Source organism: Pseudomonas sp. REST10 (assembly GCF_029542605.1).
GTDB lineage: Bacteria > Pseudomonadota > Gammaproteobacteria > Pseudomonadales > Pseudomonadaceae > Aquipseudomonas > Aquipseudomonas khazarica.
Genome location: NZ_CP035677.1, coordinates 2,950,812 through 3,005,396, shown reverse-complemented (window position 1 = coordinate 3,005,396; position 54,585 = coordinate 2,950,812). Strand labels below are relative to the sequence as shown.

52 protein-coding genes and 1 pseudogene (1 of these 53 cut by a window edge) are annotated in these 54,585 nt (G+C 67.1%); 27 read left to right on the top strand and 26 right to left on the bottom strand.

Annotation, left to right across the window (positions count from 1 at the left end; genetic code table 11):
- From EWH21_RS14215 to EWH21_RS14200, 4 genes are all read left to right on the top strand, one after another.
- On the top strand, positions 1 to 625 hold the 3' portion of the coding sequence (locus tag EWH21_RS14215; protein ID WP_037048115.1) for an SDR family oxidoreductase. 287 nt of this gene lie to the left of the window's left edge; only the last 625 of its 912 coding nucleotides appear in the window; the start codon falls outside the window, past its left edge; its stop codon occupies positions 623 to 625.
- 159 nt (positions 626 to 784) lie between these two features.
- Positions 785 to 1,393, top strand: coding sequence for a DUF2846 domain-containing protein (locus EWH21_RS14210; RefSeq protein WP_037048113.1), 609 nt, complete (start codon positions 785 to 787; stop codon positions 1,391 to 1,393).
- Positions 1,394 to 1,479: 86 nt separating this feature from the next.
- Positions 1,480 to 2,064: a DJ-1/PfpI family protein gene (locus tag EWH21_RS14205; protein WP_172979219.1), complete on the top strand. Its 585-nt coding sequence runs from the start codon at positions 1,480 to 1,482 to the stop codon at positions 2,062 to 2,064.
- Positions 2,065 to 2,154: 90 nt separating this feature from the next.
- Positions 2,155 to 2,457, top strand: a complete 303-nt coding sequence (locus EWH21_RS14200; RefSeq protein WP_037048108.1) for a ribbon-helix-helix domain-containing protein — start codon at positions 2,155 to 2,157, stop codon at positions 2,455 to 2,457.
- A 244-nt stretch (positions 2,458 to 2,701) separates the two neighbouring features.
- Here EWH21_RS14200 and EWH21_RS14195 read toward each other — a convergent pair whose 3' ends face one another.
- The 7 genes from EWH21_RS14195 to EWH21_RS14165 are packed head-to-tail and all read right to left on the bottom strand — an operon-like array spanning position 2,702 to position 9,089.
- Positions 2,702 to 4,180, bottom strand: coding sequence for an ATP-binding protein (locus tag EWH21_RS14195; protein WP_277698631.1), 1,479 nt, complete (start codon positions 4,178 to 4,180; stop codon positions 2,702 to 2,704).
- Entirely contained in the window at positions 4,177 to 4,833 is a 657-nt protein-coding gene (locus tag EWH21_RS14190) for a response regulator transcription factor (RefSeq protein ID WP_047591139.1), read from the bottom strand. Before EWH21_RS14190 ends, EWH21_RS14195 begins: the two co-directional genes overlap by 4 nt.
- A gap of 19 nt (positions 4,834 to 4,852) precedes the next feature.
- Positions 4,853 to 5,503, bottom strand: coding sequence for a tetratricopeptide repeat protein (locus tag EWH21_RS14185; RefSeq protein WP_277698630.1), 651 nt, complete (start codon positions 5,501 to 5,503; stop codon positions 4,853 to 4,855).
- 12 nt (positions 5,504 to 5,515) lie between these two features.
- Complete coding sequence (locus EWH21_RS14180) at positions 5,516 to 6,307, bottom strand: SDR family oxidoreductase (protein ID WP_134676771.1); 792 nt, start codon at positions 6,305 to 6,307, stop codon at positions 5,516 to 5,518.
- Between the two features lie 4 nt (positions 6,308 to 6,311).
- Positions 6,312 to 6,971: an iron-containing redox enzyme family protein gene (locus EWH21_RS14175; RefSeq protein ID WP_277698629.1), complete on the bottom strand. Its 660-nt coding sequence runs from the start codon at positions 6,969 to 6,971 to the stop codon at positions 6,312 to 6,314.
- Entirely contained in the window at positions 6,968 to 8,416 is a 1,449-nt protein-coding gene (locus tag EWH21_RS14170) for an AMP-binding protein (protein WP_277698628.1), read from the bottom strand. The genes EWH21_RS14175 and EWH21_RS14170 overlap by 4 nt, the downstream gene beginning before the upstream one ends.
- Positions 8,400 to 9,089, bottom strand: a complete 690-nt coding sequence (locus EWH21_RS14165; RefSeq protein WP_277698627.1) for a thermostable hemolysin — start codon at positions 9,087 to 9,089, stop codon at positions 8,400 to 8,402. The genes EWH21_RS14170 and EWH21_RS14165 overlap by 17 nt, the downstream gene beginning before the upstream one ends.
- A gap of 258 nt (positions 9,090 to 9,347) precedes the next feature.
- Here EWH21_RS14165 and EWH21_RS14160 point away from each other — a divergent pair, with 258 nt between their 5' ends.
- Together EWH21_RS14160 and EWH21_RS14155 are read left to right on the top strand one after the other, a co-directional pair.
- Complete coding sequence (locus EWH21_RS14160; RefSeq protein ID WP_277698626.1) at positions 9,348 to 10,196, top strand: tetratricopeptide repeat protein; 849 nt, start codon at positions 9,348 to 9,350, stop codon at positions 10,194 to 10,196.
- 29 nt (positions 10,197 to 10,225) lie between these two features.
- Entirely contained in the window at positions 10,226 to 10,705 is a 480-nt protein-coding gene (locus EWH21_RS14155) for a DUF2314 domain-containing protein (RefSeq protein ID WP_051800529.1), read from the top strand.
- Between the two features lie 18 nt (positions 10,706 to 10,723).
- Here the strand turns inward: EWH21_RS14155 and EWH21_RS14150 are convergent, their stop codons facing one another.
- A complete protein-coding gene (locus tag EWH21_RS14150; RefSeq protein ID WP_277698625.1) occupies positions 10,724 to 11,122 on the bottom strand; it encodes a nuclear transport factor 2 family protein in 399 nt (132 codons plus the stop codon).
- Between the two features lie 112 nt (positions 11,123 to 11,234).
- Here EWH21_RS14150 and EWH21_RS14145 point away from each other — a divergent pair, with 112 nt between their 5' ends.
- The 3 genes from EWH21_RS14145 to zapE are packed head-to-tail and all read left to right on the top strand — an operon-like array spanning position 11,235 to position 13,821.
- The gene (locus EWH21_RS14145; protein ID WP_277698624.1) at positions 11,235 to 11,825 is read left to right on the top strand and encodes a GNAT family N-acetyltransferase; all 591 of its coding nucleotides are present in this window, start codon (positions 11,235 to 11,237) and stop codon (positions 11,823 to 11,825) included.
- A complete protein-coding gene (locus EWH21_RS14140; protein ID WP_150609955.1) occupies positions 11,822 to 12,706 on the top strand; it encodes a carbon-nitrogen hydrolase family protein in 885 nt (294 codons plus the stop codon). The genes EWH21_RS14145 and EWH21_RS14140 overlap by 4 nt, the downstream gene beginning before the upstream one ends.
- Positions 12,703 to 13,821 (top strand): cell division protein ZapE, encoded by a 1,119-nt coding sequence (gene zapE / locus EWH21_RS14135; protein WP_277698623.1) that lies wholly within the window; start codon positions 12,703 to 12,705, stop codon positions 13,819 to 13,821. The genes EWH21_RS14140 and zapE overlap by 4 nt, the downstream gene beginning before the upstream one ends.
- Here zapE and EWH21_RS14130 read toward each other — a convergent pair whose 3' ends face one another.
- Complete coding sequence (locus EWH21_RS14130) at positions 13,822 to 14,370, bottom strand: cysteine hydrolase family protein (protein ID WP_277698622.1); 549 nt, start codon at positions 14,368 to 14,370, stop codon at positions 13,822 to 13,824.
- Positions 14,371 to 14,464: 94 nt separating this feature from the next.
- On the opposite strand from EWH21_RS14130, the gene EWH21_RS14125 reads away from it, so the two are divergent.
- On the top strand, positions 14,465 to 15,439 hold the full coding sequence (locus tag EWH21_RS14125; RefSeq protein WP_134676764.1) for a helix-turn-helix domain-containing protein: 975 nt from the start codon (positions 14,465 to 14,467) through the stop codon (positions 15,437 to 15,439).
- On the opposite strand, the pseudogene EWH21_RS14120 reads toward EWH21_RS14125, so the two are convergent.
- A pseudogene (locus tag EWH21_RS14120) lies at positions 15,436 to 15,540 on the bottom strand (DUF1028 domain-containing protein); the annotation flags it as partial. The gene EWH21_RS14125 and the pseudogene EWH21_RS14120 sit on opposite strands and share 4 nt — an antisense overlap.
- A 90-nt stretch (positions 15,541 to 15,630) precedes the next feature.
- Between EWH21_RS14120 and dsdA the strand changes: the two are divergent.
- Positions 15,631 to 16,989 (top strand): D-serine ammonia-lyase, encoded by a 1,359-nt coding sequence (gene dsdA, locus EWH21_RS14115; RefSeq protein ID WP_179554297.1) that lies wholly within the window; start codon positions 15,631 to 15,633, stop codon positions 16,987 to 16,989.
- Positions 16,990 to 17,056: 67 nt separating this feature from the next.
- On the opposite strand, the gene EWH21_RS14110 is transcribed toward dsdA, so the two are convergent.
- Positions 17,057 to 18,580, bottom strand: coding sequence for a fumarate hydratase (locus tag EWH21_RS14110; RefSeq protein WP_037048077.1), 1,524 nt, complete (start codon positions 18,578 to 18,580; stop codon positions 17,057 to 17,059).
- Positions 18,581 to 18,880: 300 nt separating this feature from the next.
- Between EWH21_RS14110 and EWH21_RS14105 the strand changes: the two genes are divergently transcribed.
- The 4 genes from EWH21_RS14105 (at position 18,881) to EWH21_RS14090 (ending at position 22,351) form a co-directional block, all read left to right on the top strand.
- Positions 18,881 to 20,008 carry a GGDEF domain-containing protein gene (locus EWH21_RS14105; protein WP_037048075.1) on the top strand — a complete coding sequence of 376 codons (1,128 nt, stop codon included), beginning with the start codon at positions 18,881 to 18,883 and terminating at the stop codon, positions 20,006 to 20,008.
- On the top strand, positions 20,001 to 20,939 hold the full coding sequence (locus tag EWH21_RS14100) for an iron-sulfur-binding ferredoxin reductase (protein ID WP_277698621.1): 939 nt from the start codon (positions 20,001 to 20,003) through the stop codon (positions 20,937 to 20,939). Before EWH21_RS14105 ends, EWH21_RS14100 begins: the two co-directional genes overlap by 8 nt.
- Before the next feature lie 56 nt (positions 20,940 to 20,995).
- On the top strand, positions 20,996 to 21,769 hold the full coding sequence (locus EWH21_RS14095) for an enoyl-CoA hydratase (RefSeq protein WP_277698620.1): 774 nt from the start codon (positions 20,996 to 20,998) through the stop codon (positions 21,767 to 21,769).
- 114 nt (positions 21,770 to 21,883) lie between these two features.
- The gene (locus tag EWH21_RS14090) at positions 21,884 to 22,351 is read left to right on the top strand and encodes a GNAT family N-acetyltransferase (RefSeq protein WP_277698619.1); all 468 of its coding nucleotides are present in this window, start codon (positions 21,884 to 21,886) and stop codon (positions 22,349 to 22,351) included.
- 42 nt (positions 22,352 to 22,393) lie between these two features.
- On the opposite strand, the gene pyk is transcribed toward EWH21_RS14090, so the two are convergent.
- The 3 genes from pyk to EWH21_RS14075 form a co-directional block, all read right to left on the bottom strand.
- A complete protein-coding gene (gene pyk, locus EWH21_RS14085; protein ID WP_047592946.1) occupies positions 22,394 to 23,845 on the bottom strand; it encodes a pyruvate kinase in 1,452 nt (483 codons plus the stop codon).
- A 71-nt stretch (positions 23,846 to 23,916) separates the two neighbouring features.
- Positions 23,917 to 24,825, bottom strand: coding sequence for a universal stress protein (locus EWH21_RS14080; protein WP_277698618.1), 909 nt, complete (start codon positions 24,823 to 24,825; stop codon positions 23,917 to 23,919).
- A gap of 67 nt (positions 24,826 to 24,892) precedes the next feature.
- Positions 24,893 to 25,699, bottom strand: a complete 807-nt coding sequence (locus EWH21_RS14075; protein ID WP_277698617.1) for a tetratricopeptide repeat protein — start codon at positions 25,697 to 25,699, stop codon at positions 24,893 to 24,895.
- A 151-nt stretch (positions 25,700 to 25,850) separates the two neighbouring features.
- On the opposite strand from EWH21_RS14075, the gene EWH21_RS14070 reads away from it, so the two are divergent.
- From EWH21_RS14070 to EWH21_RS14060, 3 genes are all read left to right on the top strand, one after another.
- Positions 25,851 to 26,225, top strand: a complete 375-nt coding sequence (locus EWH21_RS14070; RefSeq protein WP_277698616.1) for a tetratricopeptide repeat protein — start codon at positions 25,851 to 25,853, stop codon at positions 26,223 to 26,225.
- Positions 26,226 to 26,298: 73 nt separating this feature from the next.
- Positions 26,299 to 26,721, top strand: a complete 423-nt coding sequence (locus tag EWH21_RS14065) for a DUF4124 domain-containing protein (RefSeq protein ID WP_152488865.1) — start codon at positions 26,299 to 26,301, stop codon at positions 26,719 to 26,721.
- A gap of 59 nt (positions 26,722 to 26,780) precedes the next feature.
- The gene (locus EWH21_RS14060) at positions 26,781 to 27,137 is read left to right on the top strand and encodes a PilZ domain-containing protein (RefSeq protein ID WP_037048051.1); all 357 of its coding nucleotides are present in this window, start codon (positions 26,781 to 26,783) and stop codon (positions 27,135 to 27,137) included.
- Between the two features lie 12 nt (positions 27,138 to 27,149).
- Here EWH21_RS14060 and EWH21_RS14055 read toward each other — a convergent pair whose 3' ends face one another.
- Positions 27,150 to 27,953, bottom strand: a complete 804-nt coding sequence (locus EWH21_RS14055; RefSeq protein ID WP_150609938.1) for a transglutaminase family protein — start codon at positions 27,951 to 27,953, stop codon at positions 27,150 to 27,152.
- 100 nt (positions 27,954 to 28,053) lie between these two features.
- On the opposite strand from EWH21_RS14055, the gene EWH21_RS14050 reads away from it, so the two are divergent.
- Complete coding sequence (locus EWH21_RS14050) at positions 28,054 to 29,076, top strand: Glu/Leu/Phe/Val dehydrogenase dimerization domain-containing protein (RefSeq protein ID WP_277698615.1); 1,023 nt, start codon at positions 28,054 to 28,056, stop codon at positions 29,074 to 29,076.
- Here EWH21_RS14050 and EWH21_RS14045 read toward each other — a convergent pair.
- Together EWH21_RS14045 and EWH21_RS14040 are read right to left on the bottom strand one after the other, a co-directional pair.
- Positions 29,073 to 29,954, bottom strand: coding sequence for a DMT family transporter (locus EWH21_RS14045; RefSeq protein WP_277698614.1), 882 nt, complete (start codon positions 29,952 to 29,954; stop codon positions 29,073 to 29,075). The genes EWH21_RS14050 and EWH21_RS14045 overlap by 4 nt on opposite strands.
- A gap of 279 nt (positions 29,955 to 30,233) precedes the next feature.
- Positions 30,234 to 30,638, bottom strand: coding sequence for a DUF488 family protein (locus EWH21_RS14040; RefSeq protein WP_277698613.1), 405 nt, complete (start codon positions 30,636 to 30,638; stop codon positions 30,234 to 30,236).
- A 79-nt stretch (positions 30,639 to 30,717) separates the two neighbouring features.
- On the opposite strand from EWH21_RS14040, the gene EWH21_RS14035 reads away from it, so the two are divergent.
- Entirely contained in the window at positions 30,718 to 30,960 is a 243-nt protein-coding gene (locus EWH21_RS14035; protein WP_277698612.1) for a hypothetical protein, read from the top strand.
- A gap of 45 nt (positions 30,961 to 31,005) precedes the next feature.
- Here the strand turns inward: EWH21_RS14035 and EWH21_RS14030 are convergent, their stop codons facing one another.
- Both EWH21_RS14030 and EWH21_RS14025 read right to left on the bottom strand, forming a co-directional pair.
- On the bottom strand, positions 31,006 to 31,269 hold the full coding sequence (locus EWH21_RS14030; RefSeq protein WP_037048038.1) for a YebG family protein: 264 nt from the start codon (positions 31,267 to 31,269) through the stop codon (positions 31,006 to 31,008).
- A 108-nt stretch (positions 31,270 to 31,377) separates the two neighbouring features.
- Entirely contained in the window at positions 31,378 to 32,352 is a 975-nt protein-coding gene (locus EWH21_RS14025; protein ID WP_277698611.1) for an MBL fold metallo-hydrolase, read from the bottom strand.
- 222 nt (positions 32,353 to 32,574) lie between these two features.
- Between EWH21_RS14025 and EWH21_RS14020 the strand changes: the two genes are divergently transcribed.
- On the top strand, positions 32,575 to 33,069 hold the full coding sequence (locus EWH21_RS14020; protein WP_037048030.1) for a phosphate-starvation-inducible PsiE family protein: 495 nt from the start codon (positions 32,575 to 32,577) through the stop codon (positions 33,067 to 33,069).
- A 10-nt stretch (positions 33,070 to 33,079) separates the two neighbouring features.
- Here EWH21_RS14020 and EWH21_RS14015 read toward each other — a convergent pair whose 3' ends face one another.
- From EWH21_RS14015 to EWH21_RS14005, 3 genes are all read right to left on the bottom strand, one after another.
- Complete coding sequence (locus EWH21_RS14015) at positions 33,080 to 35,707, bottom strand: DEAD/DEAH box helicase (protein ID WP_277698610.1); 2,628 nt, start codon at positions 35,705 to 35,707, stop codon at positions 33,080 to 33,082.
- Positions 35,708 to 35,823: 116 nt separating this feature from the next.
- A complete protein-coding gene (locus EWH21_RS14010) occupies positions 35,824 to 36,819 on the bottom strand; it encodes a GlxA family transcriptional regulator (protein WP_277700620.1) in 996 nt (331 codons plus the stop codon).
- 112 nt (positions 36,820 to 36,931) lie between these two features.
- Entirely contained in the window at positions 36,932 to 37,810 is an 879-nt protein-coding gene (locus tag EWH21_RS14005) for an AraC family transcriptional regulator (protein ID WP_277698609.1), read from the bottom strand.
- Between the two features lie 221 nt (positions 37,811 to 38,031).
- Between EWH21_RS14005 and bglX the strand changes: the two genes are divergently transcribed.
- The 4 genes from bglX (at position 38,032) to EWH21_RS13985 (ending at position 45,458) form a co-directional block, all read left to right on the top strand.
- Positions 38,032 to 40,338, top strand: coding sequence for a beta-glucosidase BglX (gene bglX, locus EWH21_RS14000; RefSeq protein WP_277698608.1), 2,307 nt, complete (start codon positions 38,032 to 38,034; stop codon positions 40,336 to 40,338).
- A 260-nt stretch (positions 40,339 to 40,598) separates the two neighbouring features.
- Positions 40,599 to 42,134, top strand: a complete 1,536-nt coding sequence (locus tag EWH21_RS13995; RefSeq protein WP_277700619.1) for a glucan biosynthesis protein G — start codon at positions 40,599 to 40,601, stop codon at positions 42,132 to 42,134.
- On the top strand, positions 42,127 to 44,673 hold the full coding sequence (mdoH, locus tag EWH21_RS13990; protein WP_277698607.1) for a glucans biosynthesis glucosyltransferase MdoH: 2,547 nt from the start codon (positions 42,127 to 42,129) through the stop codon (positions 44,671 to 44,673). Before EWH21_RS13995 ends, mdoH begins: the two co-directional genes overlap by 8 nt.
- A gap of 254 nt (positions 44,674 to 44,927) precedes the next feature.
- Complete coding sequence (locus EWH21_RS13985) at positions 44,928 to 45,458, top strand: cytochrome b/b6 domain-containing protein (protein WP_277698606.1); 531 nt, start codon at positions 44,928 to 44,930, stop codon at positions 45,456 to 45,458.
- Positions 45,459 to 45,695: 237 nt separating this feature from the next.
- Here EWH21_RS13985 and EWH21_RS13980 read toward each other — a convergent pair whose 3' ends face one another.
- The 3 genes from EWH21_RS13980 to EWH21_RS13970 form a co-directional block, all read right to left on the bottom strand.
- The gene (locus tag EWH21_RS13980; protein ID WP_037048011.1) at positions 45,696 to 46,883 is read right to left on the bottom strand and encodes an MFS transporter; all 1,188 of its coding nucleotides are present in this window, start codon (positions 46,881 to 46,883) and stop codon (positions 45,696 to 45,698) included.
- Between the two features lie 107 nt (positions 46,884 to 46,990).
- Positions 46,991 to 47,890 (bottom strand): LysR family transcriptional regulator, encoded by a 900-nt coding sequence (locus EWH21_RS13975; protein ID WP_277698605.1) that lies wholly within the window; start codon positions 47,888 to 47,890, stop codon positions 46,991 to 46,993.
- A 52-nt stretch (positions 47,891 to 47,942) separates the two neighbouring features.
- Positions 47,943 to 49,829: a DEAD/DEAH box helicase gene (locus tag EWH21_RS13970; RefSeq protein ID WP_277698604.1), complete on the bottom strand. Its 1,887-nt coding sequence runs from the start codon at positions 49,827 to 49,829 to the stop codon at positions 47,943 to 47,945.
- Between the two features lie 149 nt (positions 49,830 to 49,978).
- Here EWH21_RS13970 and EWH21_RS13965 point away from each other — a divergent pair, with 149 nt between their 5' ends.
- A complete protein-coding gene (locus EWH21_RS13965; protein WP_037048004.1) occupies positions 49,979 to 50,872 on the top strand; it encodes an EamA family transporter in 894 nt (297 codons plus the stop codon).
- On the opposite strand, the gene mnmC is transcribed toward EWH21_RS13965, so the two are convergent.
- Positions 50,869 to 52,830, bottom strand: coding sequence for a bifunctional tRNA (5-methylaminomethyl-2-thiouridine)(34)-methyltransferase MnmD/FAD-dependent 5-carboxymethylaminomethyl-2-thiouridine(34) oxidoreductase MnmC (gene mnmC, locus EWH21_RS13960; RefSeq protein ID WP_277698603.1), 1,962 nt, complete (start codon positions 52,828 to 52,830; stop codon positions 50,869 to 50,871). The two genes, EWH21_RS13965 and mnmC, sit on opposite strands and share 4 nt — an antisense overlap.
- Before the next feature lie 145 nt (positions 52,831 to 52,975).
- Here mnmC and pap point away from each other — a divergent pair, with 145 nt between their 5' ends.
- Positions 52,976 to 54,463 carry a polyphosphate:AMP phosphotransferase gene (gene pap, locus EWH21_RS13955; RefSeq protein ID WP_277698602.1) on the top strand — a complete coding sequence of 496 codons (1,488 nt, stop codon included), beginning with the start codon at positions 52,976 to 52,978 and terminating at the stop codon, positions 54,461 to 54,463.
- Positions 54,464 to 54,585 lie beyond the last annotated feature (122 nt).

Sequence of the window (54,585 nt, the reverse complement as noted above, 5' to 3'; positions counted from 1 at the left end):
GGTCAACAATGCCGGCATCCTGCGCGACAAGAGCTTCCACAAGATGGAAGACGCCGACTGGGACCTGGTCTACAAGGTCCACGTCGAAGGCGCCTACAAGACCACCCGTGCCGCCTGGCCGCACCTGCGCGAGCAGAATTTCGGGCGGGTGATCTTCACCTCGTCCACCTCGGGCATCTACGGCAACTTCGGCCAGAGCAACTACGGCATGGCCAAGCTCGGCCTCTATGGCCTGACCCGCACGCTGGCCATCGAAGGGCGCAAGAACAACATCCTGATCAACGCCATCGCGCCCACCGGCGCCACGCGCATGACCGAAGGGCTTATCCCGCCGCAGGTGTTCGAGCAGCTCAAACCCGAGCTGGTCAGCCCGCTGGTGGTGTACCTCGGTAGCGCCGCCTGCCAGGACACCGGCGGCCTCTATGAGGTCGGTGGCGGCTGGATCGGCAAGGTGCGCTGGGAGCGCAGCCTGGGTGTCGGTTTCGATCCGCGCGCCGGTTTCAGCCCCGACGACGTCGCCGCGCAGTGGCAGCGCATCTGCGATTTCGACGGCGCCGCGCATCCGGCGGACAACGTCGAGGCGCTCAAGGAAATGATGGCGAACCTGCAACAGTACGCCCTCTGAGCGACACCCGCAGGGACCAGGGCCGACTTCGATGTCGGCCTTTTTCGTCGTGCTTGCGGCCGCTGGCGCATCGGCGAGGGAACGAGCCGCACTTTCGTCGGGTGCCGTCGGCAGGCACTGCGGCTAAGCTCGACGCATCATCATCAGAAGGAATGACCGATGCGTCGTCTGCTGTCGTCGCTGCCCATCGTCCTGCTTGCCGCCTGTTCCACACCTGGGGCCTTCTTCGGCGCCACCGAGGGTGAAGTCTTCGAGCCGCATGTGCTCAGCGACGAGAATCGCGCCCTGGTATACCTCTATCGCCCGCGCAACGACTGGGCCGACCAGGAACTGGAGGCGCCGGGGCTGTTTCTCGACAACCAGCTGATCGGCAGCCTGCCGAGCAACGGCTACCTGGCATTCGAATTCGAGGCGGCCAACTACAAGCTGGAAATGCGCCGGCCACTGGCGGGCAGCTTCTGGACCTTGCTGGCCGACGGCCCGCTGGATTTCACCCTGATCTCCAGCTTCACCCTGGATGCTGCCGTCGGCGGCACCTACTACCTGCGTTACGACGAGGACGGCCCACCGCCACAGGGCGGGGCGCTGCAGAGTGGCGGCGATGGCCCCTTGCAACTGGTCTCGGCCGAGTTGGCGCAGCGCGAACTCGGGGCGACCCGCCTGGTGCAACCGATGGCCCGCATCGCTGCCAGCCACCAGGAGCCGGAGCGACCGCAACGTGGTTTCTGGCGCTCGATCGGCGAAGCGCTGGACAAGGTCGGTATCTGATCGCGTCGGGGAGTAGTACCCGGTTGTTACCTGTCGGAAGCTTTAGGGGCGAATAATGGCCTCGTTCAACCTACCTTCAGGAGACGATCATGGCTGCCAAGAAAATTCTCATGCTGGTCGGCGACTACGCCGAGGACTACGAAACCATGGTGCCGTTCCAGGCCCTGCAGATGGTCGGTCACACGGTGCATGCGGTGTGCCCGGGCAAGGTCGCGGGGCAGACGGTGCGAACCGCCATCCACGACTTCGAGGGTGACCAGACCTACAGCGAGAAGCCCGGGCACAACTTTGCCCTGAACCATGACTTCGACAAGGTCCGCGCCGAGGATTACGACGCGCTGCTGGTGCCCGGTGGCCGTGCGCCCGAATACCTGCGTCTGAATGCGGACGTCGTCGCCCTGGTCAAGGCGTTCGCCAGTGCGGACAAGCCCATCGCTGCGGTTTGCCACGGCCCGCAACTGCTGGCGGCCGCCGGTGTGCTGGAAGGACGCGAGTGCAGCGCCTACCCGGCCTGTGCGCCGGAGGTGGGGCTGTCTGGCGGCACCTACGTGGATATTCCGGTGGACCAGGCGCACGTGCAGGGCAAGCTGGTCACGGCGCCGGCCTGGCCTGCGCATCCGGCCTGGTTGGCGGCGTTTCTCAAGGTGCTGGGGACGGAAATCCGTCTGTAGCGAAACGTGGCCCGGAATGGATTCGGGGTGCATCATGGCGCCATTCCCCGAACGCATCCGGGCCGCAACGCCCGAGAGGAGACAGCGCCGATGTGCGAACTCTATGTGAAGGCCGATCCGATTCTCTACGAGTCGCGCTCACGCTCGCTGCGCATTCGTGGCGTGGTCACCACCTTGCGCCTGGAGAACCAGTTCTGGGACATCCTGCGCGAAATCGCCGAAGTCGATGGCATGACCACCAACCAGCTGATCACCAAGCTCTACGAAGAGGTCATGGACCTGCGTGGCGAGGTGGTCAACTTCGCCTCGTTCCTGCGCGTCAGCTGCACCCGCTACCTGGCGCAGAAGGCCGGGCGGCAGGTGCCGTTGCGGGTGGTGGGCGCGGGCAGCTGAATCAGAGATACATCCAGAAGTTCGGATGCGCTTCCGCGGGTGTGTCGGCGGCTTGCCGGGCGGGACGGGACGACTGCAGGAAACGTTTGATCAGGCTCATGTCTGGGGCTCCTGGGTGATGGGGCGAACAGGCGGCCATGATCAGTGTGGCAGTCTCATTGAGAAACTGGATTGTTTCTATGCTGGCAATTATCAATGGCTATGCCTGAGCGATTGCCCGCCACTTCAGCGGGCAACCGGCGCCTCAGACCAGGCGTCTAGGCAGGCGTACGCTGACCTGCAAGCCACCGAGCGCCGAGTCTTCCAGGCTGATGCTGCCCTGATGCAACTCCACCACCCGGCGTACGATGGACAGCCCCAGCCCCGCACCCTGGCCGTCGCCAAGACGAAAGAAGCGTTCGAACAGTCGCTCGCGCAGTTCCGCCGGTACCCCGGGGCCGCTGTCCTGCACCTGCAGCACCAGCGCCTGCGCGCTGGCCAGCAACTGGACCTGGATGCAGCCACCGGCAGGTGTGTACTGCACCGCGTTGCTCACCAGGTTCTGCAGCAGAATACCCAGGCTTGGCGCGTCGGCGACGAGGTCGTAGTCGCCCTGATCGTCGGCTTCCAGGACCAGGTCCTGCTGGCGGTTCAGGGCCAGCGGGGTGAGCTCGGCCAGTTCGCTGCGCAGGAAGGCCAGCAGGTCCGTCTTGCCCATGCTCAGGCGCGCGCTGTTGGGGTCGAGGCGCGCCAGGGTCAGCAACTGGGCCACCACGCGGGTGGCGCGGTCGACACCGCCGGCCAACTGGCGCAGGGCTTCGTCGCGGTCAGCGGCATCCGGCGCTTCCAGGGCGTTCTGCGCGTGGATGCGCAGCACCGCCAGCGGCGTGCGCAGTTCGTGCGCGGCATCGGCGATGAAGCGTTTTTCCTGCTCCAGCAACTGGTTGACCTGCAGCAGCAGGCGGTTGAGCGCGGCGGCCATCGGTTCCAGCTCGTTGGGCAGCGGCGGGAAGACCAGCGGCGACAGGTTGTCCGGTGCCCGGCCACGAATGGCGTCGGCCATGCGCTGCAGGGGACTGAGGCCCCAGCCGACCGCCAGCCACAGCAACAGCCCGACCAGCGGCAGGCCGATCAGCAACGGCTGCAGGCTGCGCTGGGCGATCTTGCCGATCAGCTCGCCGCGTACATCCTCGCGTTCGCCGGCCAGTACCCAGTGGTAGTCGCGGCTGTCATGCAGGACGAATACCCGCCAGCGATGCTCGCCGATGTTCAGCGTGTGGTAGCCGATCAGGTAGCGGGCCAGCTGCGCCAGGCGCTCGCGCATCGGCTGTTCGCCATCGGGCAGGGCCAGGCCGAGCTGCGCGATCATGTCGTTGAGTAACCCCGGCGGGGCGCTGGCGGACTGGAACAGCAGCTCGCCATCGTCGTCGAGCATCTGGAAGGCCAGCTTGCCTTCGTATTCGTGACCGAGCAGGTTCTCCGGGTTGCGCGCGCTGTGCAGCAGCAGCGCCTCGTCGAGCACCGTCTGCATCTCGCGGCGCCCGCTCTCGTCGAGGTCGTGGCGTACCAGCCCCATCAGCAGGCGTGCGGTCTGCGACAGCTGGGCGTCGAACAGCTCGCGCACCTCGTGCACGGAGTCGTTGTAGATCTTGTGGCTGATCAGGCCGAAGCTGGCGGCGAGCATCAGCAGCAACAGAACCAGCAGGCGGGTACGGATGGAGCCGAAGGTCTTCAGCACCCTCATTTGTCCACCAGATAACCGACGCCACGCACGGTGCGGATCAGCTCCGGGAAGAACTTCTTGCGCAGGTGGTGCACGTGCACTTCCAGGGCGTTGCTTTCCACTTCCTCGTCCCAGCCATACAGCGCCTGCTGCAGCTTGTCGCGGGTCAGCACGCGGCCGGGCTGGATCAGCAATTCGTGGAGCAGGAGGAATTCCTTGCGTGGCAGGTTCACGGTCTGGCCCTGGTACTCGACCAGCTGGCTGGCCGGGTCGAGGCGCACGCCGCGGTATTCCAGTGCCGGTTGCGGGCGCTGGAAACTGCGCCGCAACAAGGCCCGCAGGCGCGCCTTGAGTTCGGCCACGTCGAAGGGTTTGACCAGGTAATCGTCGGCGCCGGCATCGAGCCCGGCGATGCGGTCGCCGGTGGCGTCGCGGGCGGTGAGGATCAGCACCGGCACCGGGTTGGCGGCGGCCCGCAGGTGCTTGAGCACCTGCAGGCCGTCCATGCGCGGCAGGCCGAGGTCGAGGATGACCAGCTCGAAGCTTTCGTGGCTCAGGGCATGCAGGGCGCTGGCGCCGTCCTGCAGCCAGTCCACGGTGTAGCCCTCGGGTTTCAGCGCGGTACGAATGCCTTCGCCCAGGGCCGGGTCGTCTTCGACGAGAAGAATGCGCATGGCAGCTCCTGCAGATGAATTACTTGAGTTTACCCTCGACCTGCTGCAAAAGCGCCTGGGCTTCCGCGCGGCGTCCCTTGTCAGCCAGTTCGCGGCCTGGACGGTCCTTGGCGGCCAGGGCTTTCTGCAGCGCGCCACGGGCTTCTGCGTAGCGCTTCTTGCGCTGCAGGTAGTCAGCGTAGAAGTAGTTCGGGTCGATGCCGTCGGGGTTGATCGCCAGGGCCTGCTTGAGCAGCTTCTCGGCTTCGTCGTCGTCACCGAAACCGATCGGCCAGCCGGGCACCTGGTAGTACAGGCTGCCGAGGCTGGTGTAGGCCGAGCCGGCCAGCGCCTGCGGGTCGATCGCCAGGGCCTGCTCCAGGCTGGACTTGGCCTGCTTGACCAGGCTCAGCGCGCCGAGGCCACCCTTGGCGCCAGCCTGGGTGCTGAGGATGATGCCGCGCCAGATCAGCAGCTCCGGCGCCTTGGGTTCGCCGGCCAGGGCCGCGTCGGCCTGCGTGACCAGCTTGCCGAAGGCTTCTTCGCGCTGCTTCTCCGGCAACTGGTAGTTGATCTCGGCCCAGCGCGTCTGCAACTGGTGCAGCTGGGTCTGGCCGCCCTCGCTCAGGGCGAAGGCGGGCAGGGTGGCACAGCCGAGCGCGGCGATGATCAGGGTGCGAAATGCGTTCACGGGGCAATCTCCTCAGTGCTTGTGACGGGCGAAGCGTTGAATGATCGGCAACTGCTTGCGCAGGGCCTGGTCGACCACCCGCGGCAGCAGGCCGTTGAGGCGCACGAACAGGCGCTCGGGCCAACCCAGGTAGCGTTCTTCCTGCTCGTGGCGAATGGCCTGGAGCAGTTCGCCGGCGACCTGCTCGGGGTCGTCCATGGCCACCCCCAGCTCGTCGTTCATCGCCACCACGCTGGGTGCGTTCATCGGCGTGCGGGTGGCCCGTGGCGCGAAGTAGAGGACACCGACGTTGGTGTCGGCCAGTTCGCGGCGCAGCGCTTCGGAGAAACCGCGCAGGGCGAACTTGCTCGCGCAGTAGGCGGCGAAGCCCGGGTAGCCGATGGTGCCGAAGGTGGAGCCGACGTTGATCAGCAGGGCCCGGCGCTGTGCCCGCAGCAGTGGCAGCAGGCGCTGGGTCAGCTGCAGTGTGGCGGTGACGTTGAGACCGATCAGCTCGGCGATCTGCTGTTCGTCCTGCTGATCGAGCAGGCCGAAGCGGTTGACCCCGGCCGCGTTGATCAGGCAGTTGAGTCCGCCGAAGTTCTGCGCCGCGGCGACCAGCGCATCCCGCCCGGCCCGTGTACCGATGTCGGCCTGGACCAGCTGGATCTGTTGCGGAAAGCGCTTGAGCAGCGGCTCCAGCGGCTCCAGGCGGCGGCCGGCCAGCAGCAGGTGGGCCCCCTCGCTGGCCAGGCGCTCGGCCAGGGCCTGGCCGATGCCACCACTGGCGCCGGTGAGCAGGGCGCGGCAGTCCGTTGGTTGCATGGCGTCACTCCTCCGTGGACAGCGGCAGGCTGCGGAACATGTCGCCATACAGGCGGTAGACCACCTTGGCGGTGTGCACCACGGCGGCCTTGTCGTCGTCGTTGTCCAGGCGGTTCATCAGCTTCTTGAAGAGCTCGATGTGCTCCAGGTCCAGGCTGCCGTGGGAGTTGAGGTAGCTGAACGCCTTGTTCGGCAGTTGCAGCTTGTCCTGGATGATGCCGGCCGCCTGGGTGGCCAGGGCGATGCTGGTGCCTTCGAGGACGTTGACCATGCCGAAGAAACTCACCGGGTTGTGTCGGGCGATGCGGTCGTAGACATAGGCCACCATCAGTTCGGTGGGCAGGCGCGGGGTGCCGTTGCGCACCGCTTCCTGATCGGCGCCACAGGCGGCGATGTCGTTGAGTACCCACTCCTGGTGGCCGTACTCCTCCTCGATGTACTCGGCGATGGCCTCGCGCAGCCACTCCAGACGCTCCGGTAGGCGCGCGCCGCAGGCCATCAGCAGCGGCACGGTGTGCTTGACGTGGTGGTAGGCCTCGGTGAGGAAGGCGATGTAGCTGTGCAGGGCGACCTGGCCGGTCATCGCCTGCTGGATGATCGGTGCCCCGAGCAGGTAGTCGCGTTCGGCCTGGGTCTGGGTCAGCAGGGATTCGTAGAAACTCATGCGTGTACTCCTTCGGCCATCAGTTGGCTGATGGCGGCTTGGTAATGGTTGAACAGGGCAGGGCGGCGCAGGCGGCCGTTGGCCGTGGCCAGGTCGTTGCTCGCGCTGAAAGGCGTATCGGCGCGCAGCCAGTGGTGCACGCGGGCGTAGTCCGGCAGGTCCTGGTTGACCGCGTCCACGGCCGCCTGCAACTGCGCGTCGGGGGTGTTGGGAAAGCGTGGCACCAGCACGGCGACGTTCGCCGGCAGCGCCTCGCCATGCAGCCAGGCCTGGGCAATGGGCAGTTGCTGGACCAGCTCGGATTCGACCCACTCCGGGTTGACGTTGCGCCCGTAAGCGGTGATGAACTGATGCTTCTTGCGCCCGTGCAGCACCAGGAAACCCTGCTCGAAATGGCCGAGGTCACCACTGCCCAGCCATTCGCCTTGCGGCGCCGGCTCGCCGAGGTAACCGAGCATGCGTGCGCCCTTCACCAGCACCTCGCCGTCGTCTGCCAGCTTGACCTGCAGGTGCCCGAGCGGCTTGCCGGTGCTGCCGATGCGGCGCGCTTGCGGGGTATTGAGGCAGACCACCGAGGCGCACTCGGACAGGCCGTAGCCCTCGAAGATCGGCAGCTCCAGCGCGTCGGCACGTTCCAGCAGCTGCGCGGAGACCCGGCCGCCACCGACCGCGACGAAGCGCAGCGAGCCCGGCACCGGCAGCCTGCGCTCGGCCGCGCTGACCAGCGCCAGCAACAGCTGCGGCAGCAGGATCAGGCTGTTCGGCTGGGCCGCCTGCAGCGCCTGGAGAAAACGCGCCAGGTCGAAGCCGCTGGCGCCGCTCAGGCCGATCCGCGCCATGGGCATCAGTTCCACCCGGGCGCCGGCCAGCAGCGGCGCATAGACGCCGGCGATGTTCTCCAGCAGGGTGGCCAGCGGCAGGATGCACAGGTGCCGCTGCACGTCACGGCTGGCGCTGGCCTCGACCAGGCTGCCGGCCACCGCCAGTTGCGTGGCCAGGTCCAGGCACACGCCCTTGGGCTGGCCGGTGGTGCCGGAGGTGTAGGTGATCTTGCAGGTGCCGGGGTGCAGCTCGGCCGCGTGCGCCACGCTGCGGCGATGGATGTCACCCTCCACGCTGGCGAAACCGGGCGCACCGGCGCCGATCAGCAGGTCGATGCCGGCGCTGTCCAGCACGTGGCGCTGCTGGTCGGCGGAAAAGAATGCCGGCAGCGGTACGCAGACCAGGCCGGCATGCAGCGTTGCGAGGTCCCACAGCACCCAGTCGATGCCGTTGTCCAGGGCCAGGGCCACGCGCTGTGCACCCAGCTCGCGCAGGTGCCGGCTGCGGCTGGCCACGGCTGCCAGCAGGCCGTCGTAGGTCAGCTCGTGGCCATCCTCGGCCAGCGCCGTGCGCGGGCCGAAGGTGGCCATGCGCGCGAACAGGGATTCAGCTGCAGACCACATCGGGCATGTCCTCCAGGGCATAGAGCGGTTGATGGCCGAGGCGCGGATAGGCGCCCAGTTGCAGCAGACGCTGGTGACCGCCATGGATGTCGCCGGCCATGACCAGCGGGCGGTTGTCGTAGTAACGGCCCCAGTCGGCCAGTTCCTCGCCCATGCGCGCCGGATCGGCCTCGCCCAGCGCGATGGGGGTCAGCCCCAGGCGCTGAAAGCTGTTGAGCAGTGTCGGCGTGCCGGTGAAGGTGACCCAGCGAAACCCCAGGGCCACCAGCAGGTCGGTCAGGGCGACGATCAGCAGACGCGCGGCGCCCGGGCTGTCGGCAGCCAGGTTGCCCACCTCCACGACCTCGCCGCGGCCAGGCTGGGCGTGGCCCAGGCGTGCGCCGATGGCGTGCTGGATCGGTTCGTCCAGGTAGCGTTCGAGAAACAGCGGGCCGCTGCTGCCGCTGCGCACGCCGACGGCGCCGAGCAGTTGCCCGGCCTGGTTTTCCAGGCCGAACAGGCAGGGCATGAAGTGCCGGATATGTGCGTCGTACTGCACTTCGAAACGCTGGCGGATGAACTGCCCAAGCGCCGCGCGGCGGGCACTGTCGGGAGAAGCCAGGTGAAGTTCGTAACTGTCGCCACGACCGATGCGGGCAACGGGACGATCATGATGCGCCCAAGGTAGTTCCATGTGTGGAACCTCGCTGATGAACCTGGGAGCGATTGTGTGGAGCCTGGCTTAACGTTGTATTAAGTGATGCAAAAACGCGGGATCACCCGCAAAGGTCGGCGGTGGACGGAGGGGCGGCAGGGGCATGAAGGTGATCACAGTTTGTGCCACTATCGAGCCTGCAACCCCGCTAAAGGCTTGCCATGCCCGGAGCACGGTGCTTTGCTGGCCGGCATTCGTGCGCAGACGACACACGACTTCAGATCAAGGATGACCCCCATGCCTGCAAGGCTCATTGCCCGGCGCAGCCTGTTCGCCTGCCTCCTGGCGCTGTTCGCTTCCACCTGCCAGGCGGCTGTGGTGGAGTGCTCGCTGAACACCGACCGATCACAGTTTGGCTCGCAGTTGGAGCTGGCCATCGATGGCGACGCCTGTGCCCAGTTCAGCGTCGGCTTCCTGTTTTACACGCAGCAGGAGTACGAGCAGAGTCGGCTCTGGTATGCCAGTGCGGCGGAGCAAGGCGTCACCCGCGCGGCATTCGAACTCGCCTTGCTGTACCGCGACCATCTGCTGGACGATCCTGGCGCTGAGCGGGTGCGCTGGATGAACATGGCAGCCGAGCAGGGGCTGGTGCATGCGCAGATCGAGCTGGCGTTCGACTACATCGAGAATCCTGGCGATAGCGCTGAGCGGGTCAGGGTCATGTCCTGGCTGGAACAGGCCGCGCAGCAGGGCGACGTCAAAGCCATGTACCTGCTGGGATGGCTCTACGGGAACGACGCCTCGGGCGTTCAGGACATGGCCAGCGACGACGAGCTGGGCATGCACTTCAGTCTGGCCGACGACAAGGCGCTGTACTGGACCTGCCAGGCGGCCGAGAGGGATGATGCCGACGCGCAGATGAGCCTTAGCGATGCCTACAGCTACGGGCGTGGTACCCGCGTCAACCAGGTGCAACGGCGGCTGTGGCTGGAGCGCGCGGCCAGCAACGGCAGCGAGGAGGCCCGTCAGTGGCTGGATACCAGCGACATGGCCTGGTACAGCCGCCTGGAGCGCTGGGTGAAATGGCAACTGGTGGATGAGACGGCGCGTTGCCCGGACGAGGCAATGGCGGCGTTCAGCGAATAGAACAGGCAACTGGCAGGGAGGGAATCCGCATGCGTATCCAACTGGTTTCTGCGCTGTGCGCGCTGAGCCTGGCCGCTCTGGGCGTCCAGGCACGTGACACCAACGAGGTGGTCACCGCCGATCGCCAGGACGCGGCCATTGCCGCCGCGGTGCGCGAGGCGCAGCGTACCCTGGATGACTTCCTGCAACTGGCCGCCGCGCCCCCTGCCGGCACCCAGGGGTTCCGGGTGCAGGTCATGGTCGAGGACGAACATGGCATCGAGACGTTCTGGATCACGCACTTTCGTGTGCTCGATCAGGGCTTCGTCGGCGAGGTGGCCAACGAGCCCCGTGTGGTCAAGAGCGTGACCTGGGGGCAGCAGCTGCGCTTCAGCCGCGAGCAGATCACCGACTGGGGCTACCTGCGCAACGGCCGCCAGGTGGGCAGCTTCACGGTCTGTGCGCTGTTCAAGCAGATGCCCGCCGAGCAGGCGGCGTACTACCGCGAGGAGCACGGTTTCGACTGCTGAACGCCCGGCGCGCGGCGCTCAACCCACCTGCGCGATCCAGTCGCCGAGGTTGTAGTAGTTGCTGATGCGCGCGACCTTGCCGGCCCTGATCTCGAAGAAGGCACCGGCCGGCAGCACGTAGGTCTGCCCACTCGCCGGCGGCAGGCCTTCGTCGTCGGCCAGGTATTCACCGTGGACCACGAATTCGGCTGCGGCGCGCTCGCCGCCGGCGTTCTGCATGATCACGATGTCGCTCAGGCGCTCGCGGTAGCAGCGGTTCATCTTGTCCATGAAGGCGGCGAAGGTGGCCTTGCCGACCTGGCGCTCACCCTGGTTGATGTCGTGCACCACGTCGTCGGCCAGCAGGTCGAGGAAGGCGGGCATGTCCCCGGCGTTGAACGCGTCGTAGTAGGCCTGCACCAGTTCGGTGGCGGTCATGGCTAAGTTCCTTTCGTAGCGTGGTTAGTGGTTTGTCGGCTCGCATGATAAGTTCGCCCCTTCTCGTCGGCATAGCCGCCGGCGTCATCCTGCTGCTGGCGAACGACTGCCGATGGACATCGAATTGCTCCAGGGGCCGCAGATAGCCCCCCACATCGAAGACCTGGCGCGCCTGCGCATCACGGTCTTCCGCGATTTCCCCTACCTCTACGACGGCAGCCTCGACTACGAGGCCGAGTACCTCGACACCTATGTGCGCAGCGCGGGCAGCCTGTGCGTGCTGGTGCGCGACGAGGGACGGGTGGTGGGGGCGTCCACGGGGCTGCCGCTGGTCGACGAGAGCGAAGCCTTTCAGCGCCCCTTCATCGCCGGCGGCTGGGACCCGGCACGGCTGTTCTACTGCGCCGAGTCAGTGCTGTTGCCGGCCTGGCGCGGGCGCGGCCTGGGCGTGCGTTTCTTCGCCGAGCGCGAGGCCCATGCGCGGCGCCTGGGGCATATCGACTGGTGTACCTTCTGCGCGGTGCAGCGAGCGGTCGACCACCCGCGGCGTCCCGAGGGCTATCAGCCGCTGGACGAATTCTGGAAGCGCCGTGGCTATCGCCACCACCCCGAACTGCATACCGAATACCACTGGTGCGACCTGGACGAGACCGAGGAATCGGCCAAGCCCATGTCGTTCTGGCTCAAGGAGCTTGTTGCATGATCAAGGTTGCCGCCTGTCAGTACCACATCGACCTGTTGCCGAGCTGGGAGGCCTATGCCGACCACCTCACCGCACTCTGCGAGGAGGCGGCCGGGCAGGGCGCCGACCTGCTGCTGCTGCCCGAGTACGCCGGGCTGGTGCTGACCGGCCTGTTGCCCGAGGCCGAGCGCGGCGACCTGCATGGCTCCATCGCCGGCATCCAGCCGTTGCTGCCGCGCTGGCTGGCGCTGTGCGAGCAGCTGGCGCGACGCCTGAACGTCCATCTGATGCCGGGCTCGGTGGCGGTGCTGGACGATGATGGCGTCTATCGCAACCGGGCCTGGCTGTTCGGCCCGCAGGGCAACCTGGGCTCTCAGGACAAGCTGATCATGACCCGCTTCGAGGTCGAGCACTGGCACATCGCTGCCGGCAATGGCCTCAAGGTGTTCGACACGGCACTCGGCAAGCTGGGCATCCTGATCTGCTACGACAACGAATTCCCGCTGCTGGCGCATACCCTGGCCGAGGCCGGCGTGGACCTGATCCTGGCGCCGAGCTGCACCGATACGGTCGCCGGCTTCCACCGCGTGCGCATCGGCGCCCAGGCCCGCGCCTTGGAGAACCAGATCGCCGTGCTGCATTCACCCACCGTCGGCCTGGCGCCCTGGTCGCCGTCGCTGGACGAAGGCTACGGCCGCGCCTCGCTGTACGTGCCTTCGGACTACGGCATGCCGGCCAGCGGCATCGTGGCCGAGAGCGATGAGCTGTGCCCTGAGCGCAGCCACTGGCTGATCTGCGAGCTGGACCTGGACGAGGTGCGCCGCGTGCGCGAGCAGGGGCAGGTGTTCACGCGTCGCGACTGGCCGCGGCAGCTGGACGACGGTCGGCTGGTGCTGCGTTGACCGTCATCGAGCAGGCCCCGGCGGACTCGCCCCAGGCCGCGTACGAGCGGGCGCTGGCCAGCGGCTTCGTCGCCGATGCCGCGCAACAGCGTGCGGTCCTCGCGCTGCAGCATTGCCACGTCGCCCTGCAGCGTGGCGAGCAGCCAGCGGGCGTCTACCTCTGGGGCCCGGTCGGACGCGGCAAGACCTGGCTGATGGACAGCTTCTACAGCAGCTTGCGGGTGCCGGCGCGGCGCCAGCATTTCCATCATTTCATGCAGTGGGTGCACCGCCGCCAGTTCCAGCTCACCGGCAATGCCGACCCGTTGCGCCTGCTGGCCGAGGAGCTGGGGCGCGAGGTGCGTGTGCTGTGCTTCGACGAGCTGTTCGTCAGCGACATCGGCGACGCCATGCTGCTCGGCCGCCTGCTCAGCCTGGTGGTGGAGCAGGGCGTGGTGCTGGTGACCACCTCCAACCAGCCGCCCGAGCGCCTGTACGAGGGGGGCTACAACCGCGAGCGCTTCCTGCCTGCCATCGCCGCGCTCGAACAGCACATGCAGGTGGTGGCGGTGGATGGCGACGAGGACCATCGCCTGCATCCCGGTGTGGTTGCGCAGCGCTATTGGGTGCGGCAGCCGCAGGCGCTGGCCGAGGCCTTCGTCCGCTTGAGCGCGGGACAGGAGGTGGTGCAAGGGCCGCTGCAGCTGACGCACCGCTGCATCGCGACGCTGGGCCACAGCCCGGCGCTGCTGTGGTGCCGTTTCAGCGAATTGTGCGAGCAGCCGCTGGCCGCCACCGACTTCATCGAACTGTGCCAGGGACACACGGCGATCTTTCTCAGCGAGGTGCCGCGTCTGGGCGGGCCGCCACGTGAGGGGCGCATTGCCCGGGGAACCGAGGACGGCGCCGAGCGCGTCGACGCCGGCGACCGGCAGCTGCCGGCACTGGCGCGCAACGACGATGCGGTACGGCGTTTCATCGCCCTGGTCGACGAGTGCTACGACCGCCGCGTAGCGCTGTACATCGATGCCGAGGTGGCGCTGGATGAGCTGTACACCCAGGGCTACCTCGACTTCGCGTTCCAGCGCACCCGCAGCCGGCTGCATGAAATGCAGCTGCAGCGCTTCGGCAGCTGATCAGCCCGCCAGGTACTGCTCGGTCGACAGCACCTGGGCATAGGCGAAGGCCAGCGCGGCCATGTAGGCGGCATGCACCTCGGCGGCGCCGATCGATTGCCCCTCGAATGTCTGCTCGCGTGTCGCGCAGGCGTCGTGCACCACGCAGGTGGCGTAGCCGAAGTCGCTGCTGGCGCGCGCCGCGGCATCGATGCACATATGGCTCATGGCGCCCACCAGGGTGACCTGTTCGATCGCGGCCTGGTCGAGCAGGGCCTTGAGCTCGGTGTCGAGGAAGGCATTCACGCGGTGCTTGAGCACCACGGCTTCGCCGGTCAGCGGCTGCACACTGGCGTGGATGCGCGCGCCGTCCGAGGTCGGGGTGAAGAAGGGCGCGTCGGCGCTCTGGAATTCGTGGCGGACGTGGATCACCAGGTCGCCGGCCTGGCGCGCCGCCTCGAGGATGCGCGCCGCGTTGCCCGCAGCCGCGTCCATGCCGTGCAGCGTCCACTTGCCGCCGTTGAAGTAGTCGTTCTGGATGTCGATCAGAATCAGGGCACGCTTGCTCATGTTGCTCTCCATGGGATGATGTGCAGCGAACATTAGCCGTCACGGCGCTGGCCCGGGATGGGCGTGGCCGACAATTTGCGGGGAGAAACTGACAATGAGCGGGCGCTGCCTGGAAATCGGGTTGTTGCTGTATCCCGGCGTGCAACTGGCGGCGGTGTACGGGCTGGGCGACCTGTTCGCGGTGGCCAACCGCATGGCGGCCAGCCCGGAGCGCGAGGGGCTGGGCCGCTTGCGGGTCAGTCACTGGCAGGCGGATGACGATGGCCAGGTCCGGCGGGTGTTCGACAGCCAGCCACAGGCCGACGGCGCGCCGCAGGTGGTGGTGCTGCCACCCTGCCTGGATGCCGCCGCCGGCTATGTGCTGCACAGCGTCTACCGCGACTGGCTGGCGCGCCTGCACGGCTCGGGCGTGACCCTGGCGTCGGTCTGCGCCGGCGCCTTTCCCCTGGCCGCCGCCGGCCTGCTCGACGGCCGCACGGTGACCACCCACTGGGCGCTGGCGGGAGAGTTGGCGCAGCGATACCCCAAGGTGCGGGTGCTGCCCGAGCGCATGGTGGTCGACGATGGCGACCTGGTCACCGCCGGCGGGTTGATGGCCTGGACCGACCTGGGACTGGCGCTGGTGACGCGCCTGCTGGGGCCGACCATCGCTGCGGAAACCGCGCGCTATCTGGTGGTGGACCTGAACCGTGAATCGCAGCGCCAGTTCAGCAGCTTCGTGCCCAGTTTCGATCATGGCGACGCGGCGGTGTTGAACGTCCAGCACTGGCTGCAGGGGCAGGCCATGGCCGATGCCAGCCTGAGCGGCATGGCCGAGCGCGCGGGCCTGGGCGAGCGCACGTTCCTGCGGCGCTTCCGTGCCGCCACGGGCCTGAAACCCACCGAGTATTGCCAGCAGGTGCGCGTGACCAGGGCGCGCGAGTTGCTGGAGTTCACCCGCCAGAGCATCGACCAGGTGGCCTGGCAGGTGGGCTATCGCGATGCGGGGGCGTTTCGCAAGGTGTTCACCCGCCTGGTGGGCGTGGCGCCGGGCGACTACCGGCGCCGTTTCGGCAGCGCGGCGCGCTAGAGCGAATCCTCGGCCGCCTTGCCGGCGGGGTTGGCGCGCGTCGGCATGGCGAGAATCTCCGGCAGCACCTCGCGGGCGAAGACCTCGTGCAGGCGGCGCAGGCGTTCCGCCGGTCGTTCAGCGGCCTTTGCCAGATCGGCTCGGCCGTCGTCTAATGCTGGCTGTTCTCTGCCCTCGATGAGGAGTGCCCGATGATCCTTGGCAAGTCGCTCGCCCAGTGGTGCGCGGAATACCCGCTGCTCGACGAGTTGATCGCGCTGCACGAAACCAGCTGGTTCAATCCGGGCGTGGCGCCTGTCGCGCAGGCACTGGCCGACGTCGGCCTGAGCGCCGCCGATGTGGCCGACGCCAGCGCACGGCTGCAGCGCTTCGCCCCTTATCTGGCGCGGGTGTTTCCGCAGACGGCAGGCAGTGGTGGCATCATCGAGTCGGACATTCTCGCCCTACCGCGCATGCAGGCGTGGCTGAGCGAGCAGGGCGGCGGCGACGTCGGCGCGCTGTGGCTCAAGCGTGACAGTCATTTGCCGATCTCCGGCTCGATCAAGGCCCGTGGCGGCATCTACGAGGTGCTCAAGCACGCCGAGGAACTGGCTCTGGGCGCCGGGCTGCTTGGTCTCGATGACGATTACGCCTGTCTCGACAGTGACGAGCTGCGCGCCTTTTTCGGCGGTTACCAGGTGGCGGTCGGCTCCACCGGCAATCTCGGCCTGTCGATCGGCATCATCAGCGCGCGGCTGGGCTTCCAGGCCACGGTGCACATGTCCGCCGATGCCCGGCAATGGAAGAAGGACAAGCTGCGTGCCCATGGCGTGAGCGTGGTCGAGTACGCCAGCGACTATAGCGTCGCCGTGGAGCAGGGGCGGCGCCAGGCCGAGGGCGACCCGCGTTGTCACTTCGTCGACGACGAGAACTCCAGGCACCTGTTCCTCGGCTACGCCGTGGCCGGTGAGCGCCTCAAGCAGCAGCTGGCGGCCGCCAGCGTCGTGGTCGATGCCGAGCATCCCTTGTTCGTCTACCTGCCGTGCGGCGTCGGTGGAGGGCCGGGCGGCGTGGCCTTCGGCCTGAAGCTGGCGTTTGGCGATGCGGTGCACTGCCTGTTCGCCGAGCCGACGCATTCTCCGTGCATGCTGCTGGGCGTCTACAGCGGCCGGCATGACGAACTGGCGGTGCAGGATTTCGCTATCGACAACCGCACGGCGGCCGATGGCCTGGCGGTTGGCAGGCCGTCCGGTTTCGTCGGACGTGCGATGCAGCGCCTGATCGACGGCTATTACACGGTCAGCGACGATCAGCTGTTCCGCTACCTGGCGCTGCTGGAGGAGACCGAGGGGCAGCGCCTGGAACCTTCCGCCCTGGCTGGCATGCCGGGGCCGCTGCGCGTGCTGGATGAACGGCAGGGCTATCGCCAGCGCATGGGCCTCACGCCGCAGCGCATGGCCCGGGCGACTCACCTGGTCTGGGCCACCGGCGGCAGCATGGTGCCGGTGGCGGAGATGGACAGTTACCTGGCGCGCGGCCGGCAACTGCTGGAACGCGAACGCCACGCCTGAAAACGCAGAAGCCCGGCACGGGGCCGGGCTTCTCCTTGCAGCTTGCAGCGTATCGCTTGCGGCTGCCTTACTTCACTTCCACCGCCAGGCTTTCAGCGATCTTCTTGTTCCAGATCGCCGGGCCGGTGATGTGCACCGACTCGCCGTTGGTGTCGACGGCGACGGTGACCGGCATGTCCTTGACCTCGAACTCGTAGATGGCTTCCATCCCCAGCTCGGGGAAGGCCAGCACCTTGGACTTCTTGATCGCCTGGGCCACGAGGTAAGCGGCACCACCGACAGCCATCAGGTACACGGCCTTGTTGTCCTTGATCGCGTCGATGGCGATCGGACCACGCTCGGACTTGCCGATCATGCCCAGCAGGCCGGTCTGCTCGAGGATCTGACGGGTGAACTTGTCCATGCGCGTAGCGGTCGTCGGACCTGCCGGGCCCACCACTTCGTCACCGACCGGATCGACCGGGCCGACGTAGTAGATGAAGCGACCTTTCAGGTCCACTGGCAGCGTTTCGCCCTTGTTCAGCATGTCGACCATGCGCTTGTGCGCGGCGTCGCGGCCGGTGAGCATCTTGCCGTTGAGCAGGATGGTCTCGCCCGGCTTCCAGCTCTGCACGTCTTCCGGGGTAATCTCGTCGAGGTTGACGCGGCGTGCGCTCGGGCCGGCTTCCCAGACGATTTCCGGGTAGGCGTCCAGATCCGGCGCTTCCAGTTCGGCAGGGCCGGAACCGTCGAGCACGAAGTGGGCGTGACGGGTGGCGGCGCAGTTGGGGATCATGCACACCGGCAGGCTGGCGGCGTGGGTCGGGTAGTCCATGATCTTGACGTCGAGCACGGTGGTCAGGCCGCCCAGGCCCTGGGCGCCGATGCCCAGCTGGTTGACCTTCTCGAACAGCTCCAGGCGCAGCTCTTCGATGCGGTTCTGCGGACCGCGGGCCTGCAGTTCATGGATGTCGATGTGCTCCATCAGCACTTCCTTGGCCATGACCGCGGCTTTCTCGGCGGTACCGCCGATACCGATACCGAGCATGCCCGGTGGGCACCAGCCGGCGCCCATGGTCGGCACGGTCTTCAGGACCCAGTCGACGATGGAGTCGGACGGGTTGAGCATGGCCATCTTCGACTTGTTCTCGGAGCCGCCGCCCTTGGCCGCGACGTCCACTTCCACCTTGTCACCGGGGACCAGCGAGTAGTGGATGACCGCCGGGGTGTTGTCCTTGGTGTTCTTCCTGCTACCTGCCGGGTCGGCCAGGATCGAGGCGCGCAGGACGTTTTCCGGCAGGTTGTAGGCGCGACGCACGCCTTCGTTGATCATGTCGTCGACGCTCATGGTGGCGCCGTCCCAGCGCACGTCCATGCCGACCTTGACGAACACGGTGACGATACCGGTGTCCTGGCAGATCGGGCGGTGGCCAGTGGCGCACATGCGCGAGTTGATCAGGATCTGCGCCATGGAGTCCTTGGCGGCCGGCGACTCTTCCTTCAGGTAGGCCTCGTGCATGGCCTGGATGAAGTCAACGGGGTGGTAATAGGAGATGAACTGCAGCGCGTCGGCGACGCTCTGGATCAGGTCGTCCTGCTTGATCACGGTCATTGGGGCGCTCCTCTATCAGGGAACATCTATGAGCACGCACCGGATCATGACCCGGCGCGACGGCGAAAAGGGCATCTCAAAAAACACCTCGCCGGCGTGTCCTGCACGGCGGCAGTCCTGCGCGCGCAGCGCGGTGTTTTTTCGAGGTGCCCCGAAAAGGCGCGGCAGTATACCGCGACGGCCGCGACCGGCACAGCCGCCGAAGGTCGATGGCAAAGGCGGCGGGTGCTTGTCAGCGGCCTAGGATTTTTGTGATCACAGGGGTAGAGTAAGGCGATATGCCATTATGGGACGGAGCCCATGAGCCCAAGCACTCCTCGGGGAACGCAGCGCAGCCTGCAGAGCCTGTTGCTCAAACGCTTCGCCATGGCCTTCAGCACGTACGTGATGATGGCGCTCGTCTGTTGGTTTGCCGTGTTCAACGGCCTCTTCATCGGTTCCGTATCGACCGCGGCCTGGCTGACGCTGGGCGTCATGGGCAGCCAGCTGGTGTTTCTCTGGCTGTTTCTGTCCGGGCGCAACCTGCGTTTCGACGACCCCAGCCTGACCGAGGCCCAGGTGCTGGTGGCGCTGGCCTGGCAGCCACCGGTACTGGCCTTCTTCGACACTGCGCGTGGCGTCCTCATGGTCTTCTACGTGCTGATCCTGCTGTTCGGTGTGTTCCAGTTGCCGCCCCGGGTGTTCGTGCGCTGCGCGCTGTTCGCCTTCTTCGGCTTCACCGCGATGGTGCTGATCGAGGCCTACCGCATGCTGCTGGTGGACCCGAGCATGGCCTGGCTGCAGGTCTGGGTGCTGTTCATCCTGCTGGTCTGGCTGTGCCTGTTCTCCAGCTACGTGCAGGCGATGCGCAAGCGGGTGCGTCAGCGTCGTTTTGCCCTGCAGGCGCACCAGGACACCCTGCGCGGGATGATGCGGCAGCTGGAGGACCTGGTGGCCACCGACGAACTCACCGGGCTGTTCAACCGCCGGCATTTCCTGCGCCTGGCCGCACGCGAGCTGGAGAACATGGGGCCCGGACGGCAGCATGGCCTGGCGCTGATCGATCTGGACCATTTCAAGCGAATCAACGATGCTCACGGTCACGCTGCCGGTGACCGGGTCCTGCAGACCTTCGCCGCAGTCGCCCGCGCCTGTCTGCGTGATGGTGATGTCATTGCCCGCTACGGCGGTGAGGAGTTCGTCCTGTTGTTGCCCAATACCGATGCCGATCAGTTCACGGCCTGCTGCGAGCGTCTGCGCGAGGCCTTCGCCAGCGCCGAGCCGGTTGGCGTGGTGGTCGACAACCTGAGCCTTTCCGCCGGCATGACCCTGCTGCTCGCCGGGGACGAACTCGATGAAGCCCTGCAGCGCGCCGACCAGGCGCTCTACCAGGCCAAGCGCGGTGGCCGCAACCGTTGCGATGCCAGCTGGGAGCGTGCGGGTGCCTGAGCTGCGCGTGGGGGATCGGCAGTTGCAGGTCGCTGGCCAGAGCAATCTTCTCGATGCGCTGCTCGGTGGCGGTGTGGCGGTGCCCTACAGCTGCCGCGCGGGCAGTTGCCATGCCTGCATGGTGCGTTGCCTGAGCGGGGAACCGCTGGATCGTCGGCCGGAGGCGCTGGCCGCGGACAAGCGTGCGCAGGGCTGGCGCCTGGCCTGCCAGTGCCAGGTGGTGGGCGATCTCGAGGTGGAGCCCTTCGATCCACAGCGCGATGGCCTGGCAGCCAGGGTCGTTGCGCTCGACTGGCCGAGCCCGCAGGTCCTGCGCCTGCGCCTCGAACCGGTCAGGCCGCTGCGCTATCGCCCCGGCCAGCACCTGGTGCTCTGGACCGAGCAGGGGGTGGCGCGTCCCTATTCGCTGGCCAGCGTGCCCGGCGAGGACGACTGGCTGGAGTTCCACATCGACTGCCGCCTGCCTGGCGCCTTCTGCGACGCAGCCCGTCGGCTGCAGCTCGGCGATGGCCTGAGGCTGGGGGAGCTGCGTGGCGGGGCGCTGCACTACGATGCCGACTGGCAGGCACGGCCACTCTGGCTGCTGGCCGCCGGCACCGGGCTGGCGCCGTTGTACAGTGTGTTGCGAGAGGCGCTTCGCGAGCAGCACCAGGGGGCTATCCGCCTGCTGCACGTGGCGCACGAGGCGGCCGAACACTACCTGGCTGACGAGTTGCAGGCACTGGCGCAACAGCATGCGAATCTGCAGGTCAGCCTGGTGACGGCGGCGCAGTTGCCGGCTGCTTTGGCCGAACTGCGCCTTGTTTCGCGGCAGACCCTCGCCTTACTCTGCGGCCATCCTGAGACGGTCGAAAGCTTCTCTCGGCGCCTCTACATGGCCGGTCTGCCGCGCAGCCAGATGCTTGCCGACGTCTTCCTACCCCGCGCCTGAGGTGCAAGCCGCCGCCTCCGGCCTGCAGCACGCCAGCCAAGGCCCCGGAGCATTGCATGAACGAACATCTGCATATCGAACGTGATGGCGGTCTGTTGACCCTGCGCATGCAGCGCCCGGACAAGAAGAACGCCCTGACCCGCGCCATGTACGCTGGCATGGCCGAGGTGCTGGACGCAGCCGAACGCGACGCCAGCGTGCGCGTGGTGCTGCTGACCGGTGGCGAGACCTGCTTCACCAGTGGCAACGACGTCGCCGATTTCATCCAGGCGCCGCCCGCCGGCCTGAACAGCGAAGTCTTCCAGTTCATGCGTGCCCTGTTCGATTTCAGCAAGCCGGTGGTCGCCGCCGTGGCCGGACCTGCGGTCGGCATCGGTACCACCCTTTTGCTGCATTGCGACCTGGTCTACGTCAGTGGCGATGCGCAGTTGAAAATGCCCTTCGTCAACCTCGGCCTGTGCCCCGAGTATGGCTCCAGCCTGATCCTGCCGCGCCTGCTGGGCCATGCGCGGGCGGCCGAGCTGCTGCTGCTCGGCCAGGGCTTCAGCGGGGAGCAGGCGGCCGCCTGGGGCATTGCCAACCAGGCGCTCGACGGTGGCGCGGCGACCCTGCGTGCGGCGCATGAGGCGGCGCTGCGTTTTCTCGATCTGGCCCCTTCGGCGGTCGCCGACAGCAAGCGCCTGATGCGTGCACCGGGGCGCGAGGAGCTGCGCAAGGTGATCGAGGAGGAGGGCGCCCTGTTCGGCCAGCGCCTGCGTTCGCCCGAGGCCATCGAGGCGCTGTCGGCGTTCATGCAACGCAGAAAGCCGGATTTCTCTCGGTTCGCCTGAGGCACCTGGCCGGAGCGCCGGCCCTCGCTTGCCCCTGGCGTCGACGCGCCGGCTTCCCGAGAATGGTCGACCGCACGGCATGCGCCGTGATCGACCCGCCTTGAGGACGCGTACATGACAGACCTGGTGATCCGCGAAGCAGCCCCGGAGCAGGTGCCGCTCGAACTGCTGTTGCTGGCCGACCCGAACGAAAGCAAGGTGCGCGCCTATCTGCCCGGCTGCCGTTGCTTCATCGCCGTGCAGAACGAGCAGGTACTGGGTGCCTGCGCGGTTACCCGGCCTGTGCACGGGGTGGCGGAGTTGATGAGCATCGCCGTCTGCGCACGCCAGCAGCGCAGTGGTGTCGGCAGTCGATTGCTGCGGGCAGTGATCGATGCCGTGCGCGATTCCGGCGCCCGTGCGCTGGAGGTCGGAACCGGCAGCTTCGGCTATCAGTTGACGTTCTATCAGCGCCAGGGTTTTCGCGTCACGGCCATCGACCGTGATTTCTTCGTGCGGCATTACCCGCAGCCGATCTACGAGGAGGGCATCCAGCTGCGGGACATGCTGCGGCTGACGCTGGAGTTTACCGAGCAGGCATGAAAAAGGCCGCTCGATGAGCGGCCTTTCCGGTTCAGCTGCGGGTCACACCATCTGATCCCCGACGTGGAGGATCTTCATGGTGTTGGTGCCACCGGTGCCATGGTAGCTGTCGCCCTTGGTCAGGATGACCCAGTCGCCCGGTTCCACCACGCCGCGCTTGAGCAGCTCGTCCACCGCGGCCTGGCTGACCTTGTTGGCCGGCAGCGAGGCGGGGTCGAACGGCACGGTGTAGACGCCACGGAACAGCGCCACGCGAGCCTGGGTGTCGCGGTGCGGGGTAAAGGCGAAGATCGGGATGTGCGAGCGGATGCGCGACATGATCAGCGGGCTGTAGCCACTCTCGGTCAGGCTGATGATGGCCTTGACGCCGGGGAAGTGGTTGGCGGTGTACATGGTCGCCAGGGCCACGCTCTCGTCGCAGCGCTCGAAGGTACGGCCCAGGCGGTGGCTGGATTTCTGGCTGGTGGGGTGCTTCTCGGCACCCAGGCAGACTCGGGCCATGGCCTGCACGGCTTCCACCGGGTACTCGCCGGCGGCGCTCTCGGCCGACAGCATCACCGCATCGGTGTAGTCCAGCGCGGCGTTGGCCACGTCGGACACTTCGGCGCGGGTCGGCATCGGGCTGTGGATCATCGACTCCATCATCTGCGTGGCGGTAATCACCGCTTTGTTCAGGCGGCGGGCGTGGGCGATGATCTTCTTCTGGATGCCGACCAGTTCGGCGTCGCCGATTTCCACGGCGAGGTCGCCACGGGCCACCATCACCGCGTCACTGGCGCGGATCAGGCCGTCGAGGGCTTCGTCGTCGGCCACCGCTTCGGCGCGCTCGATCTTGGCCACCAGCCAGGCGCTGCCGCCGGCTTCGCTCAGCAGGCGACGGGCGTATTCCATGTCGGCAGCGTCACGCGGGAAGGACACGGCCAGGTAGTCCAGCTCCATTTCGGCGGCGACCTTGATGTCGGCCTTGTCCTTGTCGGTCAGGGCAGGGGCAGTGAGGCCGCCGCCACGGCGGTTGATGCCCTTGTTGTCGGACAGCGGGCCGCCGATCAGCACGCGGCAGTGCAGTTCGTCGGCACCCTTGAGTTCGACGCGCATGACCACGCGACCGTCATCGAGCAGCAGGTCGTCACCGACGTCGCAGTCCTGGATCAGCGCCGGGTAGTCGATACCGACCACGTCCTGGTTGCCGGCGGTGCGAGAGTGGCTGGAGGACAGGCGGAACAGGTCGCCATCCTTCAGTTCGATACGCTTGTTCTCGAACTTGGCGATGCGGATCTTCGGCCCTTGCAGGTCACCGAGCAGGGCGACGTGACGACCGTGCTTGGCCGCCAGTTCACGGACCAGGGCAGCGCGCGCCTTGTGGTCATCCGGCGTGCCGTGGGAGAAGTTCAGGCGGGCCACGTCGAGGCCGGCGATGATCAGTTGCTCCAGCACTTCCGGCGAGCTGCTGGCCGGGCCCAGGGTGGCGACGATTTTGGTGCGGCGAAAGGTCATGCACGAACTCCCTAGTGAACGATGTCGGGGAGGCTACTACGGCGCCAGGCTGTAGTCATTGTTCCTGTGCACTACCCTTTGCCTGCCGGCTTGATCACCAGCAAGTCGCATTCGACCCGCTCCAGCACCCGTTCCGCCGTGTGACCGATCAGCAGGCTGTCCAGATGCCCACGGGCTATGGCGCCCATCAGCAGCAGACCGATATTGTGCTCGCGCACGAACTGCGGGATGACCTCTTCGGCGAAACCGTCCAGCAGGTGGGCGTGCCCGGGGTCGATGGCGTGCCGGGCGATCAGCGCGTCGAACGCCTGGCGATGCTCGTGATGGCACTGGGTCACGTAGTCTTCATATTCCTGCGCTACTTCGGCGTCGAACATCAGCGAACGCGGCAGCGGGGCCTGGGCATGCAGGTAGTGGGCGTCCAGGCCCAGCCGGGCCTGCAGTGCCTGGCTGGCGGCGATCAGTTGATGGTCGAGGGCGGCGGGCTTGTCGGCGCTGTGCAGCGGGTCGAGCGCGACGCACAGGTTGCTGCCTCGCGGTGCGGCGTCGTGCACCAGCCACAACGGCACCGGGCAGCGGCGGATCAGCTGCCAGCTGGCGTCGCCGAACAGCAGGCGGCGCAGGGCGTTGCCAGGGTGGGCCGAGGTGAAGAGGATGTCCGGTTGCAGCACGGCGACGCGGGCGAGGATCTCCTCATGGCGGCGCTTGCTCCAGCGCACGTCCACCTCGATCTTGAGGCCTTCCCGACTCAGGTGGGCGACGCTGGCCAGCAGATCGGCATGGCGCTGCTGCACGAGGGTGTCGCGGATGCGCTGGAACAGGTGGCTGTCGAGCAGGCCGCCGTCGAGTTTCGGGTGGTAGTCGACCTGCAGCAGGTGCAACTCGGCCCCGGTCTGCCGGGCCAGCTCGGCGGCGCGCAGCAGGGCGGGCTGTTCTGCGTGTTCGGTGTCGATGACGACCAGCAGTCTTTGCAGTTTCATGGCAGCGTCCTCGGCCTGGGTGTCCTGACATTACAGACCCTGGCGCGGCGAACGGCATTGATGTGGGTCAGCGCGCGCCCGGATTCAGGGCCAGGTCGAGGTGGCGGGCGGCCTTGGCGTTCAGCTCGCCTTCGGGGAACTGCACCAGCAGGCGACGCAGGTAGGCGATGGCCTTGCCCCGGTTGGCGGCCGGGTTGTCCGGCGCCATGTGCATCAGGGCCAGTTGGTACAGCGCCTTTTCCTTGATGTCGGCGGGGACGTGCGGGTCCGCCAGGCCCAGCATGTAGAGTTGCTCGGCCTCGTCGACCCGTCCCTTGAGCACGGCGCGGCGCGACAACAGGGTCATGTCCGGATCGAGGCTGGGCTTGTACAGGTCGAGGTTCTGGCTGGGCTGCCAGTGCGCCAGCAGCTCGCGCGATGTCTGGTGGATAGGCGCGTCCTCGCGCTGGCGGATCGTCTCGATACGCTGCTCGGCGCGATTGGCCGCCTGGCTGGCGGGAAATTCGTTGAGCACCCGGTAGAAGTAATTGAGGGCCTTGGCGTCGTCGCGCTGCTCGTTGAAGCGGTTCATGTAGATCAGACCGATCTGGTACAGGGCGATGGCGCGTACCTCGTCACTCAGCTGGCGGTCACGGTAGCCCTCCAGATACAGTGCCTCGGCCTTGTCGCTATGGGCGTCCCGAATGGCCAGGGCGCTGTAGGTCAGCAGGTCGCCTTCGTCCTCGATGGCCGCCGTCATGCGCTTGGTCTTCAGGGCTTTGTACTCGACCACCTCGTTGGTGGTGACCTGGGCGATGAACAGCGGGGTGGTCGGTGCGCAGGCACTCAGCAGGCAGGCGCCGACGGCGAGGGAAATCAGGCGAACGAACAGCATGCAGGCTCCTTGGCCGGAACGGGCCGATGTCGCGCAGTCTAGTCAGGGCGCTGGGCAGCGCCAAGGCGATAGCGGCAAAACCCATCGGAGGTTTGTCGCTGTTCAGTTTTTCCGGCGCCTGTCGATACACTGCACATCGGAGGAATTACCCATGCGAACCCTGATCATCCTGGCCGTGGCGCTGCTGGCCGCCGGCTGCACCCGTGTATCGCTCGACCACCACCTGAACAACGCCTACCGCGCGTACCACGAGGGTGACTGCTCGCGCGTCGAACTCGAACTGTCACAGGCCGAGCGCAAGAGTCGTTCGCGCACCTACCTGCAGCCGGAAATCTCCCTGCTGCGCGGGCAGTGCCTGGAGCGCGAGAGCCTGTTCGTCGACGCGGCGCAGACCTACCAGTTCATCATCGGCCGCTACCCGGCCAGCGAGTATGCCTACCGTGCCCGTGCACGCCTGCAGACGCTTGAGCAGCTTGGCCACTACAATCCGGCCGCGACCGCCAAGGCCAGCCCGGCTGCACTGTGAGCCATCGGTCGCGGGTCATTTCGTCGAGCTGCCGCGCGGTATAAGCTGGCGCATGTACCTCTGGAGGATGGTCATGCGCCGCTTGTTGTTGATCGCTGCTCTGCTACCGGCCCTGGCCACGGCGGAGATCTATCGCTGGACCGATGAGCAGGGCCAGGTGCACTTCGGCCAGCGCCCCGTCGCGGGAGCCGAGAGGGTCGAGGTGAAGCCGCAGGTCGTCGAGCGCGACGCGCAGACGCGCGAGCGTGAGGCGCGCAGCCAGCGCTTCTACGACGCCCGGCGCGACGAGCAGCAGCAGGCTGCCGCCGCAGCGGCCAACCAGCGCCAGGAACGGGCCAGTGAATGCCGTGATTTACAGCGCCGCCTGGCACAGATCCCGGAAGGTTTCTCCTACTACCGCACCGATGCCAACGGCGAGCGCATTTACTACAGTGATGAAGAGACGGATACCGCTCGTCGCAAGCTACGTGATCGCATCGCCGAACGTTGCGGCTAGGACTGGCCTAGTGGCCGGGGGCGGGCCATACTGAAGACCCTTTGTAGCGATTCGCCACCATGCGCAGCCAGCGTCGAATCGAACGCCATCAGTTGCCCTACTACCTGAAGGTGTTCAATCGCATCACCGACAAGCCGATGGGCTCCATCGGCAATGTCTCCCTGGACGGCCTGATGCTGATCAGCCAGTTGCCGCTGCTGGTGGGTGCGCGCTTCGACATGCGCCTGAAGATTCCCGGTCAGCAAGGTGTGCGCTTCATCGACGTCTCTGCCACCTGCCAGTGGTGCCGCGAGGATGTCACGCCGGGCTGCTATGACTCCGGCTTCGCGCTGGTCGCGCCCCCCGCCGAGTATGTCGAGATGATCGAGGCGCTACGCTACTACTTCAGCTTCCATGGTCTGCCGGCATCGGCCTGAACATCACTCGTTTCAGTGCACCGCAGGTGCTCTCTGCAGATTGCGCAGGCGCTGGCTCAGCTGCAGGCGCAGGCCTTCCTCCTCACAGAACAGCAGGGCGCGCTCCAGGTCGTAGCGTTCGCCCTGCGGGCAATCGAGCTGCTGGTAGACGTCCGCACGGGCCAGGTGGTCGGCGAGGTTCGGCGGGCCGAGCTGGAGCACGCGCTCGGCATCCTTCAGCGCGGCCATGGGCTCGTCATGCTGCAGGTGCAGCTGCCGCAGGTTGCGTGACAGGCGCTGCAGCATGGCCGCTGCATCGGCGGTCTGCAGGTGCACGGCGCTGAGTTCCACCCCCGCGCCCTGTTGACGATACAGCTGCTCGCGACAGTCACGGGTGTACAGGCGGCGGCCGCCACAGGGGTCGAGCAGGTGGTCGGCGCCTGGCACGCGCAGCATGAAATGGCCGGGAAAATTCACCCCTTGCAGCGGAATGTCCAGGCGTCGTGCCAGCTCCAGGGCGATCAGCGCCAGCGACAGTGGCTGGCCACGGCGGCGGCGCAGCACCTCGTGGAGCAGGGCATGGCGTGGGCGTGTCACGCTTTCGTCGTCTTCCTGGTAGTCGAGTTCGGCGAGTCGGCGCAGCAGCGGCTGGGCCAGCTCGCGCGCGGGCAGGGCCGGCAGTCCGGCGCTGACCTGCAGCTGCAGTGCGTGCAGGTCGGCGAGCAGGTTCGCCGGCTGCAACTGTTCGTCATGTTCGGCGGCGATCCACAGCGCTGCCTCGAACAGGGCAGGCGGGTCGCGTTGCAGGCACTGCAGACAGGCTTGGCGTGGGCTCATCGCATTCTCCGGTGGCTTCTGCTCTTGTAGCCCCTGGTCGAACGCTCGTCCAGTTGCCCTCACCTATACTGTGGCCTGAAGTCAGACCGGGAGCTCGCCCATGTTCAGCATGATGGAAGCCGCCCGCCTCGAGGCCCTGCATCTGGCTGACGATCCCGTCAGTGGCCTCAAGGCCGTTATCGCCATTCACAGTACCCGACTCGGGCCGGCGCTCGGTGGCTGCCGCTACCTGGCCTATCCCGACGAGCAGAGCGCCATCCGCGACGCCATCCGCCTTGCTCAGGGCATGAGCTACAAGGCGGCGCTGGCCGGCATCGACCACGGTGGCGGCAAGGCGGTGCTCATCCGCCCGGTGCACCTGGACAGCCGGGCCGCGCTGTTCGAAGCCTTCGGGCGCTTCATCGAAACGCTGAACGGACGCTACATCACCGCCGTCGACAGTGGCACTTCCAGCGCCGACATGGATTGCATCGCCCTGCATACCCGGCATGCAACCAGCACTTCCAGTGCGGGCGACCCGTCGCCGCATACGGCACTGGGCGTGTTCGCCGGTATCCGCGCCACTGCCCAGGCACGGCTGGGTGGGGATGACCTGGAAGGGTTGCGCATCGCCGTGCAGGGGCTGGGCAATGTCGGTTTCGCCCTGGCCGAGGCGTTGCATGCGGCGGGGGCCGAGCTGCTGGTCAGCGACCTGGACGCCGGGCGTGTGCAGCTGGCCGTCGAGCAGCTCGGTGCCCAGCCGATCGCCAGCGAAGCCTTGCTGACCACGCCCTGCGACATCCTCGCGCCCTGTGGCCTTGGCGGTGTGCTGAACCGGCAGAGCGTCGCTCACCTGCGCTGCGCCGCGGTCGCCGGGGCGGCCAACAATCAGCTGGCCAGCCCGGAGATCGCCGACGAGCTGGAGGCACGCGGCATCCTCTATGCGCCGGATTACGTGCTCAATGCCGGCGGCCTGATCTACGTAGCGTTACGTCACCGCGGCGAGGGGTTGCCGGCCATCACCGCCCACCTGGCGCGGATCAGCCAGCGTCTGACCGACATCTACGCCCACGCTCAGGCGGAGAAGCGCTCGCCCGCCAGGGTCGCCGACCAGTTGGCCGAGCATCTGCTGTACGAACGCTAGCATTCGCTCGCCTGGCCGCGCTGTGGGGCCAGGCGGAAGACCAGCGTCAGGCCCAGCAGGATCGCGGCCATGCCGACCAGGGCATGTGCCGAGAGCCGGTTGCCCAGCAGCAGATAGTCGAGCACGCCGGTGGTGACCGGCACCAGATAGAACAGGCTGGTGACGTTGACCAGGTTGCCGGCCTGGATCAGGCGGTACAGCAGCAGCTGCGCGCCCACCGAGATCACCAGGCCCATCCACAGCAGTGGCAGCAACAGCCCGACATCGTACTCCACGCGCCAGTCCTGGCTCGGCAACAGCAGCAGGCTGGCCAGCAGGCACAGGCCGTACTGCAGCGGCAGTGCATGCATGGGGCTCTGCCGCAGGTTCTTTTGGGCGATGCTGCCCAGGGTGATGCAGAGCAGGGCGCCGAGTGCGAACAGCATGCCGCTGACCGGCAGTGCGCTGTACAGCAGGTTGTCGCTGACGACGATCGCCAGGCCGCCGAGGGCCGTCAGCAGACCCAGCACGCGCAGCGGGGAGGCGTGCCGTTCCAGCAGCATCAGGGTCAGGATGGGTTGCACGCCCAGCACCGTGGCCAGTACGCCAGGCGTGATGCCCTCGGCCAGGGCCAGCATGTAGCAGATGCTGTAGCCGCCGATCATCAGCAGCCCGGCCCTGGCGGTCGAGCAGCGCAGGCCACGTTGCGGCAACCAGATGCCGGAATGGCTGGCGAGCAACGCCAGGGCCGCGCAGGCCAGGGCGAAGCGCAGGACGAGAAAGGCGAACGGGGACGCATGGTCCAGGCCGAGGCGGGCAAATATGGCGCCGGCAGACCAGAGCAGCACGAACAAGGCTGTCGCGCCGTAGCTGGACAGAAGGGTCGAAGGGAAACGCATGATGGAACACCTGTCGATAAATCCGCGTGAGCTCCGTGCGCACGGGCGCAGCTCGGCAAGGCCGATAGGACGGAGCGGGAAGGTGCGGGGTGAGCCCGCTTAGACGGCTGCCGGCGGAGGGGGAGTGCCGGCGTGACAGGCAGGTGGCGGCGCACAGCCATCGGCAGCGGCGCGGTAGGCGGCGCTGGCGAGATCGTTCGGGCGATGCGCGAGCAGGGTCATGGAAATGGGGCGACTCGGTTGTTGAGGTCCAGAGGCTAGCCTGAGCGATCAGCGTGGTCAACCCGCATCGAATTCGCCCTGGTAGCACACTGCCGAACTCGGCGTGTCGCGTCGCAGCAGCTCCTCCTCGAGGAACTCCGCCAGGACGCGTGCGTTGTTGTGCACCTCATCGCGTGCGGCGTAGAGCAGCGTCAGCGTGCCACCTGCCGCCCAGTGCAGCAGGCGCTGCCAATGCTCGGGGTGGCAGGCCAGCTCGTGGCGGTAGGCTGCGCGAAAGTCGGCGAAGGCATGGGCGCGATGGCCAAAGTCTTTGCGCAGGGCGGTCGATGGTGCGACATCGGGCAGCCAGGCGTCGCACGCCAGGGCATCCTTCGCCAGCCCTCTCGGCCACAGGCGGTCGACCAGCACGCGCTGCCCGTCGCAGGCTTCGGCTTCCAGGTACACCCGTTTGCAGCGGATCATCAACCGGCTCCTTGCCTGCGGCAACGCTGCACTTGGCGTCGTGCGCGTGCTCGTTTAGCGTGGGGGAGGAGGAATCACCATGGACTATTTCATCATCGTCGTCACTACTGCGGCCGGCCTGTACTTTCACTGGTGGCTGTTTCGCCGCATTCGTCAGTGGAGTGACCGCGACCTAGCACTTTCCTTCGCCGAGGGAGACGAGCCCAAGCGTCAGTACATGCTGGAGCAACTGGCCCGTGCCCGGCACGAGGGCATCAGCCGCCGTGAACTGCCCGACTGGCTGGAGCAGGCTGCGACGCAGTATCGGCCAGGCAGTGCATGACCCCGAGGCCTCGACCGTCGAGCACGGCGAGGCCTGCCACGCTGGTCATTCGCTGGCGGCTTCGGCCTCGAGTTCGTCGAGCGCATCCGGCTGGTTCTTGAAGGCCTTGGCGAACACGTCGCGGTTCTTGGCCATGAAAATGCCGATTTCCTCGCCTTGCTCCTCGTTCAGCGACGGCACTGCCTTGTGCAGCACCTCGGTCAGGCGCTCGGCCAGTTCGAGCATCTTGTCGTAACGATCGGCTTCGGCCTTATCCATGAACAAGCGCTCCGGGTCGCGACTGCTGCGGTACACCACTTCGACGGCCATTCATCACCTCATCTGCCTTCATGCGTGTCTATCGGTAACTGTTTATTTGTACAGTGCTCGAAGCATAAAGAACTCGCTGCCGTTTTGCCAGCAGCGAGTGCCAGGAATTCAGCGATCGCTGCGGATCGGGCTGAATTCGGCGGGTACCCAGGCATAGCCCTGAGCGTCCTTGCGTACGTGGCCGAGGCCGGGGAAGGGCAGGTGCGCGCCGGCCACCCAGAGCTTGTCCCTGGCTGCTTCGGCGAGGAGGCGCTGGCGGGACTCCAGGGCCTTGGCGCTGTCGACGTCGAACTCGATGACCACCTCCGGCCTGGCGAACTGCACGGCATGGTTGTGCACGATGTCGCCCCATACCAGCAGGCTCTGCCCGCCCGACTGGAACAGGTAGGACGTGTGTCCGGGGGTATGGCCGGGGCTGGCCACCAGGCTGACGCCGGGCAGCAGCTCTCCCTGCGCCTCGTAGGGCTTGAGCTTGTTCATCCTGGCGTAGGGCGCAACGGCCTGCTGCGCCAGCTTGAACATGCCCTGCATGCCTTCGGGGGCCTTGGCCATGGTCGCCTCGTCGAGCCAGAAGTCGGCTTCCGCCTGCGGCACTTCCACGATCGCGTTGGGGTAGGCCGGGCTGCCGTCGGCGTTGACCAGGCCGCAGGCATGGTCCGGATGCAGGTGGGTGAGCAGCACGGTATCGACCTGTTCCGGCTGGTAGCCGGACGCCTTGAGGTTGTTCTGCACCACGCCCAGCGTCGGACCGAAGCACTGGGCGGCGCCGGTGTCGACCAGCACCAGGTTGTCACCGGTATTGATCAGGTAGGCGTTGACCGCGGTCTGCACGCCGTTTTCGGATGCGACGAACATGCGCGCCAGCAACGACTGCAGGTCCTTGTCATCGATGCCCTTGAGCAGGCTGGCCGGCAGGTCGGTGTAGCCGTCGTACAGGGCGGTGACCTCGAAGTCCCCGAGCGCCATGCGGTAGTAGCCCGGCACCTGGGTTTTCTGTGGTGCCGGTGCGGCTGCCTGCAACTGCAGGCTGACCAGGGCGATCATGGCGGATGACAAGGCGGTGCTCAGCGAGAAAAGGCGCATGGGAAGATCCTTCGTTGAGTGGGGTGCCGCAGTGTGCGATGCCGGGGGCCGTCTTGGCGAGCCTGTCCTGTGCTTTCCGCGTCGAGGCCTCTGCGCCGGCCGGGCCTTGCGTCACATCGCCGCATCATCCTCGCGTGGGGCTTTTTCCTGCATGATGGTGGCCTGTGAATGCCCGCGGTGGGTGTTCGGGACGTCGTGCCGGTTTTGCTGGGGAGTTGAAGGATGAATTGGGCTGAGCGCTTGCGCGAACACATGCACGGTCTGGCGGAGTCGCTGGGCAACCTGCTGATGGAGGCGTTCCATTATCTGGCGCTGTTCGCCATCGGGGCGATCACTGCCTGGGCCGGGGTGATGGCCTTCATCGGCATGCTGGAGAAGGGTCACATCACGGTCGATGACATCCTGCTGCTGTTCATCTACCTGGAGCTGGCGGCCATGGTGGGGATCTACTTCAAGACCAACCACATGCCGATCCGCTTCATGATCTACGTGGCGATCACCGCGCTGACGCGCCTGATGATCTCCGACATTTCCCACACCCACAAACCAAGCTGGGGCGTGGTGATGGTGTCCGGGGCGATCCTCCTGCTGGCACTGGCGATTCTCGTGGTGCGCTATGCCTCGTCGCGCTTCCCTGCGGCTGCTGGCCCGGTGCCGCGTGGCAAGGTGCGCAACCGCGAGGATGCCGAAGCGGAGCGCGACGATGCCGCCGACTGAGGCGCATCCGCTATTGCAGCGGGGCGAACAGGGCGGCCAGGTCCGCCTCGTCCAGCTGCCACTGTCCTTGGCCACCGCTGCCTAGCACGCCCTCGGCCAGGCTGGCCTTGGCTTGCTGCAGGTGCTGGATCTTCTCCTCGACGCTGCCACGGGCGATCAGCTTGTAGACGAACACCGGCTTGTCCTGGCCGATGCGGTAGGCGCGGTCGCTGGCCTGGGCTTCGGCGGCAGGGTTCCACCAGGGATCGAAATGGATCACGGTGTCCGCTGCGGTGAGGTTCAGGCCGCTGCCGCCGGCCTTGAGGCTGATCAGGAACACCGGGAACTCGCCGGCCTGGAAGCGTTGCACCGGTGTGCGTCGGTCCTGGGTGCTGCCGGTCAGCTTGGCGTAGGCGATCTTGCGTGCCTGCAGCTCCTGCTCGATCAGCGCCAGCATCGAGGTGAACTGCGAGAACAGCAGCACACGGCGGCCTTCTTCGACCAGCTCCACAAGCATTTCCAGCAGGGCGCTGAGCTTGCCCGAGTCGGCGGCGCTCAGGTCGCTCGCGTCGTCGCCGAGCAGGCGCAGGTCGCAGCAGCTCTGGCGCAGGCGCAACAGGGCTTCGAGGATGACGATGTGGCTGCGTGCCAGGCCCTGGCGGGCAATCTCGTCGCGTACCTTCTGGTCCATGGCCAGGCGCAGGGTTTCGTAGCGGTCGCGCTGTAGCTGGGTCATCTCGACCCACTGAATGATCTCGGTCTTCGGCGGCAGCTCGCTGGCCACCTGCTCCTTGGTGCGGCGCAGGAGGAAGGGGCGGATGCGCCCGCCCAGGTGCGCCAGGCGCTGGGCATCGCCACGTTTCTCGATGGGCGTGCGGTAGTCGCGGGTGAAGGCCTTGGCGTCGCCCAGCCAGCCGGGCATGAGGAAGTGGAACAGCGACCACAGCTCGCCCAGGTGATTCTCCAGCGGCGTGCCGGTCAGGCACAGGCGCAGGTCGGCCTGTACCTGCGCAGCGGCAGTGGCGGCCTTGCTGCGCGGGTTCTTGATGTTCTGCGCCTCGTCGAGAATCAGCAGGCGATAAGACTGCTGGTTCAGCGCCTTGAGGTCGCGCGGCAGCAGGGCGTAGGTGGTGAGGATCAGGTCGTGCGCGGCGATCTCCTCGAACAGCGCCTTGCGCTTGTTGCCGTGCAGGGCGAGCACGCGCAACTGCGGGGTGAAGCGGGCCGCCTCGTCCTGCCAGTTGGGGATCAGGCTGGTGGGCATGACGATCAGCGCGGGCTTGTCGAGGCGTCCGGCCTGCTTTTCGCAGAGCACATGGGCCAGTGTCTGCAGGGTCTTGCCCAGGCCCATGTCATCGGCCAGCACACCGCCTACGCGCAGTTCGGCGAGGGTCTGCATCCAGTTCAGTCCCTCTAGCTGATAGGCGCGCAGTTCGGCCTGCAGGCCTGCTGGCGCGGCCACTTCTCTGACCTGCAGTCGTTGCAGGCGCTGGGCGAAACCGCGTAGCTCGTCACCGCCCTGCCAGTTCAGCGCCGGACCCTGCGCCAGCTCCGCCAGGCGTGCGGCATCGGCACGGCCCAGGCGCAACGGCAGGTGGTCCTCGCCCGGATCGCGGAAATACAGCTCACCCAGCGTCGCCAGCAGCGGTTTGAGGCGGGCGAAGGGCAGGGCGATGCGCTTGCCGCCCTGGGGCAGGTTGACCAGCAGGCGATCCTCGTCGGCACGCTGGGCCAGCGCTTCGGGCGTCAGCAGCCAGGGCGTGCGGCGAATCGCCTGCAGGAGGATCGGCAGCAGGCTCAGGCGCTGACCTTCCACCTCGATGCCGAGCTCCAGGTCGAACCAGTTCTGCTGCGGGTCTTCCTCGACTTCGGCGTACCAGTCCTCGACTTCCGCCAGGTTGTACTGGAAGTCCGGGCGCATGTGGATCTGCCAGCCTTCGGCGCGCAGTTGCGGCAACTGGTTCTGCACGAAGCCGAGCCAGTCGCGCTCGCCCTCCAGCTCGAACGGCTCGCCGGCATCGGCTGGCAGGGCGTCGCTCTGCCGCAGGGCGACCTGCAGGCCAAGCTGTTCCAGACGCTTGCGCAGCCGCGCCTCGGCGTTCGCATCGCGGATGACGCGCAGGTTCAGGTCGGCCTGGAGGCGCTTGACCAGGTCCTTGGCCGGTTTGCCGAAAGTCAGATGCCCGGCGTAGTCGAAGGCCAGTGCGGCGCGGTGCTGGGTCTGTTCCAGCATGCGCCCCTTGCGTGCATCGAAGTGCACGCGCACATGGCTGCCCAGGGTCAGCACCGGGACGGGGCTGATGCCCTCCAGGCGCTGTTCGGCGACTTCCTTGCTCGGCACGATCAGCTCGGACAGGTCTGCGCCGCTCTTCTGCACGGCTTCCAGGGTGAGTAGGGCTGCGACCACATGCTTGCAGTTGAAGCCGACCGGGCAGCTGCAGTGCCCGGTCACGCTCCACTTGCGCCCGTAGGGGTGCAGGGTGATGCGCTGCTGGTAGGTCTGGCCGGAGCCCCGGCAGTTCGCCAGGAGGCTGTGATCCTTGAGGCTGAGCAGCTTGCTGCGCTTTTCCTCGGCGTAGGCGATGCCCCGGCGCAGGTCGCCGGCGCCGAACTCGGAACGCCAGTCTTCCTGGCGCAGATGATGGATGTCGAGGGGCATCAGAACAGCCCCACAGTGGCGAAGGTTTGACGCATGAGCCAGCCGCGTGAATGCAAAGGGACCGATTTTCGCACAGGCGCGGGTGCTTGCGCAGGCACCCATGGTCGGTTCGCGCGTTACTTCCTGGCCTTGACGCAGCCGTGGCGCTGCTCCTTCGACGGCGGATAGCCGAAGAACGAGGCATAGCACTTGCTGAAGTGGCTGGGTGAGACGAAGCCGCAGGCGAGACCGACATCCACGATCGGCAGCTCGGAGTGCTGCAGCAGGCGGCGGCTCTCGGTGATGCGCAGTTCCATGTAGTAGCGCAGGGGCGTGGTGCCGAGCTGCTCCTGGAACAGCCGTTCGATCTGGCGCGGCGAGCGGCCGGCGTACTGGGCGAGCTGGGCCACCGTCAGCGGCTCCTCGATGTTGCTCGCCATCAGGTTGATCACTTCACGCAGGGGCTCGCTCATCTTCTCGTGCAGCGCCGGCCGCGCGCGGCGGTAGCGGGATTCCTCGAACGCGAGGATATCCACCACGGCGTCGGCCAGGTGACGGCCGTACAGCTGGTTGATCCACTCCAGCACCATGTTGAAGGCGCCGGTCGGGCTGGCGGCGGTGAGCCGGTCACGGTCGACGATGTAGCTTTCGCTGGTGACCTGGCTGTCCTTGGCGATTTCCGCCAGGGCGGCGCGGTGTTCCGGGTGAATGGTGCAGCGGTAGCCGTCGAGCTGGCCGGCGCGGGCCAGGAACCAGGCGCCGTTCCACAGCCCGGACAGGGCGATGCCCTTGTGTTGCGCCTGTTTCAGCAGTTGCCCCAGTTCCGGCATGTCGCGCAGCGCGGTGCGCAGGCCGCCGCATACCACCAGCAGGTCCAGCTCCGCCAGGCATTCACCGCTGGCACGTGCATCGGGGCAGATGACCAGGCCCAGATCGCTGGTCACCGAACCGCCGTCGAGGCTGAAGGTCCGCGTGGCGAAGGCCTGGCTCTGGATCAGGTTGGCGGTGATCAGGGTATCGAGCGCCTGGGTGAAGGCGGGCAGGGAGAAGTGCTCGAGCAGGATGAAGCCGACGCAGGAGGTCTGGATCGTTTCGCGCTTGTCGCCCACGAAACGCACGTTCTGGCCCTGCATCGCCTCGCTGAACTGTCTTCTGGTTACCAATCGCGACCTCGTCGTGCACCCGCGCAGGCACCACCGGCGTGCCTGTCTGTCCGGTGCCGCACTATAACCTGCGTTGGCCGGATCAGGTTGGCTCGAACGCCTGGCGATAGCGGCTGGGGGTGTCCCCCAGCGCCTGGCGGAAACGATTGCTGAAATGACTGGCGCTGGCAAAGCCGCAGGTCATGGCCACCTGCGCCAGGCTCTGGCGGGTGTGGCGCAGCAGATGGCAGGCCAGCGCCATGCGCCTGGCCAGCACGTAGCGGTGCGGCGGCAGGCCGAAGCTGCTCTGGAACATGCGGGCGAAATGGTATTCGGAGAGGCTGCAGAGGCTGGCCAGGATATCCAGCGACAGTGGCTCGGCCAGGTGCTGCTCGATGTAGTCGCGCACGCGCCGGCGCACTGCCGGTGCCAGGCCGCCCTTCAGGCGCAGGCCCTGGCGCAGTCCGACCTGGTTGAGCAGGGCATGGTCGAGCAGCTCATGCGCCAGGCTGCTGGCCAGCAGGCGCTCGCCGGGCTCCTGCCAGTCGAGTCGGCAGAGCTGGCGAAAGCGCCCGGCCTGCTCGGCGTCCTCGAGGAAGGTCGCCTCTTCCAGCTGCAGGCTGCGCGGCTCACGGTCGAGCAGGGCGACAGCGCCGAGGGCGAACTGCTCCTGCTCGATATAGAGGTGGGCGAGCTGGATTTCGCCGTTGATGATCCAGGCCGACTGGTGCTCGGCGGGCAGGATGCACAGGCGGTCCGGCGCGCCGCAGTTGCCTGGTTGCTCGCGGCGGAAGGTGCCGGTGCCACCAGCCAGGTAGCAGGACAGCGTGTGATGGCTGGGGGCGAGGTAGTCGCGTGCATCGTGGGCGTTGCTCCAGTGCGCCACCGCTAGGCCGTCACCCAGCTCGGCAATGGCATGCAGCCGCGCATGCGGCGAGCGGCTCATACTCTGGAATACCTGCAGGTTGTCGAATGTCGCCATCAGCTTCTCCCGGATGCCGCCATGCTACACCGGCCATCCGATAACGCCAGTCGCCGCGAGAAAAATGCGCAAGTTCGTGCAAGTGGCGGCGGTGCATCCCGGATTGCGACTGCCTGGCTGCTCGCGTGAAGTACGGGCTGAGGTTTTTTGCGCGCGGCTGCGGCGGCGCAGGGCGAGTCGGAGTATCGTGGCGAGCACTCGAACAATGATTCGCATCCCGGATGCCCTTCTCGATGACTGACCTGCGCTCGTTCGCCCTCGCTTCCCTGTTGATCACCCCCGGCCTGCTGGCTGCCGCCCCCTCCATCGATGACAAACCCGCCTTCATCGCCGATCTGGTCAGCCGCATGACCCTGGAAGAGAAGGTCGGTCAGCTGCGCCTGATCAGCATCGGTGGCGACATGCCGCGCGAGCGCATCCGCGAGGAGATGGCGGCCGGGCGCATCGGCGCCACCTTCAACTCGGTGGTGCGCCCGGAGAACCGGCCCATGCAGGAGGCGGCGCTGCGCAGCCGCCTGGGCATTCCGGTGTTCTTCGCCTACGACATCATCCACGGCCACCGCACCACCTTTCCCATCGGCCTGGGCCTGGCGTCGAGCTGGGACATCCCGGCCATCGAGAACAGTGCCCGGGTCGCGGCGTTCGAGGCCAGTGCCGACGGCCTCGACATGACCTTCGCACCGACCGTCGATATCTCCCGTGATCCCCGCTGGGGGCGTACCTCGGAGGGCTTCGGCGAGGACCCCTACCTGGTCTCGCGCATTGCCGCTGCCATGGTGCGTGGCTATCAGGGCAGCGACCCCAGCGATCCGCAGCGCATCATGGCCAGCGTCAAGCACTTCGCCCTGTATGGCGCGGTGGAGGGCGGGCGCGACTACAACGTGGTCGACATGAGCCCGATGCGTATGTACCAGGATTACCTGCCGCCGTACCGGGCGGCCATCGATGCCGGTGCCGGCGGGGTGATGGTCGCGCTCAACGCCATCAACGGTGTTCCCGCTTCGGCCAACAGCTGGTTGCTGCGCGACCTGCTGCGCCGCGACTGGGGGTTCAAGGGCGTGGCGTTGAGCGACCACGGGGCGATCACCGAGCTGCTGCGCCATGGCGTGGCCAGCGATGGCCGCGAGGCGGCGCGTCTGGCGATCAGCGCCGGCGTGGGCATGAGCATGGCCGACACCCTCTACGACCAGGAATTGCCGGGCCTGGTGCGCAGCGGCGCGGTGCCGCAGCGCGTGCTGGACGAGGCGGTCAGCCATGTCCTGGCCACCAAGTACGACCTTGGCCTGTTCCACGACCCGTTCCGCCGTATCGGTCGCGCCGAGGATGACCCGGCCGACGTCAATGCCGAGAGCCGCCTGCACCGTGCCGATGCGCGGGCCATGGCGCGCGATGCTCTGGTGCTGCTGGAAAACCATGGCGACACCCTGCCGCTGAAGAAGACGCAGACCGTGGCCCTGATCGGCCCGCTGGCCGACTCGCCGGTGGACATGCTCGGCAGTTGGTCGGCGGTGGGCGTCGCCGAGCAGGCGGTGACCCTGCGCAAGGGCATGCAGGCGGCGCTGCAGGGCAGGGGCAAGCTGCTGTTCGCCCAGGGCGCCAACGTCACCGACGATGCCCATGTGATCGACTACCTCAACCAGCTCAACTGGGATCGCCCGGAGATCGTGCAGGACAAGCGCACGCCGCAGGCGATGCTGGAGGAGGCGGTCAGGGTCGCCCGCCAGGCGGACGTGATCGTCGCCGCGGTCGGCGAGGCGCGTGGCATGTCCCACGAGTCGTCGAGCCGCACTCGCCTGGACCTGCCCGACAGCCAGCAGGCCTTGCTGCGCGCCCTCAAGGCCACCGGCAAGCCGCTGGTGCTGGTGCTGATGAACGGCCGTCCCCTGGCACTGACCTGGGAGAAGGACAATGCCGACGCCATGCTGGAAACCTGGTACAGCGGCATCGAGGGCGGCCATGCCATCGCAGATGTGCTGTTCGGCGAGCACAACCCGGCGGGCAAGCTGCCGATCACCTTCCCGCGTTCGGTCGGGCAGATCCCGAGCTATTACAACCATCTGCGCCTGGGCCGTCCGTATACCCCCGGCACGCCTGGCAACTACACCTCGCAGTACTTTGAGGAGCCCAATGGCCCGCTCTATCCATTCGGCTACGGCCTGAGCTACAGCGACTTCCAGCTCTCGGCGCCGAAACTCTCGGCACCGCGCATGACGCCGGATGAGCGGATTCGCGTCAGCGTGACCCTGAAGAACGCCGGACCGCGTGCCGGCGCGACCGTCGTGCAGCTGTATCTGCATGACGAGGCCGCCTCGGTGATCCGCCCGGTGAAGGAACTCAAGGATTTTCGCAGGGTCAAGCTTGAGGCAGGCGAGACTCGCGAGCTGAGTTTCGAGATCGACGAAAGCATGCTGCGTTTCTTCGATGCCAGCCTGCGTCATGTCAGCGAGCCGGGTGCCTTCCGTGTCCAGCTGGGGCTGGATTCGCAAAGCGTGCAGGAGGCGCGTTTCGAACTGTTGCCACGCCAGTGAGGGGGTGGCCCTAGGAGGCAGAAAATATACTCGCGCGACCACCTGTGCCGGACTTCACGATCTGGTAATAATGCGCAGAAAGAATCCGCGCATGCGCAGGCACCACCGTCCGGTCGGTCGTCCGCATCGCGCTCGCGCTGTCGCTGTCCCATTCGCCTGTTTTCAACTCTCCGTAGCGGTCGCCCCCGGGCTGGCCGCTGCCTGTCAGTACGTGTTGCCCTGGAGGCTGTGTGTCGATGAGTCGTTGTTCTGGAGCCCGTATGGGCAAGGCCGGCAAGCTGGCCCTCTGTGTGCTCCCTCTGTTGTTCGCAGCCCAGAGCTGGGCATTCGAGCTGGACGATGTGGCGGTCAAGGCCAAGGCCCTGGCGGCCGAGAAGTACAGCGCGCCGCAGAGCAATCTGCCGGCATCCCTGCGCGACCTGCCGTTCGCCGGCTATCAGAAGGTGCGCTTCCGTGAAGACAAGGCCTACTGGCGCGACGGCAAGACGCCGTTCCAGCTGTACTTCTTCCACCAGGGCATGCATTTCGACCTGCCGGTGAAGATCAACGAAGTGACCGCCGAGGGCACGCGCGAAATCAAGTACGACCCGGCGATGTTCGACTTCGGCGACCTCGACCTGAAAGCGGAGGACCTCAAGGATCTCGGTTTCGCCGGTTTCAAGGTGATCCACGAGCTGAACGAGGCGGGCCGTCAGGATGAAGTGATGAGCGTGCTGGGCGCCAGCTACTTCCGCATCGTCGGCAAGGGCCAGGTGTTCGGCCTGTCCGCACGCGGGTTGGCCATCGACACCGCGCTGCCGTCGGGCGAGGAGTTCCCGCGGTTCACCGAGTTCTGGATCGAGAAGCCGCAGTCCGATCGCGGCACCTTGCTGTTCTATGCGCTGCTCGACTCGCCGCGTGCCACCGGCGCCTACCGCATGGAGATCGACCCGGGCCGCGACAGCGTGCTCGACGTGCAGGCCAAGGTCTACCTGCGCGAGCCGGTGGAGAAGCTCGGCATCGCGCCGCTGACCAGCATGTACCTGTTCGGCGCCAATCAGCCTTCGCCCCGTCACAACTATCGCCCCGAACTGCATGATTCCGACGGTCTGGCCATCCACGCCGGCAATGACGAGTGGCTCTGGCGCCCGCTGAACAACCCGCAGCGCCTCAACGTCAGCAGCTACCGCATCGACAACCCGCGTGGTTTCGGCCTGATGCAGCGCAACCGCGATTTCGGCCAGTACCAGGACCTCGACGACCGCTACGAGCTGCGCCCGAGTGGCTGGGTGGAAACCGTCGGTGACTGGGGCACCGGCCATGTCGAGCTGGTGGAGATTCCCACGCCGGACGAGACCAACGACAACATCGTCGCCCTCTGGCGCCCCGACAACCAGCCCGCCGTGGGCGAGGCGCTGGACGTCCACTACCGCCTGCACTTCAGCCGGGACGACGCCAAGCTGCATGACCCGCAGCTGGCCATGGTCACCCAGACCCGCCTGTCCGAGGGTGACGTGAAGCAGGCCAACCTGATTCGTCAGCCCGATGGCAGCACCGCCCTGGTGGTGGACTTCGCCGGCCCGGTGCTGGCCGAACTCGCGGCGGACGCGGCCATCGAGCCGCAGGTGAGTGTCGACGGCAATGCCGAGATCGTGGAGAAGAACCTGCGGTACAACCCGGTGAGCAAAGGCTGGCGCCTGACCCTGCGCATCCTGGTCAAGGACCCGGCACAACCGGTGGAAATGCGTGCTGCCCTGGTGCAGGACGGCAAACCCCTGTCGGAAACCTGGAGCTACCAGCTGCCTGCCCATGAATAACTCCCTCGACGATACGCTGATCCAGGACTACCTGGAGGAACTGCCGCTCGACCCGCAGCGGCAGGAGGACCTGGCTCACCGCCTGGAGGAGGGCGGTGACCTAGCCACCCTGCACCATGCGCTGCAGATGCCGGAGGCGGCCAGCAGCGAGCCCCAGGAGGAAACGCGCGAGCTGCTCGAGTCGGTCCCGGCACGCCTGGAGATGGGCTGGCCGGACGCACTCGAACGCGGTTGCCGCCTCGTCGAGGATCACCAGGGTCGGCCGACCATCGAGTCGACCCCGCCGATCAAGCGCACGCGCATCGTGCCGGAGCCCTGGCAGACCAATATCCTCGACCGTGGCTGGCGACGCCTGAAGGGCGAGAAGCCGACGCCACGCCCGCGTACCCGCGAGACCGAGGATTTCGCCGAGGCGCGCTGGCGGCAGGTCGCGTCGATGCGCCGTGCTGCCCTGTTGCTGCTGATGGTGGCGCAGACGGTGGTCGCCACCTGGTACATGAAATCGGTGCTGCCGTACCAGGGCTGGTCGCTGGTCGACCTGGGCCTGGTCTTCGAGCAGCCGCTGCGCGAGTCGGCGCGACAGATCCTGCCGTACGTGGTGCAGACCAGCATCCTGGCGCTGTTCGCACTGCTGTTCTGCTGGGTCTCGATGGGCTTCTGGACGGCCCTGATGGGCTTCTTCCAGCTGCTGCGCGGGCGTGATCGCTACAGCATCTCGGCCACTGCCTGCGGCAACGAGCCAATCTCGCCGAAGGCGCGCACCGCGCTGGTCATGCCGATCGCCAACGAGCACGTGCCGCGGGTGTTCGCCGGCCTGCGTGCGACCTTCGAGTCGCTGAAGGCCACCGGGCAGCTGGAGCATTTCGATTTCTTCGTGCTCAGCGACAGCAACGACCCGGACATCTGCGTCGCCGAACAGCAGGCCTGGATGGAGCTGTGCCGCGAAGTGGAAGGCTTCGGGCGCATCTTCTATCGCCGCCGGCGGCGCCGGGTGAAGCGCAAGAGCGGCAATATCGACGACTTCTGCCGACGCTGGGGCAGCAACTACCGCTACATGGTGGTGCTCGACGCCGACAGCGTGATGAGCGGCGACTGCCTGACCAGCCTGGTCCGCCTGATGGAGGCCAACCCAGGCGCCGGGATCATCCAGACCGCGCCCAAGGCGTCCGGCATGGACACCCTCTACGCGCGTCTGCAACAGTTCGCCACCAGCGTGTACGGGCCGTTGTTCACCGCCGGGCTCAACTTCTGGCAGCTGGGTGAGTCGCACTACTGGGGCCACAACGCGATCATCCGCGTCAAACCCTTCATCGAGCACTGCGCCCTGGCGCCCTTGCCGGGCACCGGTGCATTCGCCGGGGCGATCCTCTCCCACGACTTCGTCGAGGCGGCGCTGATGCGCCGTGCCGGCTGGGGCGTGTGGATCGCCTACGACCTGCCAGGCAGCTACGAGGAGTTGCCGCCGAACCTGCTCGACGAGCTCAAGCGCGACCGGCGCTGGTGCCACGGCAACCTGATGAACTTCCGGCTGTTTCTGGTACGCGGGATGCACGCGGTGCATCGCGTGGTGTTTCTCACTGGGGTCATGTCCTATCTGTCGGCACCGCTGTGGCTGCTGTTCCTGGCGTTGTCCACCTGCCTGCTGGCGATCCACACGCTGATGGTGCCGGAGTACTTCCTGCAGCCCAACCAGCTGTATCCGCTGTGGCCGCGCTGGCAGCCGGAGGAGGCGGTGGCGCTGTTCTCGGCGACCATGACGCTGTTGTTCCTGCCCAAGCTGCTCAGCGTGCTGCTGATCTGGATCCAGGGCGCCGAAGCCTACGGCGGGCGCCTGCGCGTGCTGCTGTCGATGCTGCTGGAGGCTGGCTGTTCGGTGCTGCTGGCACCGGTGCGGATGCTGTTCCACAGCCTGTTCGTCACCGCAGCCTTCCTCGGCTGGTCAGTGCAGTGGAACTCGCCGCAGCGCGTGGACGATTCCACGCCCTGGAGCGAGGCCTTTCGCCGTCATGGCTCGCAGGTGCTGCTGGGGATCGCCTGGACAGGGCTGGTCGGCTGGCTCAACCCGGACTTCCTCTGGTGGCTGGCGCCGATCGTGGTGTCGCTGATCCTCTCGCCGCTGGTGTCGGTGCTGACCAGTCGCACCGCGCCCGGTCTGGCTACGCGGCGCAGCAAGCTGTTCCTCATCCCGGAGGAGCACGAGGTGCCGCGCGAGCTGAGCAACACCGCCGAGTACGAGCGCCTGAACAGCGCGCGTGCGTTGCGTCAGGGCTTCCTGCGGGCAGTGGTCGACCCGCTCTACAACGCCCTGGTCTGCGCCATGGCGCGTGCGCGCCATGCCAAGGTGGTGCCTGCCGCCGAGGCCTTGCGTGACGAACGGATCGAGGAAATCCTCGAGGCCGGCCCGCAAGGGCATGTCGAGGCCACGCGCTGGCGCCTGCTCAACGACCCCGACGGCATGGCGCGCCTGCACGCGCGAATCTGGCAGGAGCCGCAGCAGCACAGCTGGCGTGAGGCCCGCGACCGCTTGCGCGACGCCTGAGCAATCGACCCTGTGTCGCAGGTTCGCCTGCGACACACTTGCTTACAGCCAGGTTTTCCCATTGCCACCGGCCTCGGTGCACCATGGCGTCCTGCGATGACATGGGCCCTGAGACAGAGCCTTGGCCACCTATCTGGTGAAAACAAGATGGCATGTTGCTGCTCCTCCATCGCAATTGCCGGGCTGTTTCGCTGCGTGCACAGGAGGAGCCGTGCGTGGCGACGCCATTCACCTGACCTGATAGGAACCTGAATATGTCGAGCCTCAATGATTCTGCGCAGCGTTACGGCGTTGTGTCTCGTGTTTTGCACTGGGCCATGGCGGCGCTGCTGCTGTGGCAATTTCTCACTGTGCTGGCGCCGGAAGACAGTGCTCTGGAGGCGCTGACCGGCGGTACGCACAAGTCCGTCGGCCTGCTGCTGATGGTGCTGGTGGTCATCCGCCTGGCCTGGGCACTGTACAACCGGGGGCGTCGTCCTGCCGCGTTGAGCCGAGCGGCCAGCCTGGGTCATTGGGTCCTCTATGCGCTGATGCTGGTGATTCCGTTGTTGGCGCTGATGCGCCAGTACGGTTCCGGGCGGGCCTTCGAGGCATTCGGCATGACCATCATGTCCGGCTTCGAGGGTGGCAAGATCGAGTGGATGATCGCTCCGGCCAGCCTGTTGCACGGCAACCTCGGCCTGCTGTTGCTGGTGCTGATCGTTGGTCATGTGGTCATGGCATTCGTCCACCGTCGCCAGGGCGATGTGGATGTGCTCGGGCGCATGCTGGGGCGTTCGTCCTGAGCGCTATGGCGAATGTCTTACACGCCGAAGCGGTAACCGCTGCTGTTGTCGCTTCGGTCAGATCCTTAATCTACACACATCCCCTGCAGCGACGGATCGCTGAGGATCACGGATGATGACCAGGCCACGATGGCTACCGACAGGATGTCGGATGGTTGGGAAGAAACCCGCTTCGGCGGGTTTTTTGTTGTCTGCGCAAAAGCCAGGCCGCTCGCCGGCGCGGGCGGCCTCTGGCGTTCAGGGCTCGCGGCTGACGAACAGCAGCAGCCCGAGCAGCGGCAACCCTGCACCCAGCAGCGCCGCACCCTGCCAGCCGAACTGCTCGTAGATCGGGCTGGCCAGCGCCGAGCCGATGGCCCCGCCGATGAAGATACTGGTCATGTACAGGGCGTTGAGGCGGGCACGGCTCTGCGGCTCGAGGGCGTAGATGCTGCGCTGGCCGAGCACCATGCTCATCTGCACGGCGAAGTCGAGGACGATGGCGGTCGCCACCAGGCCGACCCAGCCCAGGCCGTCGCTCAGCAGATCGGGGACGAAGGCCAGCGGCGCCAGCAGCAGTGCGACCAGGCTGGCGCGGTAGGTATGCCCGGCATCGGCCAGGTGCCCGGCGATGGGCGCTGCCACCGCGCCGATGGCGCCGGCCAGGGCGAACAGGGCGATGTCCTGCTGGCTCAGCCCCAGGTGACGGGCCAGCTCCAGCGGTGCCGCCGTCCAGAACAGGCTGAAGCTGGCGAACATCAGGCCCTGGTACAGCGCCCGGCGACGCAGGATCGGGTAGCGGCGCAAGAGCTGCACGAGCGAGGCCAGCAACTGGCCGTAGCTGGCGCGGTGAGCGGGCGCATGGCGCGGAATGGTGGTGGCGATCACCAGGCTGATCAGCAGCATCAGGCTGGCGGCCATCAGGTACACCGCGCGCCAGCCGAACTCGCCGGCCACCAGGCTGGCCAACGGCCTGGCCAGCAGGATGCCCAGCAGCAGGCCGCTCATGATGTTGCCGACCACGCGGCCACGGCTGGCCTCCGGCGCCAGGTTGGCCGCCAGCGGGATCAGCATCTGCACCGACACCGAGCTCAGGCCGATCAGCAGCGCCAGGCCGAGGAACAGGCCGGGCTGGGTGGCGAACGCGGCCGCCAGCAGGCAGAGCAGGGCGGCGGCGGTGGTGATCAGCATCAGCCGGCGGCTTTCCAGCAGGTCGGCCAGCGGCACCAGGAACAGCAGGCCGAGGGCATAGCCGATCTGCGTCAGCGAGACGATCAGGCTGGCCCGCTCGGCGTCGAGGCCGACATCCGGGGCGATCAGCTCGATGATCGGTTGTGCGTAGTAGAGGTTGGCGACGATGGCGCCGCAGCACAGGGCGAACAACAGCACCAGTGTCTGCGGCAGGGATGGGGACTCGCGTGTGAGCGAGGAGGTCTGGCTGGTCATGCGCTGTTCTCGGTGGCAATGGGCGGCAGGCGCAAGAGTAGGGGGCCGGCTGGCTACGGAGAATCCACCGTTCGAGCAACAGTGCGTTGCGTGGCGTGCAACGCCGCTCAGCCCTGCAGCAGGCCTTGCAGGAATGCGCTGAAGGCGGCGATCCGCCTGGAGCCCCGATGGTTCGGCAGGTACAGCAGGTGGATGGTGCCTTCGTGAGGCCCGGGTGCCACTTCGTAGTCCGGTAGCAGGCGCTGCAGTTGCCCCTCGGCCACGTCGTCGCGCACCAGCCAGTCCGACAGCAGCGCCACGCCCTGGCCCGTCAGGGCCGCCTGGCGCAGGATATCGGCGTTGTTGCTGCGCAGGCGCCCCGTGACCGGCACCTGCAAGGTCGCGCCGTCCTGCTCGAAGCGCCAGTAGTGCGCCGGGCTGCCGTAGTCGTATTGCAGGCAGGTATGTGCCTGCAGCGCGCTCGGATGCGCGATCGGCGGGGTGCGCGCCAGGTACTCCGGGCTCGCCACCAGCCAGCGGCGGAAGCGGCCAACCTGCTGGCTGATCACGTCATCGCTGACGATGGATGATCCCAGGCGCAGGGCCAGGTCGATGCGTTCGCTGAGCAGATCGACCACCTCGTCGGTGACGCGCAGGGTCAGCTCCAGTTGCGGGTGGCGCTCGAACAGTTCGCCCAGGTGCGGCGCGATCAGGCGGCGGGCGAATTCCACCGGCACGCTCACTGCCAGGCGACCGCGTACCTCGTCAGCCTTGTCGGCCACCGCGGCGTCGGCTTCGTCGAGGGCGTCGAGTATGGCCAGGGCGCGTTCGAAGTAATCCCGCCCGGCTTCACTGACGCTGACCTGGCGTGTGTTGCGGTTGAGCAGCACACAGCCCAGCTCCTGCTCCAGCGCGTTGACCGCGCGGGTCACCGACGAGGTGGCCAGCCCCAGCTGCCGTGCAGCAGCGGAAAAACCGCCGCAGCGAACGGTGGTGACGAAGGTGCGCAGCGCCAGCAGCTTGTCCATCGAGTGCCCCGGTTGAGAATGTCCGCTGCGCAGCTTGCGCGATTGCCAGGCACTAAGCCAGGCATTGTGTGGCGCCCTGTGCCTTGCGCGTGTACCACAGCACCCGGCTGACGCCACGGGTGATGGCCACGTACGCCAGGCGCCGGGCCTCGTCCTGCATGGCCTGGTCGTAACTGCCGGTGAAGAAGCCGCACTGGGCGTAGAGGGCATTGCGCAGCGGGTGTTTCTCCACGGGCAGGCAGTCGTCGAGGATGATCGCCACCTCGGCCTGCAGGCCCTTGGCGCGGTGGATGGTCAGCGCTCTCACCGGCAAGGCCTTGTCGAGCTGCGCCCGGACTTGCTGCAGCGGCTCGTTGCGGCGGCTGAGCAGCAGCACGGCGGTGCGGTCGGCGCCGGGGCGGCTGGCGACATGCGCGCACTGCGCGCGGATTTCCTCGAGCAGGCGCGGCAGGCCGTTGCCCAGGTCGAAGCGCTGGATCAGCTTCACACCGTGGTCGCCCAGCTGCATGGCCTTGGCCGCGACGCAGGTCTTGGCCTGCTTGCTGCGGACCTCGGCGAGCACTTTCTCGCCGTCGCGCAGCACCGGCTCGATGCTGCGGTAGTTGGTGCCCATCAGCAGGGTGGTGCTCTTGCCACGGCCACGGCTGGGGAAGTGCCGGTCGAAGTCGATGAACAGCTCCGGCGAGCTGCCGCGCCAGCCGTAGATCGACTGCCAGTCATCACCGATGGCCATCAGGCTGATGCGCTCGCCGGCGCTGTGCAGGCGGCGGTGCACGGCCTGCAGCCACAGCACGATCTGCGGCGAAATGTCCTGGAACTCGTCGATCAGTAGGTGGCCCAGGGCGAGCAGGGCCGGCCCCGGCTTGCCGGCATCGGCACGTTGCAGGCGCTCGCTGAGTTGCGCGAAGGCGCCGTTGAAGCTGATCAGCCCCTGGCTGTGCAACAGGGCGGCGAAATGCTCCTGGAAGCGCTGCATGGCCTCGATGAAGTCCCGTTCGCGCGCCGCGCATTGCAGTGTCTTCACGTCCAGGTGGTCGAGGCGGATACCCAGGCTGGCGGCGAAGTCGATCTGCCCGTACAGCAGTTCGAACAGGGGCAGGGCGGCGAATTCGCCGGGCAGCTTGCAGGCGTCCAGTGGCGCCTTGGCGGTTCTGCCCTGCGTCTCCTGCGGCGCGGGTAGCTTGAGCAGGCGATGACTGAGGAGGCGAAAGCGCGCGTCCTCGGCATAGGCGCTCTGGTAGGCCTGCTTGAGCAGGTGCTGCTGGGCCGGGCGCAAGCGCGCGCCAGTCAGCGGGTTGTCCGGCTCCGCGGCGGGTTCGTCGAGCTGCTCGAACCAGCGGGGGCTGCCTAACTGCTCCTTGGCCAGCGCCGCCATGGCTGCATGAAAGGTACGCACGCACTGGCGGGCATCCTGCCCGTACTGCCAGAAGTCGAGCAGGCGCTGCAGGCGCTCGCGCAGTTCGCTGCACGAGGCGTTGGTGAAGGAGATCACCGTCAGCCGCTGCGGGTCGATCTGCAGGTGGCAGAGCATGAACACCACGCGCAGCACCAGGGTGCTCGACTTGCCCGAGCCGGCGCCGGCGAAGATGCGCGTCAGCGGGGCGCGGCACAGAATCATCGCCCACTGTTCGTCCGACGGTGCGCCGATCAGCCCGGCGCCGACGGCCTGGGCCACCCGCTCGCGCATGGCCTGCACCTGCGCCTCTTCGATCTTCAGGCGGGTGGCGGGGTAGATGCCGGCCGGGCCAGGCTTGCTCCTGGCCGCCTTGCCGCTGCTGCTCTTCTTGCCTCCGCTGGCCTTCTTGCGCGCCTGCTTGCGTGCCGGCTTGCGCGGTTGTACGGCCTCACGCTCGGCGCGCAGGTAGGCGGTGGTGCGGGGGAAGTAGCGGGCGAGGGCGCTGGACAGCAACTGTTTGTAGCGTGCGACGGCAGAGAGCATGCAGTGAGAACGACTTGTCTGGCAAAAGCCGCATGATAAAGCCTTGGGCGCGATGGCAGGCAGTGATGGCGCAGCGATAAATGCGCAACTTTGTGCAAGCACGAGACCAGCGCTGCTTCCAGACTGTACGCAGTCTTGGGAGAAACTCGATGAACCTGTCGCTCTACCTGCTTACCGTACTGATCTGGGGCACCACCTGGATCGCCATCAAACTCCAGGTCGGCGAGGTGGCGCTTGCCGCCTCCATCGCCTACCGCTTCGCCCTGGCCTCGCTGGTGCTGTTCGTCATGCTCTGGCTCAGCGGGCGCCTGCAGCCGCTGGATCGCCGCGCCCAGGGGATCTGCGTGGTGCAGGGGCTGTGCCTGTTCTGCCTCAACTTCCTGTGCTTCTACACCGCCAGTCAGTGGATTCCCAGTGGCCTGATCGCGGTGATCTTCTCCACCGCGACCCTGTGGAACGCGATCAATGCGCGGCTGTTCTTCAAGCAGCGCATCGCCAGCAACGTGTTGCTGGGTGGCGCCCTTGGCCTGGGCGGGCTGGGGCTGCTGTTCTGGCCCGAACTGGCCGGCCATCAGGCGACCCGGGAAAGCCTGCTGGGCATCGGCCTGGCGCTGTGCGGCACACTGTTCTTCTCGGCCGGCAACATGCTTTCCAGCCTGCAGCAGAAGGCCGGTCTCAAGCCGCTGACCACCAACGCCTGGGGCATGCTCTACGGCGCCTTGATGCTGGTGCTGATCTGTCTGGTCAGCGGCACGCCGTTCGCGTTCGACTGGAGCCTGCGCTACGTCGGTTCGCTGCTGTACCTGGCGATTCCCGGATCGGTGATCGGTTTCACCGCCTACCTGACCCTGGTCGGGCGTATGGGGCCGGAGCGCGCGGCCTACTGCACCGTGCTGTTTCCGGTGGTGGCGCTGAACATCTCGGTGTTCGCCGAAGGCTACCAGTGGACGGCCCCGGCGCTGCTCGGCCTGGGCCTGGTGATGCTGGGCAACGTGCTGGTGTTTCGCAAACCCCGGCCGGTGCTGGCGCAGGCCCGCGCCTAGGTGCCGCGAATCAGCTTGCGCAGCATGAAACGATTGGGGTGGCTGGCCTCGGCCACTTCGCGCGGCACCGGCAAGGGCTCGCCGTTCAGCCAGGCGGCGATCAGCTCGCCTGACAGCGGCGCCGTGATCAGCCCGCGCGAGCCATGGCCGCTGTTGATGTACAGGCCGGGCAGCCAGGGGCAGGGTGCGTCCGGCACCTGGCGGGCGTCCCTGGCCAGCACGGCATAGGCCTCGGCGAAGGCCGACTGCTCGGCCAGTGGGCCGACCAGCGGCAGGTAGTCCGGGCTGGTGCAGCGGAAGGCGGCGCGGCCCTGCAGCGTGGCCGGATCGAGCGCCGGCGCACCCAGGCGCTGGCTGAGGTCCGTGGAGATTTCCTCCAGCAGCGCCAGGTTGCCGGCGTGTTCGGCGACGCTGGGCGTGAGGTCGTCACTGTGAAAGTCGAAGCTGGCGCCGAGGGTGTGTTCCCCCTCTCGCGGCGGGGCGACGTAGCCTTCGGCACAGACCACCGTGCGCAGCGCGCGGCTGGCTTCGCTGGCTGGCAGGCGGCTGATCTGCCCGCGAATGCGCTTGAGCGGCAGGTTCGCGGCAGGCAGCAGGCGGCCGATCTCGGCGGCGCAGGCCAGCACCACGACGGGCGCCTCGGCCAGCACGCCGCTGGCCCCGCTGACCTGCCAGCGGTCAGCCTGGCGCTGCAGGCCCAGCGCCTCGCGGTAGGTCTGCAGGCTGATCAGCGGGTGCTGCACCAGGTGCCGGCACAGCGCCGGCGGGTGCACCCAGCCGGCATCGGGGTAGAACAGACCACCGGCGGGCAGGGCGACAGCGGCGCGCTGCTCGGCTTCGGCCTGGCTCAACGGCTGCAGCAGGTCGGCGGGGAAAGCCGCGGCCAGTTTGCCTTGGCGTTCGCCTTCCTTGGCGTCGAAGGCCAGCTGCAGCACGCCGCAGGCATCCCAGTCGTGGCCGCGCTGCAGGCGTTCGAGCAGGCGCCGGGTGTAGCCGAAACCGGCGACGATCAGGCGCGACAGCGATGTGCCATGGGCCGAGAGCTTGAGGTAGAGCACGCCCTGCGGATTGCCCGAGGCCTCGCGGGCGACGTCGTCCTGGCGTTCCAGCAGGGTCACCCGCCAGCCGCGCGCGGCCAGGCTGGCCGCCGTGGCACAGCCGGCCAGGCCGGCGCCGATGACCACGGCATGGCGTTCGGCGCTGGGCGGCTCGGGGCGGGCAAACCAGGGCGCGACGGCCTGGCGGTGGGTGTGCTGGAAAGGCCCGGCGAGCATCTCGCGCTTGTGGCCGAAACCCTTGACGCGAACCATGGCGAAGCCGGCTTCGATCAGCCCGCGGCGGACGAAACCCGCACTGGTGAAGGTGGCCAGGGTGGCGTCGGGTGCGGACAGCCGGGCCAGTTCGGCGAACAGCTCTGGCGTCCACATCTCCGGGTTCTTCGCCGGGGCGAAGCCATCGAGGAACCAGGCATCGACCTGTGCGTCGAGCTGCGGCAGGCAGTCGAGCACGTCGCCGATCATCAGCGTCAGCACCACGCGGCCGCCGTCGAGCAGCAGGCGCTGGAAACCCGGATGAATCGCCCGATACTGCGCCAGCAGCGGCGTGGCGAAAGGCGCCAGTTCCGGCCACAGGGCCAGGGCACGCTGCAGGTCGGCGGCGCTCAGCGGGAATTTCTCGACGCTGACGAAATGCAGGCGGGCATCGGCCGGCGCGTGTTCGGCGAAGGCCTGCCAGGCGCAGAGAAAGTTCAGCCCGGTGCCGAAGCCGGTCTCGCCGATCACCAGGCTGCCGCCGGCCGGCAGGGCCTGGCAGCGCTCGCTGATACGGTTGTGGGCGAGGAACACGTGGCGGGTTTCCTCCAGGCCATTGGCGCGGGAGAAGTACACGTCGCCATAGCTGCGTGACAGTGGCTGGCCGTGTTCGTCCCAGTCGAGCTGGGCGTTGTGCAGATCGGGCATGACGGGGTTCCGGGCAGAGCAGGCGGCGATTCTACCCGTTGTGCAGGGTGTTTTCCCGGCCCAGGTCAAGTCGCGACACTTCGGCGTCAGGCAAAGTCGCGGCCTATCCGTTAGGCTGTCATGACCATTCCAGGGAGGTCACTGCATGTTCGAATCCGCCGAAATCGGCCGCACCATCGACAAGGCCACGTTCGAGGCCGAAGAGCCGGCGTTGCGCGAGGCGTTGCTGGAAGCGCAGTACGAGCTGAAGCAGCAGGCGCGCTTTCCGGTGATCGTGCTGATCAACGGTGTCGAAGGGGCCGGCAAGGGCGAGACGGTCAAGCTGCTCAACGAGTGGATGGACCCACGGCTGATCCAGGTCAGCACCTTCGACCTGCAGACCGACGAGGAGCTGGCGCGTCCACCGGCCTGGCGCTACTGGCGGCAGCTTCCGCCCAAGGGGCGCATGGGCGTGTTCTTCGGCAACTGGTACAGCCAGATGCTGCAGGGGCGGGTGCACGGCCGTTTCAAGGATGCCGTGCTGGACCAGGCCATCGACGGCGCCGAGCGCCTGGAGCGCATGCTCTGCGACGAGGGTGCGCTGATCTTCAAGTTCTGGTTTCACCTGTCCAAGAAACAGATGAAATCGCGCCTCGAAGCGCTCAAGGACGATCCGCTGCACAGCTGGCGCATCAGCCCGCTGGACTGGCAGCAGTCGAAGACCTACGACAAGTTCGTGCGCTACGGCGAGCGCATCCTGCGTCGTACCAGCCGCGACTACGCGCCCTGGTACGTGGTCGAGGGCGTCGACCACTACTACCGCAGCCTGACCGTCGGACGCATCCTCCTCGAAGGCCTGCAGGCGGCGTTGGCCAGCCCGCAGGGGGCGAAGCTGCAGCCGCATGCCGCGCCGCTGATCTCCAGCCTGGACAATCGCGGCCTGCTGGCCAGCCTGGACATGACCCAGGCACTCGGCAAGGACGACTACAAGGAGCAGCTGGCCACCGAGCAGGCGCGTCTGTCCGGCCTGATGCGCGACAAGCGCATGCGCAAGCACGCCCTGCTCGCGGTGTTCGAAGGCAATGACGCGGCGGGCAAGGGGGGCGCGATTCGCCGGGTCACCGGCGCCCTGGACCCACGCCAGTACCGCATCGTGCCGGTGGCCGCACCGACCGAGGAGGAGCGAGCGCAACCCTATCTGTGGCGGTTCTGGCGGCACATCCCGGCGCGCGGACACTTCACCATCTTCGACCGCAGCTGGTACGGCCGCGTGCTGGTGGAACGGGTCGAGGGCTTCTGCAGCGAAGGCGACTGGCTGCGCGCCTACGGCGAGATCAACGACTTCGAGGAAGAGCTGACCAGCGCCGGGGTGATCCTGGTGAAGTTCTGGCTGGCCATCGACCAGCAGACGCAGTTGCAGCGCTTCAAGGAGCGCGAGCAGATCCCCTTCAAGCGCTTCAAGATCACCGAAGAAGACTGGCGCAACCGCGACAAATGGGATGACTACGCCGATGCGGTGGGCGACATGGTCGACCGCACCAGCACCGAGATCGCCCCCTGGACGCTGATCGAGGCCAACGACAAGCGCTTCGCCCGGGTCAAGGTCCTGCGCACCCTCAACGAGGCCATCGAGGCGGCTTTCGCCAGGGACTGATGCCTGTCGCGGCTAAAGCCCCTCCCACGGTTTCCGTGCGCATCGGCAGGCGCGCTACGCATGGGCCGGAGTGGTGGGGCGTCTGTAGGTACGCATCGGCAGGCGCGCTGCGCATCTGTGGG

Coding starts and splice junctions, on each gene's coding strand:
- EWH21_RS14210 (WP_037048113.1), top strand. CDS start 785: ATGCGTCGTCTGCTGTCGTCGCTGCCCATCGTCCTGCTTGCCGCCTGT.
- EWH21_RS14200 (WP_037048108.1), top strand. CDS start 2,155: ATGTGCGAACTCTATGTGAAGGCCGATCCGATTCTCTACGAGTCGCGC.
- EWH21_RS14195 (WP_277698631.1), bottom strand. CDS start 4,180: ATGAGGGTGCTGAAGACCTTCGGCTCCATCCGTACCCGCCTGCTGGTT.
- EWH21_RS14190 (WP_047591139.1), bottom strand. CDS start 4,833: ATGCGCATTCTTCTCGTCGAAGACGACCCGGCCCTGGGCGAAGGCATT.
- EWH21_RS14180 (WP_134676771.1), bottom strand. CDS start 6,307: ATGCAACCAACGGACTGCCGCGCCCTGCTCACCGGCGCCAGTGGTGGC.
- EWH21_RS14175 (WP_277698629.1), bottom strand. CDS start 6,971: ATGAGTTTCTACGAATCCCTGCTGACCCAGACCCAGGCCGAACGCGAC.
- EWH21_RS14170 (WP_277698628.1), bottom strand. CDS start 8,416: ATGTGGTCTGCAGCTGAATCCCTGTTCGCGCGCATGGCCACCTTCGGC.
- EWH21_RS14165 (WP_277698627.1), bottom strand. CDS start 9,089: ATGGAACTACCTTGGGCGCATCATGATCGTCCCGTTGCCCGCATCGGT.
- EWH21_RS14160 (WP_277698626.1), top strand. CDS start 9,348: ATGCCTGCAAGGCTCATTGCCCGGCGCAGCCTGTTCGCCTGCCTCCTG.
- EWH21_RS14155 (WP_051800529.1), top strand. CDS start 10,226: ATGCGTATCCAACTGGTTTCTGCGCTGTGCGCGCTGAGCCTGGCCGCT.
- EWH21_RS14150 (WP_277698625.1), bottom strand. CDS start 11,122: ATGACCGCCACCGAACTGGTGCAGGCCTACTACGACGCGTTCAACGCC.
- EWH21_RS14145 (WP_277698624.1), top strand. CDS start 11,235: ATGGACATCGAATTGCTCCAGGGGCCGCAGATAGCCCCCCACATCGAA.
- EWH21_RS14140 (WP_150609955.1), top strand. CDS start 11,822: ATGATCAAGGTTGCCGCCTGTCAGTACCACATCGACCTGTTGCCGAGC.
- EWH21_RS14130 (WP_277698622.1), bottom strand. CDS start 14,370: ATGAGCAAGCGTGCCCTGATTCTGATCGACATCCAGAACGACTACTTC.
- EWH21_RS14125 (WP_134676764.1), top strand. CDS start 14,465: ATGAGCGGGCGCTGCCTGGAAATCGGGTTGTTGCTGTATCCCGGCGTG.
- dsdA (WP_179554297.1), top strand. CDS start 15,631: ATGATCCTTGGCAAGTCGCTCGCCCAGTGGTGCGCGGAATACCCGCTG.
- EWH21_RS14110 (WP_037048077.1), bottom strand. CDS start 18,580: ATGACCGTGATCAAGCAGGACGACCTGATCCAGAGCGTCGCCGACGCG.
- EWH21_RS14105 (WP_037048075.1), top strand. CDS start 18,881: ATGAGCCCAAGCACTCCTCGGGGAACGCAGCGCAGCCTGCAGAGCCTG.
- EWH21_RS14095 (WP_277698620.1), top strand. CDS start 20,996: ATGAACGAACATCTGCATATCGAACGTGATGGCGGTCTGTTGACCCTG.
- EWH21_RS14090 (WP_277698619.1), top strand. CDS start 21,884: ATGACAGACCTGGTGATCCGCGAAGCAGCCCCGGAGCAGGTGCCGCTC.
- pyk (WP_047592946.1), bottom strand. CDS start 23,845: ATGACCTTTCGCCGCACCAAAATCGTCGCCACCCTGGGCCCGGCCAGC.
- EWH21_RS14080 (WP_277698618.1), bottom strand. CDS start 24,825: ATGAAACTGCAAAGACTGCTGGTCGTCATCGACACCGAACACGCAGAA.
- EWH21_RS14075 (WP_277698617.1), bottom strand. CDS start 25,699: ATGCTGTTCGTTCGCCTGATTTCCCTCGCCGTCGGCGCCTGCCTGCTG.
- EWH21_RS14070 (WP_277698616.1), top strand. CDS start 25,851: ATGCGAACCCTGATCATCCTGGCCGTGGCGCTGCTGGCCGCCGGCTGC.
- EWH21_RS14065 (WP_152488865.1), top strand. CDS start 26,299: ATGCGCCGCTTGTTGTTGATCGCTGCTCTGCTACCGGCCCTGGCCACG.
- EWH21_RS14060 (WP_037048051.1), top strand. CDS start 26,781: ATGCGCAGCCAGCGTCGAATCGAACGCCATCAGTTGCCCTACTACCTG.
- EWH21_RS14055 (WP_150609938.1), bottom strand. CDS start 27,953: ATGAGCCCACGCCAAGCCTGTCTGCAGTGCCTGCAACGCGACCCGCCT.
- EWH21_RS14050 (WP_277698615.1), top strand. CDS start 28,054: ATGTTCAGCATGATGGAAGCCGCCCGCCTCGAGGCCCTGCATCTGGCT.
- EWH21_RS14045 (WP_277698614.1), bottom strand. CDS start 29,954: ATGCGTTTCCCTTCGACCCTTCTGTCCAGCTACGGCGCGACAGCCTTG.
- EWH21_RS14040 (WP_277698613.1), bottom strand. CDS start 30,638: ATGATCCGCTGCAAACGGGTGTACCTGGAAGCCGAAGCCTGCGACGGG.
- EWH21_RS14035 (WP_277698612.1), top strand. CDS start 30,718: ATGGACTATTTCATCATCGTCGTCACTACTGCGGCCGGCCTGTACTTT.
- EWH21_RS14030 (WP_037048038.1), bottom strand. CDS start 31,269: ATGGCCGTCGAAGTGGTGTACCGCAGCAGTCGCGACCCGGAGCGCTTG.
- EWH21_RS14025 (WP_277698611.1), bottom strand. CDS start 32,352: ATGCGCCTTTTCTCGCTGAGCACCGCCTTGTCATCCGCCATGATCGCC.
- EWH21_RS14020 (WP_037048030.1), top strand. CDS start 32,575: ATGAATTGGGCTGAGCGCTTGCGCGAACACATGCACGGTCTGGCGGAG.
- EWH21_RS14015 (WP_277698610.1), bottom strand. CDS start 35,707: ATGCCCCTCGACATCCATCATCTGCGCCAGGAAGACTGGCGTTCCGAG.
- EWH21_RS14010 (WP_277700620.1), bottom strand. CDS start 36,819: ATGCAGGGCCAGAACGTGCGTTTCGTGGGCGACAAGCGCGAAACGATC.
- EWH21_RS14005 (WP_277698609.1), bottom strand. CDS start 37,810: ATGGCGACATTCGACAACCTGCAGGTATTCCAGAGTATGAGCCGCTCG.
- bglX (WP_277698608.1), top strand. CDS start 38,032: ATGCCCTTCTCGATGACTGACCTGCGCTCGTTCGCCCTCGCTTCCCTG.
- EWH21_RS13995 (WP_277700619.1), top strand. CDS start 40,599: ATGGGCAAGGCCGGCAAGCTGGCCCTCTGTGTGCTCCCTCTGTTGTTC.
- mdoH (WP_277698607.1), top strand. CDS start 42,127: ATGAATAACTCCCTCGACGATACGCTGATCCAGGACTACCTGGAGGAA.
- EWH21_RS13985 (WP_277698606.1), top strand. CDS start 44,928: ATGTCGAGCCTCAATGATTCTGCGCAGCGTTACGGCGTTGTGTCTCGT.
- EWH21_RS13980 (WP_037048011.1), bottom strand. CDS start 46,883: ATGACCAGCCAGACCTCCTCGCTCACACGCGAGTCCCCATCCCTGCCG.
- EWH21_RS13975 (WP_277698605.1), bottom strand. CDS start 47,890: ATGGACAAGCTGCTGGCGCTGCGCACCTTCGTCACCACCGTTCGCTGC.
- EWH21_RS13970 (WP_277698604.1), bottom strand. CDS start 49,829: ATGCTCTCTGCCGTCGCACGCTACAAACAGTTGCTGTCCAGCGCCCTC.
- EWH21_RS13965 (WP_037048004.1), top strand. CDS start 49,979: ATGAACCTGTCGCTCTACCTGCTTACCGTACTGATCTGGGGCACCACC.
- mnmC (WP_277698603.1), bottom strand. CDS start 52,830: ATGCCCGATCTGCACAACGCCCAGCTCGACTGGGACGAACACGGCCAG.
- pap (WP_277698602.1), top strand. CDS start 52,976: ATGTTCGAATCCGCCGAAATCGGCCGCACCATCGACAAGGCCACGTTC.